The 57671-nt window shown below is 36.0% G+C and carries 53 protein-coding genes and 1 CRISPR repeat array (1 of these 54 running past the window's edge); of the genes, 12 read left to right on the plus strand and 41 right to left on the minus strand.

All coding sequences use genetic code 11. The annotated features are described in order from the left end of the window. On the minus strand, positions 1-2785 hold a 2785-nt coding region (locus HMPREF3270_RS05310), incomplete at its 3' end, for an SdrD B-like domain-containing protein (RefSeq protein WP_070867182.1). 587 nt (positions 2786-3372) lie between these two features. Here HMPREF3270_RS05310 and bioB point away from each other — a divergent pair. Then, positions 3373-4383, plus strand: a complete 1011-nt coding sequence (gene bioB / locus HMPREF3270_RS05315; protein WP_002479840.1) for a biotin synthase BioB — start codon at positions 3373-3375, stop codon at positions 4381-4383. Between the two features lie 57 nt (positions 4384-4440). Here the strand turns inward: bioB and srtA are convergent, their stop codons facing one another. After that, positions 4441-5049 carry a class A sortase SrtA gene (gene srtA, locus HMPREF3270_RS05320; protein ID WP_002479841.1) on the minus strand — a complete coding sequence of 203 codons (609 nt, stop codon included), beginning with the start codon at positions 5047-5049 and terminating at the stop codon, positions 4441-4443. 154 nt (positions 5050-5203) lie between these two features. Here srtA and HMPREF3270_RS05325 point away from each other — a divergent pair, with 154 nt between their 5' ends. Next, on the plus strand, positions 5204-5443 hold the full coding sequence (locus HMPREF3270_RS05325; protein WP_002479842.1) for a hypothetical protein: 240 nt from the start codon (positions 5204-5206) through the stop codon (positions 5441-5443). A 50-nt stretch (positions 5444-5493) separates the two neighbouring features. On the opposite strand, the gene HMPREF3270_RS05330 is transcribed toward HMPREF3270_RS05325, so the two are convergent. Beyond that, on the minus strand, positions 5494-5799 hold the full coding sequence (locus tag HMPREF3270_RS05330) for a hypothetical protein (protein ID WP_002479843.1): 306 nt from the start codon (positions 5797-5799) through the stop codon (positions 5494-5496). A gap of 202 nt (positions 5800-6001) precedes the next feature. Between HMPREF3270_RS05330 and HMPREF3270_RS05335 the strand changes: the two genes are divergently transcribed. Further along, the gene (locus tag HMPREF3270_RS05335; protein ID WP_002479844.1) at positions 6002-6628 is read left to right on the plus strand and encodes an FMN-dependent NADH-azoreductase; all 627 of its coding nucleotides are present in this window, start codon (positions 6002-6004) and stop codon (positions 6626-6628) included. A 256-nt stretch (positions 6629-6884) separates the two neighbouring features. Here the strand turns inward: HMPREF3270_RS05335 and HMPREF3270_RS05340 are convergent, their stop codons facing one another. The 3 genes from HMPREF3270_RS05340 to HMPREF3270_RS05350 all read right to left on the minus strand — a co-directional run bounded on the left by HMPREF3270_RS05340 (position 6885) and on the right by HMPREF3270_RS05350 (position 10376). After that, positions 6885-7844 carry a cation diffusion facilitator family transporter gene (locus tag HMPREF3270_RS05340; protein ID WP_002479846.1) on the minus strand — a complete coding sequence of 320 codons (960 nt, stop codon included), beginning with the start codon at positions 7842-7844 and terminating at the stop codon, positions 6885-6887. 95 nt (positions 7845-7939) lie between these two features. After that, entirely contained in the window at positions 7940-9370 is a 1431-nt protein-coding gene (locus tag HMPREF3270_RS05345; protein WP_070848949.1) for a phosphate--AMP phosphotransferase, read from the minus strand. 136 nt (positions 9371-9506) lie between these two features. Next, on the minus strand, positions 9507-10376 hold the full coding sequence (locus HMPREF3270_RS05350; RefSeq protein ID WP_002479848.1) for a fructosamine kinase family protein: 870 nt from the start codon (positions 10374-10376) through the stop codon (positions 9507-9509). A 204-nt stretch (positions 10377-10580) separates the two neighbouring features. On the opposite strand from HMPREF3270_RS05350, the gene HMPREF3270_RS05355 reads away from it, so the two are divergent. Then, the gene (locus HMPREF3270_RS05355; RefSeq protein WP_002479849.1) at positions 10581-11606 is read left to right on the plus strand and encodes a PTS sugar transporter subunit IIC; all 1026 of its coding nucleotides are present in this window, start codon (positions 10581-10583) and stop codon (positions 11604-11606) included. Between the two features lie 96 nt (positions 11607-11702). Here HMPREF3270_RS05355 and deoB read toward each other — a convergent pair whose 3' ends face one another. Both deoB and HMPREF3270_RS05365 read right to left on the minus strand, forming a co-directional pair. Continuing rightward, positions 11703-12896: a phosphopentomutase gene (deoB, locus tag HMPREF3270_RS05360; protein WP_070848947.1), complete on the minus strand. Its 1194-nt coding sequence runs from the start codon at positions 12894-12896 to the stop codon at positions 11703-11705. A gap of 33 nt (positions 12897-12929) precedes the next feature. Further along, the gene (locus HMPREF3270_RS05365; RefSeq protein WP_060803571.1) at positions 12930-14231 is read right to left on the minus strand and encodes a pyrimidine-nucleoside phosphorylase; all 1302 of its coding nucleotides are present in this window, start codon (positions 14229-14231) and stop codon (positions 12930-12932) included. 266 nt (positions 14232-14497) lie between these two features. On the opposite strand from HMPREF3270_RS05365, the gene HMPREF3270_RS05370 reads away from it, so the two are divergent. After that, complete coding sequence (locus HMPREF3270_RS05370; RefSeq protein WP_070848958.1) at positions 14498-15493, plus strand: NADP-dependent oxidoreductase; 996 nt, start codon at positions 14498-14500, stop codon at positions 15491-15493. Between the two features lie 112 nt (positions 15494-15605). Here HMPREF3270_RS05370 and HMPREF3270_RS05375 read toward each other — a convergent pair whose 3' ends face one another. From HMPREF3270_RS05375 to HMPREF3270_RS05390, 4 genes are all read right to left on the minus strand, one after another. Then, positions 15606-16007 carry a sporulation protein gene (locus HMPREF3270_RS05375; protein WP_002479853.1) on the minus strand — a complete coding sequence of 134 codons (402 nt, stop codon included), beginning with the start codon at positions 16005-16007 and terminating at the stop codon, positions 15606-15608. Positions 16008-16220: 213 nt separating this feature from the next. Then, entirely contained in the window at positions 16221-16976 is a 756-nt protein-coding gene (pflA, locus tag HMPREF3270_RS05380; RefSeq protein WP_057510118.1) for a pyruvate formate-lyase-activating protein, read from the minus strand. 109 nt (positions 16977-17085) lie between these two features. Beyond that, positions 17086-19335 carry a formate C-acetyltransferase gene (pflB, locus tag HMPREF3270_RS05385; protein ID WP_002479855.1) on the minus strand — a complete coding sequence of 750 codons (2250 nt, stop codon included), beginning with the start codon at positions 19333-19335 and terminating at the stop codon, positions 17086-17088. A gap of 279 nt (positions 19336-19614) precedes the next feature. After that, on the minus strand, positions 19615-19986 hold the full coding sequence (locus tag HMPREF3270_RS05390; protein ID WP_002479856.1) for a DUF488 domain-containing protein: 372 nt from the start codon (positions 19984-19986) through the stop codon (positions 19615-19617). Positions 19987-21227: 1241 nt separating this feature from the next. Between HMPREF3270_RS05390 and HMPREF3270_RS05395 the strand changes: the two genes are divergently transcribed. Next, positions 21228-21668, plus strand: a complete 441-nt coding sequence (locus tag HMPREF3270_RS05395) for a LytTR family DNA-binding domain-containing protein (RefSeq protein ID WP_002479857.1) — start codon at positions 21228-21230, stop codon at positions 21666-21668. Beyond that, entirely contained in the window at positions 21665-22123 is a 459-nt protein-coding gene (locus HMPREF3270_RS05400) for a DUF3021 domain-containing protein (protein ID WP_057510022.1), read from the plus strand. The genes HMPREF3270_RS05395 and HMPREF3270_RS05400 overlap by 4 nt, the downstream gene beginning before the upstream one ends. Before the next feature lie 63 nt (positions 22124-22186). On the opposite strand, the gene HMPREF3270_RS05405 is transcribed toward HMPREF3270_RS05400, so the two are convergent. From HMPREF3270_RS05405 to HMPREF3270_RS05430, 6 genes are all read right to left on the minus strand, one after another. Continuing rightward, on the minus strand, positions 22187-22927 hold the full coding sequence (locus tag HMPREF3270_RS05405) for an epoxyqueuosine reductase QueH (protein ID WP_070848945.1): 741 nt from the start codon (positions 22925-22927) through the stop codon (positions 22187-22189). A gap of 73 nt (positions 22928-23000) precedes the next feature. Next, positions 23001-23915, minus strand: a complete 915-nt coding sequence (locus HMPREF3270_RS05410) for a DUF5996 family protein (protein WP_002479860.1) — start codon at positions 23913-23915, stop codon at positions 23001-23003. 111 nt (positions 23916-24026) lie between these two features. Further along, positions 24027-24449 carry a universal stress protein gene (locus HMPREF3270_RS05415; protein ID WP_002479861.1) on the minus strand — a complete coding sequence of 141 codons (423 nt, stop codon included), beginning with the start codon at positions 24447-24449 and terminating at the stop codon, positions 24027-24029. Between the two features lie 148 nt (positions 24450-24597). Beyond that, entirely contained in the window at positions 24598-25464 is an 867-nt protein-coding gene (galU, locus tag HMPREF3270_RS05420) for a UTP--glucose-1-phosphate uridylyltransferase GalU (protein ID WP_002479862.1), read from the minus strand. A gap of 219 nt (positions 25465-25683) precedes the next feature. Next, positions 25684-27564 (minus strand): polysaccharide biosynthesis protein, encoded by a 1881-nt coding sequence (locus tag HMPREF3270_RS05425; protein ID WP_023015502.1) that lies wholly within the window; start codon positions 27562-27564, stop codon positions 25684-25686. Between the two features lie 144 nt (positions 27565-27708). Next, positions 27709-28407 carry a YveK family protein gene (locus HMPREF3270_RS05430; protein ID WP_002479864.1) on the minus strand — a complete coding sequence of 233 codons (699 nt, stop codon included), beginning with the start codon at positions 28405-28407 and terminating at the stop codon, positions 27709-27711. A 790-nt stretch (positions 28408-29197) separates the two neighbouring features. Between HMPREF3270_RS05430 and HMPREF3270_RS05435 the strand changes: the two genes are divergently transcribed. From HMPREF3270_RS05435 to HMPREF3270_RS05445, 3 genes are read left to right on the plus strand one after another with little or no spacing between them, the layout of a single operon-like run. Continuing rightward, positions 29198-29434 carry a FeoA family protein gene (locus HMPREF3270_RS05435; protein ID WP_002479865.1) on the plus strand — a complete coding sequence of 79 codons (237 nt, stop codon included), beginning with the start codon at positions 29198-29200 and terminating at the stop codon, positions 29432-29434. Beyond that, the gene (gene feoB / locus HMPREF3270_RS05440; protein WP_023015504.1) at positions 29427-31421 is read left to right on the plus strand and encodes a ferrous iron transport protein B; all 1995 of its coding nucleotides are present in this window, start codon (positions 29427-29429) and stop codon (positions 31419-31421) included. Before HMPREF3270_RS05435 ends, feoB begins: the two co-directional genes overlap by 8 nt. Before the next feature lie 12 nt (positions 31422-31433). Then, entirely contained in the window at positions 31434-31613 is a 180-nt protein-coding gene (locus HMPREF3270_RS05445) for a FeoB-associated Cys-rich membrane protein (protein WP_002479867.1), read from the plus strand. Between the two features lie 51 nt (positions 31614-31664). On the opposite strand, the gene HMPREF3270_RS14175 is transcribed toward HMPREF3270_RS05445, so the two are convergent. The 3 genes from HMPREF3270_RS14175 to HMPREF3270_RS05455 form a co-directional block, all read right to left on the minus strand. Then, entirely contained in the window at positions 31665-32054 is a 390-nt protein-coding gene (locus HMPREF3270_RS14175) for a metallophosphoesterase family protein (protein ID WP_256324348.1), read from the minus strand. Then, on the minus strand, positions 32051-32275 hold the full coding sequence (locus tag HMPREF3270_RS14180) for a metallophosphoesterase (RefSeq protein ID WP_256324349.1): 225 nt from the start codon (positions 32273-32275) through the stop codon (positions 32051-32053). Before HMPREF3270_RS14180 ends, HMPREF3270_RS14175 begins: the two co-directional genes overlap by 4 nt. A 97-nt stretch (positions 32276-32372) precedes the next feature. After that, entirely contained in the window at positions 32373-32954 is a 582-nt protein-coding gene (locus HMPREF3270_RS05455; protein WP_070848943.1) for a GNAT family N-acetyltransferase, read from the minus strand. 114 nt (positions 32955-33068) lie between these two features. On the opposite strand from HMPREF3270_RS05455, the gene HMPREF3270_RS05460 reads away from it, so the two are divergent. Beyond that, the gene (locus HMPREF3270_RS05460; protein ID WP_002479871.1) at positions 33069-33248 is read left to right on the plus strand and encodes a VraH family peptide resistance protein; all 180 of its coding nucleotides are present in this window, start codon (positions 33069-33071) and stop codon (positions 33246-33248) included. Positions 33249-33314: 66 nt separating this feature from the next. Here the strand turns inward: HMPREF3270_RS05460 and xylB are convergent, their stop codons facing one another. From xylB to HMPREF3270_RS05530, 15 genes are all read right to left on the minus strand, one after another. Next, entirely contained in the window at positions 33315-34811 is a 1497-nt protein-coding gene (gene xylB, locus HMPREF3270_RS05465) for a xylulokinase (RefSeq protein ID WP_070848941.1), read from the minus strand. Positions 34812-35035: 224 nt separating this feature from the next. Further along, the gene (locus tag HMPREF3270_RS05470) at positions 35036-36265 is read right to left on the minus strand and encodes an NRAMP family divalent metal transporter (RefSeq protein ID WP_002479873.1); all 1230 of its coding nucleotides are present in this window, start codon (positions 36263-36265) and stop codon (positions 35036-35038) included. A 3-nt stretch (positions 36266-36268) separates the two neighbouring features. Beyond that, positions 36269-37027: a 5-oxoprolinase subunit PxpA gene (gene pxpA / locus HMPREF3270_RS05475; protein ID WP_057510028.1), complete on the minus strand. Its 759-nt coding sequence runs from the start codon at positions 37025-37027 to the stop codon at positions 36269-36271. Continuing rightward, complete coding sequence (locus HMPREF3270_RS05480) at positions 37024-38388, minus strand: acetyl-CoA carboxylase biotin carboxylase subunit (protein WP_002479875.1); 1365 nt, start codon at positions 38386-38388, stop codon at positions 37024-37026. The genes pxpA and HMPREF3270_RS05480 overlap by 4 nt, the downstream gene beginning before the upstream one ends. A 17-nt stretch (positions 38389-38405) precedes the next feature. Beyond that, entirely contained in the window at positions 38406-38849 is a 444-nt protein-coding gene (locus HMPREF3270_RS05485) for an acetyl-CoA carboxylase biotin carboxyl carrier protein (RefSeq protein ID WP_070625329.1), read from the minus strand. Between the two features lie 2 nt (positions 38850-38851). Continuing rightward, the gene (locus HMPREF3270_RS05490) at positions 38852-39859 is read right to left on the minus strand and encodes a 5-oxoprolinase subunit C family protein (RefSeq protein WP_070848939.1); all 1008 of its coding nucleotides are present in this window, start codon (positions 39857-39859) and stop codon (positions 38852-38854) included. After that, entirely contained in the window at positions 39849-40580 is a 732-nt protein-coding gene (gene pxpB / locus HMPREF3270_RS05495; RefSeq protein WP_070848937.1) for a 5-oxoprolinase subunit PxpB, read from the minus strand. The genes HMPREF3270_RS05490 and pxpB overlap by 11 nt, the downstream gene beginning before the upstream one ends. Before the next feature lie 505 nt (positions 40581-41085). Further along, positions 41086-42156, minus strand: coding sequence for a PTS sugar transporter subunit IIC (locus tag HMPREF3270_RS05500; RefSeq protein ID WP_002479879.1), 1071 nt, complete (start codon positions 42154-42156; stop codon positions 41086-41088). 242 nt (positions 42157-42398) lie between these two features. After that, positions 42399-43487 (minus strand): PTS sugar transporter subunit IIC, encoded by a 1089-nt coding sequence (locus HMPREF3270_RS05505; RefSeq protein ID WP_082732266.1) that lies wholly within the window; start codon positions 43485-43487, stop codon positions 42399-42401. Between the two features lie 105 nt (positions 43488-43592). Continuing rightward, positions 43593-43958: direct repeats of the CRISPR family, unit length 36 nt; unit sequence GAATCACTTATACCTAAAATTACAGAGTACTAAAAC. Positions 43959-43988: 30 nt separating this feature from the next. After that, positions 43989-44978 (minus strand): hypothetical protein, encoded by a 990-nt coding sequence (locus HMPREF3270_RS05510; protein ID WP_070848935.1) that lies wholly within the window; start codon positions 44976-44978, stop codon positions 43989-43991. 10 nt (positions 44979-44988) lie between these two features. Further along, positions 44989-45195, minus strand: a complete 207-nt coding sequence (gene cas2, locus HMPREF3270_RS05515; protein ID WP_256324350.1) for a CRISPR-associated endonuclease Cas2 — start codon at positions 45193-45195, stop codon at positions 44989-44991. Continuing rightward, positions 45173-45313, minus strand: a complete 141-nt coding sequence (gene cas2 / locus HMPREF3270_RS14185) for a CRISPR-associated endonuclease Cas2 (RefSeq protein ID WP_371106801.1) — start codon at positions 45311-45313, stop codon at positions 45173-45175. Before cas2 (HMPREF3270_RS14185) ends, cas2 (HMPREF3270_RS05515) begins: the two co-directional genes overlap by 23 nt. Then, a complete protein-coding gene (cas1, locus tag HMPREF3270_RS05520) occupies positions 45310-46215 on the minus strand; it encodes a type II CRISPR-associated endonuclease Cas1 (RefSeq protein WP_070848933.1) in 906 nt (301 codons plus the stop codon). Before cas1 ends, cas2 (HMPREF3270_RS14185) begins: the two co-directional genes overlap by 4 nt. A 7-nt stretch (positions 46216-46222) precedes the next feature. Further along, positions 46223-49384 carry a type II CRISPR RNA-guided endonuclease Cas9 gene (gene cas9, locus HMPREF3270_RS05525; RefSeq protein ID WP_083326835.1) on the minus strand — a complete coding sequence of 1054 codons (3162 nt, stop codon included), beginning with the start codon at positions 49382-49384 and terminating at the stop codon, positions 46223-46225. A gap of 256 nt (positions 49385-49640) precedes the next feature. Then, positions 49641-50078 (minus strand): LPXTG cell wall anchor domain-containing protein, encoded by a 438-nt coding sequence (locus HMPREF3270_RS05530; protein ID WP_070848931.1) that lies wholly within the window; start codon positions 50076-50078, stop codon positions 49641-49643. Positions 50079-50421: 343 nt separating this feature from the next. On the opposite strand from HMPREF3270_RS05530, the gene HMPREF3270_RS05535 reads away from it, so the two are divergent. Continuing rightward, on the plus strand, positions 50422-51768 hold the full coding sequence (locus tag HMPREF3270_RS05535) for a PepSY-associated TM helix domain-containing protein (protein WP_070867183.1): 1347 nt from the start codon (positions 50422-50424) through the stop codon (positions 51766-51768). 137 nt (positions 51769-51905) lie between these two features. Here the strand turns inward: HMPREF3270_RS05535 and uidA are convergent, their stop codons facing one another. The 5 genes in view from uidA to HMPREF3270_RS05560 are tightly spaced (at most 20 nt apart) and all read right to left on the minus strand, a layout consistent with a single transcriptional unit that may run on beyond the window. Beyond that, on the minus strand, positions 51906-53705 hold the full coding sequence (uidA, locus tag HMPREF3270_RS05540) for a beta-glucuronidase (RefSeq protein WP_070848928.1): 1800 nt from the start codon (positions 53703-53705) through the stop codon (positions 51906-51908). A gap of 20 nt (positions 53706-53725) precedes the next feature. After that, positions 53726-54568 (minus strand): SDR family oxidoreductase, encoded by an 843-nt coding sequence (locus HMPREF3270_RS05545; RefSeq protein WP_002479885.1) that lies wholly within the window; start codon positions 54566-54568, stop codon positions 53726-53728. Between the two features lie 4 nt (positions 54569-54572). Continuing rightward, on the minus strand, positions 54573-55619 hold the full coding sequence (gene uxuA, locus HMPREF3270_RS05550; protein WP_023015517.1) for a mannonate dehydratase: 1047 nt from the start codon (positions 55617-55619) through the stop codon (positions 54573-54575). After that, positions 55616-57037 (minus strand): glucuronate isomerase, encoded by a 1422-nt coding sequence (gene uxaC, locus HMPREF3270_RS05555; RefSeq protein ID WP_070848926.1) that lies wholly within the window; start codon positions 57035-57037, stop codon positions 55616-55618. The genes uxuA and uxaC overlap by 4 nt, the downstream gene beginning before the upstream one ends. Before the next feature lie 16 nt (positions 57038-57053). After that, positions 57054-57671, minus strand: partial view of a glycoside-pentoside-hexuronide (GPH):cation symporter gene (locus HMPREF3270_RS05560; protein WP_002479888.1) — the end only. Its footprint extends 783 nt past the window's final position; the window shows 618 of its 1401 coding nt (coding positions 784-1401); its start codon lies beyond the right edge, outside the window; the stop codon is at positions 57054-57056.

The following is a 57671-nucleotide window of genomic DNA, read 5'->3' on the forward strand; positions in this document are numbered from 1 at the left end:
AGTTTTGGATGCCGTCTTTGTTGCTGTCTTCCCATACATAGTCACCTAAGTTGTATGTCGCTGGAACTGGTTCTGGTTCAACAACTGGTTTGAAGAAACCGCTGTCGATTGTGTAATCATCAGCATTATTGATGACAACTGTAGTTGTTGTACCGTTTGAATCAAGCGCTGTTAAATCGCCTTGATTTACAAGTGTTGCTTCATAACCTGCTGGCGTTGAGAAGTTAACTGTGTACTCACCGTTTTCTAGGCCAGTGAATTCATATTTACCGTCAGCGCCTGTTACTGTTGTTTCAGTCGTGCCGTCTGGTTTTGTTAACGTTACAGTTACGCCTTCGATTCCTACTTCGTTAGAGTTTTGGATGCCGTCTTTGTTGCTGTCTTCCCATACATAGTCACCTAAGTTGTATGTCGCAGCTACAGGTTTATAGAAACCAGAGTCGATTGTTAAGTTATCCGCACCATTAATTGTTACAGGTACAACTAAACCATTTGAGTCTACAGTGCTATCTATTCCAGCATTTTGTGTAGTCGGAACATAGCCTTCTGGTGTACTAAATTCTACTGTATAATCTCCGTTATTTAAATCTGAGAATAAGTAGTTCCCATATCGGTCTGTTACTGCTGTATTGATAATGTTACCGTTAGCATCTTTAAGAGTAACTAACACGTTTGAAATTGGTGTTTCTCCACTATCTTGAATACCATTTTGGTTAGTATCTTCCCATACATAGTCACCTAGTCTATAAGTTTCAAGTGTTCCGTCTCCAGTACCTGAACTATTTTCAATTACAAAGCTGTTATCAAAGAAATAGCTTGCTGTGTAACCAGATTGATCTGTTGCATAGAGAGTCGCTCTAGTTGTTAAATTTGAACTATAAGTCGGATCGAATTGTGAATCCATAACTACTACATACGGATTATCAATCGCACCGAAATTAATAATCATATCACCATTTGCATTTGTATAAATACTTCCGTTATTTTGGAAACTTTGTGCTAAGTCTTGGTAACCTGCAGCTTCAAAATCATAGCTATCAGGTAATTGACTTGGGTCTGGAACTTCATAAATATGGAAAGTTGTATAGTCAAAGCCAATTAGCGCATTACTGTTACCGTCTTTTGGAGCCATAACTAGAGCTGCACTGCTTAAGTTTAAATCAGTTGGGTTGACATAAACCACTTCAGTAAAATCGTTAGTTGTATTTGTCGCATCAACATTTGTAATCATTGAATCAACGTATGCCGGATAAACCCCATGTTCGTGTGAATCATATGCATATGTGATTTGTGTATTAAATGTTTCACCAGCTAAGTTATAAGTTAATGGGTATGTTCCATAATCTTTCGCTGTATTACGATCCGCAAACTGCGCTAAACTAAAGCTCCCTGATACATCTTCTTTATCATTAACCCAGTCAGTAAAGGTATAAGTTAAAGTTTTAGTAGTTGTGTCGTAAACACCGTTTGCAACTACATATCCTGATGGTGATAATAACTCAGTTGTGAATTGATTGTTAGTATTTGTATAATCTAGTTCCCCATCCATATTTGCATATGTTGGCATTTGTACAGTGAAATAGTCTCCACCTTGCACTGTTCCATTAACAGTATAATCTGCATTCAATCGGAAATTACCACTTTGGTTAGGGTCAATCTGTTCTGTTGAGATTGTAGGATTTGAAATAGTAACTAAATCATTTACATTCGTGCCTGTTGCTGCTGCTAATGTTGTGAATGTTGTTGGTGATGCTGACATTAAACTGAATGAACGTGACATTGGTGTTGTTTCAGCTGTCGTTTGAATTGTGTTTGCATCTTTATTATCAGAAGATTGTTGCAATAATTTGTATGTTGCTAGTTCAGGTGAATCAGCACTTGTAACACCAGCTTGTGCAGCTAAATCACTTGATTGTAAAGATGTATCTTGAGTAGTACCTGCATCTGTAGTTGTATTTGAATCAGCAGCTGCAATGACTTGTTGAGTCGGTTCAGTAGATGAGACAGTATTTTGTTCAGCACTTGGTTCAACTGTTGACTTATCAACCGTTTGGTCAGTAGAACCTTGAGTAGTTACAGGTTCTTCAGCTGTTTGAGCAGAAGTCGTATTTGAAGTGCTTGATGTATCTGCTGATTTTTCTTGTGTTGTACTGCTTGGTTCTTGTGCAGCAGTTGTAGGTGCATCTACTTTATCTGAAGTTGATGATTGTGATGATGTATCAGAAGTTGATTTTTCTTGTGTTGTAGAAGTTGTTGTATCAGCCGACTCTGGTGCTGATTGTGATGATGTATCTTTTGTTGTCGATGATGTATCTGTTGAAGATGCAGTTTGGGAAGAAGTTTCTTGTTGTGGAGCATCTGACGCAGTTGTTGTATTTGTATCATTAGTAGTTGTTGTATTTTGTTCTGGTGTTACAGTTTCACCAGTTGTAGGTGCATCTGTAGTTTTTGTATCAGTTTGTGGTGTTGTTGATTCAACAGGTTGGTCAACCGATTGGTCAGTTGATTGATCTGTTGTGTTTGTTTGTGTTTCTTGTGTCGGTGCAGTCTCTTGAGTTGGTGCAGCATCTTCTGTTGGTTGTGATGCTGGATCACTAGTCGAACTACCTGACGTTTGGTTACCAGTAGAATCAGTTGTTCCTTCTGCAGCTCTTGCTTCGTTACCAATTCCGAACAATAAAGTTGCTCCAACGATAATAGAAGCTGTTCCTACAGTGAAACGACGGATCGAATATTTATTTTGACGCCTTGCGTCAAAGCCTCGCGAATGTGAATTATTTCTCATATTAAGATATAACCCCTTTCCAAAAATTAAAAAATTTCCCTTGTCCAATTGTTACGTATATTGTTTACCACTTACCTAAGTTTTCAAAAAACTAGTATAAATAGATAGTATCACAGTTCCAAACAACTTTGTATTACTATTGATTTATTTTTCGTAAATTTTATGGAACAACGCATTTCAACAACAAAAACTTAACTGCATGAAATTTTTTGATTAAATGTATAATTATGTTAACGAAAAATCATCTGTAAGTTGGTCGAATCCACACGATGCAATTGAACTCAATTTATTTCGTTTTTATAAATTATCACTCTGATTAGAGTTAATTTACTCTACAGTTTCCAAAATAATCTCAATAATAAAGCGTTTACAAATTTAATAACCCCTTAATATTTGTCACAATTTAGACACATTTAGATGATTTCTTTTGTATTTTTTGATTTAAATGTCCTAACTTTAACAATTTAAATATTGTAAAACATCCCTTTCACATAAAAATCTTCACTTGCATATCCTCCCGCACAAATGTAAACTTAAATCATTAATAAGTTTACATATTGAATTTCACTATAAAGGAGATCTCGATTATGCAAATTGCACAAGATATTTTAAACGGTAAATCACTCACTAAAGAAGAAGCCTATAATTTATATACAGATGAATCTATTGATACGATGACATTATTAGATGAGGCTTATGCTATTCGAAAACATTATTACGGAAAGAAAGTAAAACTGAATATGATTTTAAATGCGAAGAGTGGTATCTGTCCTGAAGATTGTGGGTACTGTGGTCAATCAAGGGATATGAAAAGAAAAGACCGTTATGCTTTGATTCCTGAAAATGACATTGTGGCTGGCGCAAATGCTGCTGCTGAACATCAAATAGGTACATACTGTATTGTGATGAGCGGTCGTGGTCCTAGTGATAAAGAAGTTGACCATATCACTTCATCAGTGAAACAAATCAAACAAACGCATCCTGAATTAAAAGTTTGTGCATGTTTAGGCATCGCAAATGATGATCAAGCACAACGTTTAAAAGATGCAGGTGTTGATCGTTACAACCATAACTTAAATACAAGTGAAAATTATCATGATACTGTGGTCACAACCCATTCCTATGAACAACGTGTGAATACTGTAGAAATTATGAAAGCACATCATATATCACCTTGCTCTGGCGTTATCTGCGGCATGGGTGAAACAGATCAAGATAGAATTGATATGGCCTTTGCCTTAAAAGAAATTGATGCAGACAGTATTCCTATTAATTTCTTACATCCTATTCAAGGCACAAAGTTCGGAGAGATGGACGAACTTACACCTATGAAATGTTTACGAATCATTGCTTTATTCCGTTTGGTTAATCCAACTAAAGAAATTAGAATTGCAGGCGGACGTGAAATCAACTTACAATCACTCCAACCTTTAGCATTACTAGCAGCTAACTCAATTTTTGTAGGTGATTACTTAATTACAGGTGGTCAGCCGAATGAAATGGATTATCGCATGATTCAAGACTTAGGTTTTGAAATTGATCACAGTAATTTACCTGAAGATACTGCCGAACAAATCACACAGAAATTAGAAGCATAATAGTAGAAACATAAAAAATAGACCTGAGACTGTTATCGTTGTCTCAGGTCTTTCTTATTATGCAACTCTTTCAGCAGTATAAATACTACGTGTTTCCCACTCGCCAGTTTGTGGATTATAATCATCACATGTAATTAATGTTAATTGATCTTTTTTCTTTTTCTGTTCAGCTAACACACTAATTTCAGTAGGTTTTACGTCTTTAATCTTTGTGATTTTATATTTACGTGTTTCTTTGCCGACCTTAAAAGTGACTTTTGCACCTTTTTTTACTTTGTGTAAATTTGTAAATTGATAGTTGCCTGATGTATTTGTATGACCGGCAATCGCTATGTTTTGTTGATCTAATGATTCATCCTCTTCGGCTAAGCTGACACCTCTGTTTAATTGTTCAGGTGTTGCTTCACCAGGATAAACCGCTTCTTTAATATTCACACTTGGTATATCAATATACCCTACCAATTGTGATTTATCTTTAGGAACTTGCGGCACTTCTTTTTTCTCTTGTTTTTTTGAGGCTTGTTGTTTATCGTATTGTTCTATTTTCGCTTCATTTTCTTTACCAGCTATAAAGTGGTTGATTTGTGGTTTAAACACCATAAAGATGCCCGCTAAAATAAGTAAGACACCCACTAATGTAAATAACCGTGATTTCCATTTACCCATTGTAAACCTCCTAATTCAGTTCGACTCATGCTGTGAATTTCATTCATTATAACATGGTTTTCAATATTCATATAGAGCAATGCGCTCACTAGCAATCACAATAAAAATGTTATACAATTAATTAGATAACAAACTATTTTCAAGGAGAAAGACGATGTGGAATTTATTTAAAGGAATCGTTTTTATATTAGCACTTATCGGAACTTACAAAGTATGGCAAGAAGGCAATTATTTATCTAACTTCCTACATTTCTATGGTCAAATTTTTAATGGTACTTTCTTAAGTCAAATTCAACAATGGTCAGATAATCAACCTTTACTTCAAAACCTTGAATATTATACTGAACAACTTCCTTCACTAGATGAAATCAAAAATTTTCTACATTTAACATAAAATCATCATTTATAAAGCCTGTCACTTACTTTATAAATGATGATTTTATTTTATTGTTGCTTATGGTGTTTCAACTTCATAGATTCTTTATATGCTGCATCAGCACTTTGAAAATGCGGACTGCGAGGAATGACTTTATTTTCGACAGCTGTCTCATATGCGCCTAACTTTTGTGCTTCTGTTTTCTTCGGATCATTAAAGAATGCTTTTAATTGTTTTTCTGTTGTTATACCTTTGACTTTATATTTTTGTGTTGCTGCTGCCTTCGCATCATTCTGCATTTCAGCTTTAATCGTATACAAACCTGAACCCACTACTAACAAAAATAATAATGTACCGATGATTAAATTCTTCATCACTTCACCTCTAGGTATGAATTTCAAAAATATTATAAACCTAACCCTAGAACACACTCCACTTTAAACTTACTTGTTCACTAAATCTACTTATTTCATTTCTTTAAGATGCACCAAAAGTGAAAACTTTACCCTTTACATATAGTAATTGTACCTAGTATAATAAATATATCTTACATTACATGAAAAAGGATGATTATTAATGTCACAAGTTTTATATATCACAGCACACCCATTAGATGAAATGGTTTCTAACTCAATGGCAGTTGGAAAAGCTTTTATTGATACTTACAAAGCAGAACACCCTGAAGATGAAGTCGTTCACATCGACTTATTTAAAGATGAAGTACCTGAAATCGATGCTGAAGTATTTTCAGGTTGGGGTAAATTACAATCTGGCGAAACATTAACAGATTCAGAACAACAAAAAGTTAACCGTTTAACTGAACTTGTAGATCAATTCGTAGCGGCAGATAAATATGTTTTCGTTACACCAATGTGGAACTTATCATTCCCTCCTGCAGTTAAACGTTATTTCGACGCAGTCGCAGTTGCTGGTAAAACATTCAAATACACTGCTGAAGGTCCACAAGGCTTATTAACAGATAAAGCAGCATTGCATATCCAATCACGTGGCGGCTACTACAGCGAAGGTCCAGCAGCTGACTTTGAATTAGGCGACCGTTATATCCGTACTATCCTAGCATTCATGGGTGTACCTGATATTAGTTTAATCGCAATTGAAGGTCACAATGCAGAACCAGAAAATGCAGAAGAAATTAAACTAAATGCGATTCAACAAGCAGAACAATTCGCAAAACAATTTTAATCATATAAAAACGGGCAACCTTAATGGCTGCCCGTTTTTTATTATTTATCTTCGTTTTTCTTTTCTAATTTTTCTTTTTGCTTTTTCGCTTGCTCTTTAGTTTCGTCTACTACGCGTCCTTGGATTGAACCTTTTTTCTCTTCAGCCATAATATAGCCTCCTTTAGTTATGTTTTATCTTATATCAACTAAACAAACGGTTGAATTTTATAACCGTACTTATTATATTACCCAAAAGAGAATTGAATCACACATATTTATGCTTTTTCATCTTCAAATTGCTCAAAATAATTTTCATCTAAGTGATTCAAATCTAGATGTTCAATCTGTAACGTTGTATGATGCAAGCCATACTTTGTTTTTAATAATTGCTCTAACTGGTTGATGATGCGATAAGCATCCTGGCTATCTTTACTATCTAATACCACATGTGCAGATAATGAATACTGATCAGAAGTTACACTCCATAAATGGAATTCATGCACATCTAAAACATGTTCTGCTTTTTTCATATCATCCATGATTTGATCGACATCTAAACCTTCTGGCACAGATTCCATTAAAATCATCCACGCATTTTTCAAGATTTTATAACCGCCATTTAATAACACAGCTGAAATGACAATACTTAAAATCGGGTCAATCATTTGAATACCAGTCAATTTAATTAAAATCACTGCTAAGATGACACCCACTGAATTTAATAAGTCACCAAAGAAATGCCATAATGCACTTTGAATATTGATATTTTCTTCAGATTTTAAAGAATGATACAGTAACCACGTTAATACAATATTAACGATTAAACCAATTACCGCAATCACTAACATTAGTCCACTTTCAATTTCTCTCGGGAAAATCATACGCATAATAGCTTCATAAAAAATCCACAGTGAAATCACTACAAGTGCCAGTCCGTTCAAGAAAGCAGCGATAACTTCGAACCTTAAAAACCCATAAGTAAAACGGTCAGTCGGCTGCCTGCTTGATAAATAAATTGCGACCATTGATAACCCCAGTGCTAAAACGTCACTGAGCATGTGGAAGGAGTCTGATAAAAGTGCCAGTGAGTTCGACACGATACCTCCTATAAATTCAACAAATGTAAAGAATAACGTAATAATTAAAGATAACCACAGTGTTTTCTTAGAACTTTGTTGAATTTTGCGATGTTCCACATGATGAAAATAATAGGTTCTAGAATAATTTCTCGCCATTATTTTCTTCTCCCCCTTCTTGCCATTGTTTCTTTTCTATCCATTGACAATATATCCCGTAATTAACTTTATACTTCTCACTAGTATATCAGTCTTTAATCGTGGTGTACGCCCCACAAAGCAGTTTCACATGTTTTAATAATACGTTTTAATACCGCAATACGCGCTGTTTTCTTATGATCAGCTGGCACAACATACCATGGTGCATTATGAGTATCGGTTTTTTGAATCATATCCGCACTGGCTTCTAAATATAAATCCCACTTTTCACGGTTGCGCCAATCCTCATCCGTAATCTTCCATTGTTTATCCGGATTTTCTTCTCTAGCTTTAAAACGTTCTAACTGAACATCTTTATCTAAGCTTAAGAAGAATTTTAACAGAATTGCTCCTTCATCTGTCCACATTTTTTCAAAGTCATTAATTTCATGATAAGCACGTTGCCATTCATCCGTTGTCGCAAAACCTTCTACACGTTCTACCAGTACACGGCCATACCAACTGCGGTCAAAAAGTTCAATATGTCCTGTTCGTGGCATATCTCGCGCAAAACGCCATAAGTATTGGTGTGCAAGTTCAACATCTGTAGGTGCACTAATCGCATTGACTTCATAACCCGTCGGATCAAGTTTCTCACGAATGCGTTTAATATTACCGCCTTTACCTGCCGCATCCATACCTTCAAACACTAAAATTAATGGAATTTTTCGTTCATATAACGCAAATTGAATTTCTAACATACGTGCTTGAAGTTTTTCTATTTGTGTTTTGTACTCTGATTTACTGACTTTTTCTAATGGATTATCGAAAACATCTGTTGTATACCCTTCAGTAAATAAACCATCACGTGTTTGAACACGTTCGTGATAAGCTTTAATCGCTTTTTTAAGGCGTTTGATAATGTGTTCATACATTAAAATAGTAGCCACTTCTCCATCCGTATAATCAATAATCTTCCAATCTTTTTGAGTTGGATCTTGAAGAATTTCACGCATTTCTTCAAGATAAATATCATCCGGAATAACATTTTCGTATTCTTGTGCTTTCCATCTTGTAAGAGGATTTTCTTTCGTTTGTCTAATATGTTCTTGGCGTTTTTGTTCATCAATTTCAATATAAAATTTAATGATTTCGTATTGGTCGTTTTCAAGCATCGTTTCAAAACCATCAATTTGATCACGCAATACATGATAATCTTTGTACTGTAAATGCTTAATCCCATTTACTTTGTAATCAATATAGTGCGCATACCAGCTACGGAAATAAATATTAATATCTCCTTTGCCTGGTAATGTGTTCCAATACTTTTGTAAGAATTGGTAACGTAAATTTTCTGGTGTCGGTGATGCGGTCGCAATAAAGCTCGAGTATTTCGCATCCAAAGTTAATAATAATTCATTAGATAAACGTGTTTTCCCTGCTGCAGGTACACCCTCGAAAAGAATCATCACTGGAATTCCTAATTGATGTGTTGTTCTTGTTAACTCAGATGCTTCTAACTCTAGGTCTTTAATCTTAGTTGACATTATTCTCACCCCATTTTTAAACTTACTTATAAATTAACATTTTTTACGCTTGAAATGGACAAAGGAGTAAAATTCCACCAGAACAAAAGCTATGTAAAAAGCGACCTACTTTACCAGTAAGTCGCTATGATTCAAATTAGAAGTTGGCATCACTTAAAATTTTATCCATTGAAGCATCTACACTGCCTTCATACATTGGACCGAATTTCACTAAGTGTACTAATAATAAATAGAATTTATAGAATTCAATGCGTTGATACGCACCTTCATCTAAAGGATAAGCTTTATCATAAGCTTCATAGAATTCTTCAGAGAAACCACCGAATGTCGTTGTCGCTCCTAAATCGAATTCACGATCGCCATACATTGGAGCTGGATCAAAGAGTGCAGGTTCACCATTTTCTAAGAACATATAGTTGCCGCCCCATAAATCACCATGTAATAGCGATGGTTTACTTTTGTGATTGTCTAATGCATTCACAATCACTTGACGTACATTATCAAATTTATTCAATTGATCGACGTTCCACAATCCTTTTTCAACGACCACTTCTCTTAAATGATCCAATCTGCGATTCACAAAGATTTCTTTCCAAGAATCTGTCCATTCATTATTGAAAGAAATATCTCTGCCTTCATAAGGGTGGTCGTAACCAAAACGTTTGTCTGGATTATGGAAATCATGCAATTTTGCGACCAATTTACCCAGTTCTGCTTGGCTGCCTCGTGGTCCCTCTTCTAGCCAACTTAATACTAAATAAGCATCTCCATCAATTTCACCATTCGCAATCACACGCGGTGCAGTAACCTCCGCATACTCAAAATCTTTCAACCCTTCTGCTTCTGCCGCATAGAAGTCATAAGAAGTATTCGGTTGTACTAATAAGAAGAAAGTTTCATCATTTTCAGTATCAATACGATATGCATCATTCACGTCACCGCCTGCGACAGGTACAATATCTTTAATACCTGAAATCGGTAAATTTTGTTGCCATAACTTATCCATTATTTCTTCCCCCGTTCTAAAATGTCTCATACATAATATATACCACTTATCTTATAATTATAACTTGCTTTTATTAACCCTCTTCTTAGGAACATGACTTTTGTTTATTTCTTTTTACAATAGCGTGTTATTCAAAATAACAATCTTTTTTGCAGTTGCTTTTATGCTATACTAATGACAAATAATTGGAGGGTGAAATCCTAAATGAAAAAACTTCTACATCGTTGGTTTATTCAAGGTCTAAGTTATATGACCTTAGGCCTATTCGGTTCACTTATTATCGGTTTAATCTTACAAACTATCGGTAAACAAACTTTGTTTCCTGTTTTAAATTTACATTTTTTATCTGAAATCGGCACGGTAGCAATGGGCTTAACAGGTGCCGCAATCGGTGGCGCCATTGCCTATGGTTTAGGTGCACAACCTTTAGTTGTCTTTTCTTGTATCATCGTCGGTTCTCTCGGCTATGATAAGTTTGGCGGCGGTGCAGTAGGTGCCTTCGTTGCCACTTTAATCGCCACTGAATTAAGTCGTTTTTATGCAGCTAAAACGAAAATTGACATTATTATCTCACCATTACTTACTTTAATTGTCGGTGGTGCAGTGGCTAAATTTATTGGACCATTCTTAAATGACTTTATGGTGTCACTTGGTAAAATGATTATGCTTGCGACTGATCAACGTCCGCTTGTGATGGGTATCTTAGTCGCAGTGATTTTTGGTCTAGCTTTAACAGCACCGATTTCAAGTGCGGCTTTAGCTTTAATGCTAGATTTATCTGGTTTAGCCGCAGGTGCCGCAACAATCGGTTGTTGTGCACAAATGGTCGGTTTTGCGGTAACGAGCTATAAAGATAATGGCGTCGGCGGTATCATTTCAGTCGGTATCGGTACAAGTATGTTGCAAGTACCGAATATCTTAATGAACCCCGCAATACTTATTCCACCGACACTCGCAAGCGCAATTGTCGCTCCAATCATGACGACACTCTTCCCAATGACTAATAATGCGGCAGGTGCAGGGATGGGAACGAGCGGTTTTATTGGACAGATTATGACGATAAATACCATGGGTGCTTCACTTCACACTTGGATTTTAATCGGTGTTTTCCAAATTGCTTTACCTGCCATCGTCAGCTACTTGCTTTATAAAGTGTGTCGTAATGCAGGATGGATTAAAGATGGTGATCAGAAAATCCATATTGGTGACAAACGCACTTCAAATTCGTAAACACAATTAAATATACATCATAAAAATAACGTTCTATCCTGATTACTTGGATAGAACGTTATTTTGTATTTAAACTAACTTACTTAGGAAATTCAGTTATTCTGTTTCAACACCTAATTCAGATAAATAGCTGCGTCCGAATTCAGGCATTGGTACATTAAAGTTATCTGCGATTGTCGCACCGATAGAACTGAACGTTGTATCACCGCTAAGTTCATGTGCTTGATCTTTTAATTTAGGACTATAGAACAATACTGGAATATATTCACGCGTATGGTCTGTACCAGGCGCAATCGGATCATTACCATGATCTGCAGTAATAATGACTAAATCATCTTCTTGCAGATTTTCAAAGAGTTCTGGTAAACGTTCATCAAATTCTTTGATTGCTTGCGCGTAACCATCTTTATCACGACGATGGCCATATAACGCATCGAAATCAACTAAGTTTAAGAAACTGAGTCCAGTAAAGTCATGTTTAACAACTTCAACAAGTTGATCCATACCATCCATATTATTTTTTGTACGTACTGCTTTCGTTACACCTTCACCATCATATATATCATTGATTTTACCAATTGCGATGACATCGTAACCATTATCCTTTAATTCATTCATGACAGTACGACCAAATGGTTTCAATGCATAATCATGGCGATTTGACGTACGTGTGAAATTACCTGGTTCGCCCAAATAAGGACGTGCAATAATACGTCCAATTAAATATTTAGGATCTTTCGTTAATTCACGGACCTTCTCGCAGATATCATAAAGTTCTTCTAAAGGAATGATATCTTCGTGTGCCGCAATTTGAAGTACAGGGTCAGCTGAAGTATAGACAATCAAATCACCTGTCTTCATTTGATGTTCGCCCCACTCATCAATAATCTGCGTACCAGAAGCTGGTCGGTTCGCGACTATTTTACGTCCTGTCATATCTTCAATTTCTTTAACTAGTTCATCTGGGAAACCTTCAGGATAAACTTTAAATGGCTGCATGATGTTTAAGCCCATAATTTCCCAATGACCTGTCATTGTATCTTTACCAACAGAAGCTTCGCTGAGTTTTGTATAAAAGGCTTCAGGATGTTCGACTTCATTAACAACTGGTAATTGATCAATATTACCTAATCCTAAACGTTCTAAATTCGGTAATTTTTGTTTAAATCCTTCTAATGTATGTTTTAAAGTGTGGCTGCCTTCATCGTTGAATGCGGCCGCATCTGGCCCTTCTCCGATACCTACAGAGTCCATCACAATTAAATGTACACGTTTAAATGGAGTTGTCATACTCATTCGCTCCTATCTTTCTTTATTTCAAATTTATTCAGTAATCACCGTATGAATCAATGTCGGTGCTTCACCTGTTTGCGCAATCGTAATATTATCATAGATTTTAGCTTTGACATCATCAATGGATTCCGTATTACTGTAAACTGTCATCAGGCTTTCGCCCTCTTCAACTTTGTCCCCGACTTTTTTATGCAGAACTAAGCCGACAGCTAAATCTATTTCATCTTCTTTTGTTTGGCGTCCTGCACCTAGCATCATAGACGCAATACCCATTTCGTTCGCCACAATCTCAGTGACAACACCGCTTGATTTGGCTGGAATGTTAATTTGGTATTTGGCTTGAGGTAATAATTCAGGATGGTCTACTACTTCTGTATTACCCCCTTGATTGCCTAAGAATGTGCGGAATTTATCTAAAGCTGCACCGCTATCAATAGCTTCTTGAAGTAACGTACGTGCTTCATCTAATGTTTCAGCTTTACCGCCGAGCACGACCATTTGAGAACCAAGCGTCATTACAAGTTCAGTTAGATCTTCTGGTCCTTCACCACGTAATGTATCGATTGCTTCTTTTAATTCAAGCGCATTACCAATCGCATTGCCGAGTGGTTGACTCATATCAGAAATAATCGCCATAGTTTGTCTGCCGACATCATTACCGATTTTAACCATCGCATGTGCCAATGCTTTCGCATCATCTAACGTCTTCATGAATGCGCCGTTACCTGTCTTAACATCTAAAACAATCGCATCGGCACCCGCCGCAATCTTCTTACTCATAATAGAAGATGCGATTAATGGGATAGAATTTACTGTACCTGTCACATCACGCAATGCATAAATCTTCTTATCGGCCGGTGTTAAGTTACCTGATTGTCCAATTACTGCTAATTTATCTTCATTTACAAGACGAATGAACTCATCTTCTGAGATTTCTACATGGAAGCCATCAACCGCTTCTAATTTATCGATAGTACCGCCTGTGTGTCCTAATCCACGTCCGCTCATCTTAGCAACTGGTACACCCACTGCCGCAACGAGTGGCGCAAGTACTAATGTCGTCGTATCTCCTACGCCGCCTGTAGAGTGTTTATCAACTTTAATCCCTTCGATTTTGGATAAATCAATCATATCTCCTGAATGTACCATTGCCATGGTTAAAGCAGCACGCTCTTCATCATTCATATCTTGGAAATAAATTGCCATCGCAAGACTCGACATTTGATAATCTGGGATGTCACCATTCGTATAGTGTTCGACCATCCAATTAATTTCTTCAGTCGTTAATGCCTTGCCGTCCCTTTTCTTATCGATTAAATCCACCATTCTCATAATACTGTCACTCCTTCAAGTATTCTCTTTCATCTGTGCTTTGTGACACTTGCTTACTTATATTTTACCATGAGAATACATCAAAACGAGAATGAAATGAATAGAGAATGAGTCAAAATCAAAAACAATTATTTGCGCCAAGAATATAAATAACACAATTTCACAAGCTTGTGAAACATAGATTAAACTGCGTATTTCTAGGGAAAGTAGGTGTATAATAAAGTAAATTAGAAATTGGAAGTGTTTAGGGTATGGCAAAAGTGAAAATGCGAGCAATCATCAATAAAAAATATGGCAAACATGCCAAAGCAGAATTAAAAGAAATCAAACGACCTAAAATCAAAGACAATCAAGTGCTTATTAAAATACATGCGGCAAGTGTCAATCCAGTCGATTTTAAAATTGCGCAAGGCGGTAAAATGCGCCTCTTCTTTAATTATAAAACACCTTATATTATGGGACATGATTTTGCGGGGGAAATCGTGGAAGTCGGCAAGCATATTTCTGCATTCCAAGTCGGTGACAATGTCTATGGCTTAAAAGCAGGTGCTTTCGCAGAATATATTACGGCTACGCAAAACCAAATTGCGGCAATGCCAAATCACTTAAGTTATGAAGAAGCTGCTTCTATTCCTATGGCAGGTTTAACTTCTTACCAAGCTTTAAATGACGTCATGCATTTAACCAAAGATCAAAAAGTTTTAATCCAAGCAGGCTCTGGGGGCGTTGGTTCTTTTGCGATTCAATTTGCGAAAGTATTAGGCGCTTACGTTGCGACAACAACCAGCAGTAAAAATCGTGAGCTTGTCAAAGATCTCGGTGCTAATAACATCATCGATTACCGTCGTCAAAACTTTACTGATAGTTTAACCAACTATGATGGTGTTTTTGATACGTTAGGCGGCGAAAACTTATTTTCAGCATTTAAGATTTTAAAACCTTTAGGTAAAGTGGTTTCTATCAGCGGCATTCCTGATGCGCAAACCGCGAAAGATTTGAAACTCTCTTTATGGAAACGTTTCTTATTAAAATTTGCGGCCCGTAAAGTTCATCGTGCAGCACGCCAACATCACGCTTCATATCACTTTATCTTTACACGTGACAGTCGTTCACAACTCAACAAAATCAGACAATTGATTGAATCAGGTAAAATCAAACCTGTGTTAGACTTAACTTTTGATTTTGAAGAAACAGATAAAGCTTTAGAATACATTCAACAAGGCCACGCAACTGGCAAAGTGGTCATTCGTATTTCAAGATGATTTGAAATACAAAAGCAAACATAAAAACACCACATCACTTTTATCACAAACCTCAACCTTTGCGATAGAAATGATGTGGTGTTTCTATATATATACTTCAAATAATTATAGTTTATTGAATTGAAATTTCAGCGTCTTCTTCTGCGTCAGCACCATTATCAATATAAACATAAGTTCTGAGCGTCAAAGCATCTGTATCTTTTTGGAATTCATAATTCTCTAGTGGAAATTCAAATGGTTTTTCCACTGTTTGTGCCGCTTCAACCACTTGTTCACTATGAATTTCATAGACTTGTAAAACATTTTCCATTTCATCAAAGTCACTGTGTTCTGTTTCATTTTCTTTGTGTTCGATTAAAGATAATTTAATTTTAGAGATTTGTTGATCCGCATCTCCGCCTTTTAATACGACTTTACCTTTAATCAATTCATTAGCATCAAACACATCTTTTTCTAAACGTGTTTCTACTGTTAATGCACCTACACCTAATGATGTTAAGATTTTTTCAAACATAGTATGCCCTCCTTGAAATGTTGTGAAGTTTTATCCTCTCGACTTATTTATCTCTTCCCTAACTTTAAGTCGTTTAATTCAAAAACTGATTCATTAGATTTGAACAACAACTTTATCTTAAAAAAGAATTTCATCTCATGTCAATCTAAGCATATTGAAAAACAGACACATAGAAAAATTCATTCTAAGCGTCTGTTTTTTTAGTTCTAATATTTATACACTAACTGGAGTGATACCTTTAAAGTTTACTAAATCGTATGCACGTACAACTTCTTCTGTTGTCGGTTCGATTACACCTTCTAATGGATATTCAAGTTCTAATGCTTCGTACTTATGCACACCAAGTTGATGATAAGGTAAGATTTCAAAGCGTTCTACATTCTCAAGTGAGTTAATAAATTCACCGAGTTTAATTAAATCTTCTTCATCATCAGTATAACCTGGTACAAGGACATGGCGAATCCAAACAGGTTGTTTTCGTTCTGACAACATCTTCGCAAATTTAATAATATGTTCATTAGGTTTACCTGTTAATGCGATATGTTTTTCATTATCAATATGTTTTAAATCGAGCAAAATCAAGTCAGTATACTCAAGCAAATTATCTAAATGGGAAAGAAATGCTTTTGTTTCATTCACACAGCCTGCCGAAGTATCAATGCATGTGTGAATATCTGCTTTTTTAAGCTCTTTAAATAATGCTTCTACAAATGGCATTTGAAGCAAAGGTTCGCCACCGCTGATTGTGACACCTCCGCCAGAGACAGTAAAGTAAGGACGATATGGAAGAATCTCATCCACTAATTCGTCAACTGTCGCTTTACGGGATGCGTCAGTCAAACCCCAAGTGTCAGGGTTATGACAGTACAGGCATCTTAACAAACATCCTTGCGTAAATATAATATAGCGAAGGCCTGGGCCGTCAACTGTCCCTAAACTTTCTACTGAGTGAATTCTTCCTTCCATAATAATCGTCCTTTCTTTTTGTTTCATGATCCATATTACTCTTATTTTTTATACGGCATACTTTTTATTCATAATAGGCATCAAGCCGCAATAAATGCGGCTTTTACCTTAATTACATTCTTTCGTGGAATGTTCTTGAGATAACATCTAGTTGTTGTTCTCTTGTTAATTTAATGAAGTTAACTGCGTATCCAGATACACGGATTGTTAATTGTGGATACTCTTCAGGATGTTCCATTGCGTCTAATAATGTGTCTCTGTTAAATACGTTGATATTTAAGTGGTGACCATGTTGCATTGCGTAACCATCTAATACAGAAACTAAGTTATGGTTTTGTTCCATATCTGTTTTACCTAATGATTTAGGTACGATACTGAATGTATTAGAGATACCATCTTTACAATATTCGTAAGGGATTTTCGCAACTGATGATAATGATGCTAATGCACCGTGTTCGTCACGGCCGTGCATTGGGTTAGCACCTGGTGCGAATGGTTCGCCTTCTTTACGTCCATCTGGTGTATTACCAGTTTTCTTACCATAAACAACGTTTGAAGTGATTGTTAAGACACTCATAGTATGTTCTGAATCACGGTAAGTTTTGTGTTTACGTAATTTTTTCATGAATGATTTTACTAATTCTACAGCGATATCGTCTACACGTTTATCGTTGTTACCATATTTAGGGAAGTCGCCAGTTGTTTCGAAATCTACTGCTAAGCCATCTTCGTTACGGATAGCGCGAACTTCACCGTATTTGATTGCTGATAATGAGTCTGCAGCTACTGATAAACCTGCGATACCTGTTGCCATTGTGCGCATAACATCTGTATCATGTAACGCCATTTCAATACGTTCGTAGCTGTATTTATCATGCATGTAATGAATGATGTTTAGAGAGTTGATATAAACGCCTGCTAACCATTCCATCATTTGATCGAATTTCGCATACACTTCATCGTAGTCTAAGATTTCTGAAGTTACTGGTACGAATTCTGGACCTACTTGTTTGCCTGATTTTTCATCTTTACCGCCGTTGATAGCGTAAAGTAAAGTTTTCGCTAAGTTAGCACGTGCACCGAAGAATTGCATTTGTTTACCGATACGCATTGCAGATACACAACATGCGATACCATAGTCATCGCCATAGCTTTCACGCATTAAGTCATCGTTTTCGTATTGGATCGCACTTGATTTGATACTCATTTCAGCACAGAAAGTTTTGAAGTTTTCTGGTAAACGTTGTGACCATAAAACTGTTAAGTTTGGTTCTGGAGCTGGTCCTAAGTTATCTAATGTGTGTAAGAAACGGAATGAGTTTTTAGTAACCATGTGACGTCCGTCAATACCTACACCACCGATTGATTCAGTTACCCAAGTTGGGTCTCCTGAGAATAATTCGTTGTAGTCAGGTGTTCTTGCAAATTTTACAAGACGTAATTTCATAATGAAGTGATCCACAATTTCTTGTACTTCACGTTCAGTGATGTCACCATTTTGTAAGTCACGTTCTGCATAGATGTCTAAGAATGTAGAAGTACGTCCTAAACTCATTGCAGCACCGTTTTGTTCTTTGATTGCTGCTAAGTATGCAAAGTATAACCATTGAACTGCTTCTTTGAAGTTTGTAGCTGGTTTGCTGATGTCATAACCATACATTTCAGCCATTGCTTTTAATTCATGTAATGCACGGTGTTGTTCAGATAATTCTTCACGTAAACGGATTGTTGCTTCGTCCATTTCAGTAGACATGTTATTGAAGTCTTTTACTTTTTCTTCAATTAAGTAGTCCACACCATATAATGCTACACGACGATAGTCACCGATAATACGTCCACGTCCGTATGCATCTGGTAAACCTGTGATGATACCTGCTTTACGGCAAGCTAACATTTCTTTAGAGTAAGCATCGAATACACCTTGGTTATGTGTTTTACGAATGTCAGTAAAGATTTTTTCAGTTTCTTTATCTAATTCATAACCGTATGCTTCACAAGCTGCTTTCGCCATACGAATACCACCGAATGGTTGCATTGAACGTTTGAATGGTTTTTCAGTTTGAACACCTACGATTTGTTCAGTGTCTTTGTTTAAGTAGCCTGCATCATGTGAAACGATTGTTGATGCAACTTTAGTGTCCATATCCCACATGCCGCCACGATCGCGCTCTTCTTTAGATAATTCCATAACTTGTTTCCATAAATCACTTGTTGCACGTGTTGGTGATTCTAAGAATGATGAATCGCCATTGTACATTGTGTAGTTCAATTGAATAAAGTTTCTAACATCCACTTCTGAAGTCCATTTGCCAGTCTCAAATCCTGCCCATGCTGATTGTTTTCTTGATTTTGGTTCAATCATTGATATCCCTCCATGGATAATGTGTATTTTAGGTTTATTGTTTGTTCACCTTTTCACATACTATTATACCTTGACTTGTGAAATAAATCACTAAAATATGAAAACGTTTTAATAAACATGTGTCAAGGTTGTGACTCTGTTAGATTAAGTGTTACATTCAAAAATCACTGTATTAGAACAGTAAATTTTTAATTGCAAATAAAAAACAATCCAATAAAGCGTTATATGCATTACTGGATTGCTTCAATATTTATTCAATGATTACTGGTTAATTTAACGTTACTTGTATCCTTGATCTTTCAAATAAGATTGTAAAACAACAGCTTGATTATGTTTTTCATCTTTAGCACCAAATAGAATAATCACATCTTTACGTGCATCTTTAACCATGCCTTCTAATGTTTTGAGTTCTTCATTTTGTTCATCATTGTTTTCAAGTTCTTTGATATATTTCTTTTTAAAGTCTTCGAACTTATCTGCATCATGGTTGAACCACTCTCTTAATTCTTTTGTCGGTCCGATATTTTTTAACCATTCATCCAAATTCGCATTTTCTTTTGAAATACCACGTGGCCAAACTCGATCCACTAATACACGTACACCATCGTCTTCTGCTTTGTCATCATAAATGCGTTTTACTTTGATTGCCATACAAGCATCCTTCCTTTCAAACAATAATCAACGCTTTATATTTATTATACCCTTGTCCTATATACACAAACGACGCTCATTTCTTATTTTAATAGGAAGAAACACAATATTCCGTATTGTATACAATCATTCTGTGGTGGTACAGCGCTTACATAGTACAACAGTAAACTGTACAGTTTCACAATAACGTCACAACTCTAAAAAGTTATGCACCATTTATAGTGATTTTAATCACAACTCATGTTATTGTAGTATGTGAAATAGATAACAAAGTTGTTTCAAGCGATAATGTTGTTCAAGAGACCCCTGAGACACGAACAACAGATAGATGAGCGCTTTAAACAACGCTATCTATTTAATATTTTAATTTGGCGGCATTATTTTACGATAATGCGACGCTTTACAGTGAACGAGTACATCTCAGAACAACAACCTAGAAATGTCATTGGCAGGAACACCGTGGTAGGATTTCTGTCATGTTGCTGCATATTTCTTTAAAGATGTTCCCCGCATCCTAAAGAAACATGTATCAATTTTAGTATATTTCAGGAGGTGAGTTGCTCATATAAGCGAAAACGAAGACAGGATTACCCCATCCTAATTTCGATGCTGACATATTCGAATCATATTAAACTTTGATGTGTTTCCCCTGATACATCAAGTTAACAACAAAATTTCAAAACAGCTGCATTTTAAAGTAAGTGGCTCCCCAACCATTTACTTAGTATACTCCCAACTTTCGTAAGCGGCTGTAAGGAATGATGTGCCCCGATAATATGAATCGAATGCACGAGCTTATCTCTAAAAATGAGTCGTAGGTATATTCAAAAGTTGAGCATTCATGAAACAGATAGATTGGATGACAGAGGATTCAACGTCTGCATGTCATACATGCTCAATCCACTCCTTAAAAATTGTAGGCAAAGTAAGTAATAAGAATGATAACCAATCATATTGATGAACTCTGATAGAAATATACTAAATGGTTAGTCTCAATACACTTTCCCCTGAGTGTATTGAACAATGAGTAAACTCCTTAAAAATTGATATTGTTATTACAAGTACTAGAAATGATTCCCCTTCATTTCTAAAATCACTGTAATGGAGAGAAGGTTTCCCCAGACCTTCTCTCTTTTTTGCTTTTTAACCACTTGTCGTCTCCTTGATACCACATGTATCAAAACTATTCTCATAATCATCAAGCTCTGCTTTAATAGAATTAAAGAGAGGAGCGAGTGCTCATGAAAATCAATTCCTATTTTGATCCGACTTATCCTGAAGAATATGTTGATATCTACGCACACGAACATTCCAAAACAGTCGATGCGATTATACAAGCTGCACAACAAACATCAACCATTCAAACTTTAACAGGCAAAGAAAATGATAAAACATACCGCTTCCCCATAGAAGATTTCCTCTACATCCGTTCAGAACAGCGCAAACTCTTCGCCTATACAACATCGCATCGTCTGCACATTCAACAGCGCTTTTATCAGCTAGAACAATCCTTGCCAAAGGATTTCATCAGAATCTCACAATCAGAAATCATTAACATGCATAATATTAAGCACTTAAGCTTAAGTAAAAACGGTATGATTCATATCGAAATGAAACATGGTGAAGCAACTTATTCCTCACGACGTTATTTAAAACAATTGAAAGCGAGGTTATTCCAATGAAACATATGATTAAACAATTATGTATCGGTTTTATGGTTGGCATAACGATAGGTATCACAATGTCTCTTATCTTCTCGTTTATTTTTGCGCAAGGTCAATACGAACCCTTATCACCCGTTTCAACAATGGGAATGTACTATCATACACATCTTTCTGAAGTGATGACCATGTTCGTATGTGTCATCATATGGGGATTAATTGGTGTACTCTTCACACTCGCTGAAATGATTTATTATAAAACAGATTGGAGCTTGCTTAAAACAACACTCGTCCATTTAGTACTCTGTTATGTTGGATTCTTACCGCTTGCGATGTTAGCTGGATGGTTCCCGCTCGATTTATTAAATATCTTGGTATTTACACTCATCTTCCTCTTCATCTACAGTATGATTTGGATCATCAACTATATTAAGAATAAACGCTTAGTCAATGAGATTAATCACAAACTCAAATAAATAAAAAGCTCCCGATAAAGGATTCACTGTATCAGTGCCTGCCTCATCGGGAGCTTAATTGATTTATGATTGTGTAGTTTCATTGTGCTCAAGCTCATCAAAGAAAGCTTGGGCTGCTTTATTCACTTCTTTAAAGTCAATCCCTTGTGCTTGTGCCGCAAAAACACAGCCACAATAACATTGACGATAAATATTATAGTCTCGACACATTTCTAAAGAACGTTCATAGCCTTTATTCTTTTTGAAATCACTCGGTAAATAATTAACATCATATAATTTTTGAACTTCAGATCCTATTTCATTAATCAACTGCGCATTTTTCTTTGGCGATAATGTTAATGCGCTGCCGAAATAATCATAACCATATTTGACAGCCGCTTCTGCCACCATGTCCAAACGCATTTCAAAACATGCCGTACAACGTAAGCCGCCTTCTGGTTCATCTGTCACACCACGTTCTTTCGCCATCTTCATAAATTCATGCGGCTTGTAAGGGGCTTCGATATAGCGGACATTTGTCCCATTACGTTCATTGAAATCTTTAATAAATGCTTCTTGTACATACGCACGGCGTTCATATTCTTTCTTTGGATGAATATTCGGGTTCGCAAAATAAATCGCCACATCCGCATACTGTGTCAAAAACTCTAACACATACGTACTACAAGGCGCACAACAACTGTGCAATAAGATTTTAGGACGTTCCTCTGAGCACTCCCATTGCTGTATCATTTTCTTTAAGACTCTATCGTAATTGATCTTTTGATTTTTCATTTTGGCTACAATGCCGTCCATTTCAATCATGGATGTCTTCGCTCCTTCTTAGTTGAGAATTTATATGTGCGTTTATTATAACGGAATTATCATGGATGTGCTATTACTCATGGTCTGATACATTATTCTTCGGCATATTCAATGGAATCGTATAATGTGACGTGTCTTCCCAACCTTGGTGCTCAGTAAAGATTTCAAAGCCGCGTTTAAATGTTTCATCTATCGTATCTAATTCATCTAAATCACCGCGTTGTAACTCATAAACAAATTCTGTTAATTGTTTACTGAAATAAGCGCCTTCTGGTAATGTACCTTCATACGTAAAGTCAGCATCTACGAATGGATAAGGTAAGACGAAGAAAGTAGGTCCTTCAAAGTTATCATCACCGAACCAGAAACCAAATTCTACAAAACGTTCATCGAAACAACCATATTCAATCACTTGGCGTGGTTTGAATGTTTCATGCATTTCGTTATACACCACTAATGTTGATACATCGAATGTTCCCCAGAATAAACCAGGACCTTCTACACGTGCACGTAAAGGGTGCACAAAGCGTTCTAATGCACGATTCGCATACTGAAAGAGTTGGATAGCTTTCACTGCTTTATCATGGTCATAATGGTGATGTTTCGTATCTTCATCAAATGGTGTTTTATCTGCCAATTCTTGAGGTTCTGGATTAATGTCAACTTCAATATCAAACTCTTTAACTGTTCCTGTGATTTGTTTGTAGTAGTCTTGAACTGTTTTACCATCTTGTAGTGGGAAGGTTGTCATATCTTCATTCACACGCACTTCGATTTGATCGTCTAATACGTTCACGCTGATTGAGAAATATTTTTCACCAAAATACAACATCCCTGTCGTAAAGCCTTCAGGTGTAATATTTAAGACTACATGTTCCCATTGAGGTGCTTGATAAGCACACGCTAATTTATATTTACCTAGTATTTGCGCAATTAAATGTAATGTTTGATGCTCTTCTTTCCAATCTTGATACTTTAAGATTTCCATGGAAATACCTCCTCTTTTTCTTACCTCTACCCCTTTTTATCAGAGAAATGTAAAAGAAACCGCCGAAGCGGTTTCTATCTGTTATATCTATTCAAAGACCATGTTATAGATTTACTTAACGATTAATACTGGCGTATTAGAACGTTTTGCGACTTTATGAGTCACATGGCCAAGTACGTGTTTAATTTCAATACGAGAACGTTTGTTACTCATCACAACGATATCATAATGATTTTTCTCTAACTCATCTAAAATTTCAATTGTCGGACTACCTGTTGTAAAGACAATTTCATAGTTCATGCCTTTATCTTCAAGGATTTGTATAAATGGTTTCATGTCGACTTCTTTTTCTTTTGTCACTTCTTCAAAGTGTTTGTTTTGATAACGTACATAGTTTGCTAATTCAGTTTCAGAAATCACATGATACACAGTGATTTTGGCTTGATCATTTCCTCTTGTTAAAGCTTCTAATTGGTCTGGTACATTGTTGAACGCATTACCGAAATCATACGGTACTAAAATATTATTATACATACAACTTCACTTCTTTCTTGATAAAGTTTAGTATTAACCTATTCATTATTAATATACCCTAAGTTATTAATCTATAACGGAAACTTCCTATTTTGTGCATAAAAAAAACAGAAGATGCGAATAAACATCCTCTGTTATAAATTATGGCTTATAAATCTAAAGATTGGATATATGATTTGATTTCTTCTTTCATTTCATCATCTTTTAATGCATAAGCAATCGTCGTTTTAACGAAACCGATTTTCTCTCCAACATCAAAACGATGTCCTTCAAAATCATACGCAAACACTTCATCGTCATGATTCAAGCGTTCAATCGCATCTGTTAATTGAATTTCGCCGCCGCTGCCTTTATCTTGCGTAGATAAATAATCGAATATTTCAGGTGTTAAGACATAACGCCCCATAATCGCAAGGTTTGATGGTGCTGTCCCTGGCGCTGGTTTTTCGACGAATTTTTCCACTTCATACAAACGCCCATTTTGCTTCTCAGGTTTCACAATACCATAACGGTGTGTTTCCTTTTCTGGCACTGTTTGTACACCGATGACAGATTTGCCTGTTTCATCATAAACATCCATTAATTGTTTAATCGCTGGTGTATCAGATTCCACAATATCATCACCAAGTAACACAGCGAATGGTTCATTACCGATGAATTGTCTTGCTGTCCAAATCGCATGGCCTAAACCTTTTTGTTCACGCTGACGGACATAAAATACGTTGGCTAAGTGTGTAGAGCGTTGCACTTTCTCTAATAAATCTGTTTTGCCTTTTTCTCTTAAGTTGTTTTCAAGTTCAACTTGATTATCAAAGTGATCTTCAATGGCACGTTTGTGTTTACCTGTCACAATAATAATGTCTTCAATTCCTGCGCGATAGGCTTCTTCAACGATATATTGAATCGTCGGCTTATCTAAAATCGGCAACATTTCTTTCGGCATCGCTTTTGTTGCTGGTAGGAAACGTGTTCCTAGGCCTGCTGCGGGAATTACTGCTTTTTTAATCTTAGTCATACAATATCTCCTTTTTCATCAGGTGGTCTGAAATTATCAAGATTATACCTTGACTTGTCTTTTAAACAGCCACATTTAAAACGTTCATCTCTTTATCTTCAAACTGTGATTTCATCACAAATTGTAACGTTTACATCACTGATAATATTAGGGTTTTATCGTGTAATAGTCAACTTTTAACAAAAGCACCTGATTTTCATCAGATGCTTAGTTGAGGTGTTATTTGATTAGACGAAAGGGAGGGATGTCAGTGTTCCCTTCATCATCTTTTTGTGGTTTATTGTTAATGTCATAGCGATGATTCGCAAGATCAATTAATTTTTGTTTATAGTCCTTACTATGAATAATCTCATCTAAAATACGTAGGACATCTTCATTTTTCATTTCTTCTACTTTACCGCGGTAGATTTTTTCATAAACTTGTTCTGGATGGATTTCGTCTTCATCAAGCAACTCTTCATATAACTTTTCACCAGGTCTGAGACCTGTGAATTTGATTTCAATGTCTCCATCTCTATAACCGCTTAAGCGAATTAGGTTTTTCGCAAGATCTACGATTTTAACAGGTTCTCCCATATCTAATACGAAGACTTCACCGCCATCCGCAATCGCACCTGCTTGTAATACCAGACGTGCTGCTTCAGGGATTGTCATAAAGTAACGTGTAATTTCAGGGTGTGTCACGGTAATCGGACCGCCCGCTTCAATTTGTTTCTTGAATAATGGGATAACAGAACCACGTGAACCTAATACATTACCGAATCTTACTGCCACAAAGTTCGTATGACTGTTTTCTTCATTCATACTTTGTACAATCATTTCAGCGGCACGTTTAGACGCACCCATCACATTCGGCGGATTCACTGCTTTATCTGTAGAAATCATAACGAACTTAGATACTCTCGCTTCTCGCGCTGCTTCAGCCACATTTTTTGTTCCGATTACGTTATTTTTAATCGCTTCACTTGGGTTATATTCCATCATCGGCACATGTTTATGTGCAGCTGCATGGTAAACCACATATGGTTGGTAATGACTGACGATTTTAAATAAGCGTGAACGGTCTTGAATATCAGCGATAACAGGTACGATATCAATTTGATCGCCGTATTGTTTTTGAAGTTCTTGGTGAATTAAGTAAATACTGTTTTCACCATGTCCTAACAAAATAATACGTGCGGGTGCAAAACGACACACTTGTCGACAAATTTCAGAACCGATTGAACCGCCGGCACCTGTAACCATAATCGTTTGATGTGTTAATTCTTTTGAAATCATTTCCATGTCCAACTCTACAGGATCACGTCCAAGTAAATCTTCAACTTCCACTTTCTTTAATTGGCTGACTTCTAATTTACCTGACATAACTTCTTCAATGTTCGGCATTTTCAAAACAGTCGCTTGTGTGTTTTCACAAATACTATTAATTTCTCTTAAGCGCTGTTGTGTTAACGTTGGTATCGCAATAATGATATTTTTAATACGATATTTATTAACTAAATCTGGGATATCTTCAATAGTACCTTGAACTTTAACTCCTTCTGTAATCGTCAACTTTTGTTTCTTTGGATCATCATCCACGACTACAACAGGTTCCATGCCCATAGTCGGACGTTTCAACATTTGGTTAATCAACATTGAACCGCCTTCACCAGCGCCGATAACTAATGTATTCTTACGTTTAACGCCTTTACGTACCAGTGTTCTTCTAAATAAACGCCATGATAAACGAGAGCCCCCGATTAATAACACATGCATCATCCATGTGATGAAGTATAATCTCAAAAACGGACCTTCATGTGTAAAGAACGGTACGATTAAAACGGTCATGGCCATCGAACATGTGACCGCTTTAACTATGACAATCATTTCATTGACACTCGCATATTCCCAAGCCCGGTGGTATAAGTTGAATACACTGGCAAAGATGTGATGAGAAAACAGCAATACCAGTGATGATAAAATTAACAATGATAAAGAATAACCGCGGAAATACGGTTCAAGAATTAAATAACTCAAAAAGACAGAAAAAGCAACAATGATTGAATCAATAAACAATAGTAATATCAGTCGCTGCTGTCTTGCGGAAATTTTTGACACTTTATTTCACCTCAATTAATTGATCTCTGTTTACTCTCGGTGTAATGTTTATGTTATTTCTAAATGAAATGGAAAAGGTTGGGAAGCTTACCTGTCCCAACCCGCTGTTCCTCTCAGATTCTTGCTGCAAGACTTGCGCTTATCTTAGCGTTCAAAGTCATCTTGTGTTAAATCTTCTCGTTTTGTACGTCTACGTTGTTGTGTATGTTGTGTCTGATGTGTATTTGGTTTTGAAGAACTTTTTGATTGATTTAAGAACTCTCGGATTAAGATTAAAATAACTGCGATAATAAAGCCTGCGACCAACCCTATAAATGCATTTTTAGCAATGCTTGATGAAATTTCTTTCACATCATCTTTGGATTTAGAAAGAATTTCAATACCGCCATCTGGTGATATTGCATTGACCTCTTCTTTAAGTACTTCAGCAGCAGTATCTGCGATTTTCACCGCATCTTTCTCACTATTAGCCGTTGCGGTAAAGTTCAATACTTGAGAATTCGGTTGGTTGTTCACTTCTACCTTCTCAGTGATGGATTTCGCATCTTCATCTTTTCCAATCTCTTCTGCCACTTTGCCTAAGACACGTGGGCTTTTCGCAATATCAGTATATGTAGCCACAATTTGAGAATCAGCTTGGTATTTCTCAGCCATCGTCAAATCGCCTTTATCACTTTTTTCAATCAATACTTGTGAAGTTGCTTCATATTTTGGTTGTGCTATAAGTGCTGTTAACAGCACGCTTAAAATCAGACCTGCAATAGGAAAAATAATCAACCACTTTAAGTAACGCTTGATTATCCTCCATACATTTGAAAAATCAAAACTATTATTTTCTTCCATATTGCTTCGTTACCTCCGTAATGCGGAAATTGAATGATACATGTCAGAAACGTTAAAGTTATTTTAACTTACACAACAAATTCCGACCGTTTGATAACCATTATAAAGGAAAACAAAATAAATTAATTCACATTAATTGAATTGTTGCATAAGTTTTACATGTAATTAACATTCTTAAATCGCAATTAACGACAGAAACAACAAAGTATACAATAAACCTAAAGAAACGCAAAAATAGCTTCATACTTGCTTAACATTAAATGCATTAAACATTGAAGTCACAAAAACAACTAAGATATGCATAAGCGTGCATGATCAAGTGTTAAATTAATTTTAGGTTAATGGAATAAAAAAATGCATCATTTGAAAATAACGCATGTCTACATGCGTGGTCATGAAGTTTAAGCAACTGTCTATTCTTACATAAACAGCCTAGCTTTTTCGTTGCGAGTTGGAGATGTTCTAAGATGAGGAATAAATAATCGCACTAAAATTTGTGCCTAAAACAAAAAAATCATTTCTATCATTATTATGATGACAAAATGTTTGTTAACAAGATTGATTATAATATACAACAAACTTAAAAGGCAATAGGCTTGACAATCCATTTTCAAAATTTTGTAAAGGTTCATACACATACTCAGTTTGTTTGAAACAAACAAAAAATGTAACACTGTTCAAATAATGTTCGAAATAACTTTTAAACTTTATATTGTAGTCATCTTCTTTTTAGTGTAAAATATCAATGATAATAGTTATCAATTAGTAATAAACGAGAGAGGTGTCCCGTATGGTAGACGCAGCAAACGCCAAAAAAGGTTTAACTTATAAAATCATCAACATGAACTTCGATAATACAATGCTAGCACATCGCTTAAGCGCACTTGGTTTTACAGTCGGAAGCAAAATTAAAGTACGTCAGAAATTCTTTATGAAAGGTCCATGCACATTAGAAATGGACGGACAATGTATCGGCATCAGACATTGTGATGCATGTAAAATCACATTGGAGCAAGCGCATGTCTAATACCTATTGTATTGTCGGCAATCCGAATGTCGGCAAAACCACACTGTTCAATGCCCTGACAGGTTCATATGAATATGTCGGCAACTGGAGCGGTGTGACCGTTGAAAAGAAAGTCGGTATTTTATCAGATAAGCAAGGAGATCTGGTCGATTTACCTGGTATTTATGACTTATTACCGATTTCGAAAGATGAAACAGTCGTGACAGATTATTTACTGCACGATGAATTTTCAAAAATCATCAACATTGTCGACGCAGTACAATTAAAACGTAATTTATTATTAACGACACAATTGATGGAATTCGGGGCACCTTTATTACTTTGTTTAAATATGGGCGATGTCGCAGAGAAACGCGGCATCCAAATCAATCGTAATTTATTGATGCGTCGTTTGAAGTTGCCGATCTTGCCGATTGTGGCGAGAAGCGGCCAAGGTATCGATAGCATCTTAGAACTCTTGAAAGAAGAAACTTTATCTACATCACAACCATTGAAAATTCCATACGAGCATAAAGTCGAACACGCCTTATCTGAAATACAACATTATTTAAAACATCATTTAGAATTACCTGAGAAACGCCATCGTTTTATCGCTGTTCAATATTTACTGGGCAATCCAGCCATTGAACACTATATCAGTGCACATCATCATGAAGATTTACGTCAAATCCGTAATCATCTTGCTGAACAATTAGATATTTCAATCGTGGATAGTATGCGTCGTTCACGTACTGAGTTTATCGATACACTTATTGAAGATGTCATTACGCATCAAGATAAGAAAAAACAATATTTGACTGACCGTATCGACAAAATTTTAACAAATAAGATTTTAGGTATCCCTATCTTTTTAGGTATCATGTGGCTGATTTTCCAAGCGACCTTCTCATGGATCGGTACCCCGCTGTCAGATAAATTAGATGAATTTATCGGCGGTACCTTTACAGATTGGGTCAACCAAGGAATGGATGCGATTGGACTCTTCCCATTCATGAAAGATTTGATTACAGATGGGATTATCGCAGGTGTCGGTGCTGTCTTAGTTTTCGTACCGCAAATCTTAATTCTATTCTTCTTTATTTCAGTATTAGAGGATTCAGGTTATATGGCACGTATTGCCTTGATTATGGATAAAGTCATGGAAGGCTTAGGTCTTAATGGTAAATCATTTATCCCAATGATTATTGGTTTTGGTTGTAATGTTCCAGGTGTCATGGCAACGCGTTCTATTGAACAAGAGAAAGAGCGTTTAACAACAATCTTAATTACACCATTCATGTCATGTTCAGCGCGTTTACCTGTATACGCATTATTTGTAGGTGTTTTCTTCCAAACACACCAAGCACTCATCGTGTTAAGTTTATACGTGATTGGTATTGTCGTCGCATTAATTGTCAGCTTTGTGATGACAAAAACAATTTTGAAAAAGGAAAACTCAGTTTTTGTGATTGAATTACCACCTTATCGTTTACCATCAGCAAAAACACTTTGGCGTAGTACATGGGAAAAAGCAAAAGGCTTTGTGAAAAAAGCAGGTACATTTATCTTCGGTGGATCAGTCGTTATTTGGTTATTAAACTATGCAGGTCCAACTGGCTTTGGCGTTGATGTTGACCATAGTTTCTTACACTTAATCGGTGCAGCGATTGCGCCATTATTGATTCCTTTAGGATTCAGTTCATGGCAAGCGGGTGCTACATTAATCCCTGGCTTCTTAGCTAAAGAAGTCGTTGTCAGCGCAATGGCGATTATTTACGCCGTAGACAGCCAAGGTTTAACAAATATGATTGCGAGTCATTTCACACCCGCATCAGCGTATGCGTTTATGTTATTTATCTTATTGTACATTCCATGTTTGTCCACTGTCGCAGCCATCAGAAAAGAAACAGTGTCTTGGAAATGGACGATTATCGCAACGCTTTATCCGATTGCGATTGCCTATCTCCTAGCATTTGTGTTCTACCAATCTAGCCAACTCTTTTTCTAGGAGGAATTATTTATGACACTACTCATTAATCTTGTCATCTTTTTATTGATATTTGGATATGCGGCCTTTACAATCGTCCGCTTCTTCAAAAAATCAAAACAAGGCAAATGCGCAGCTTGCGACATCAACAAAGGTTGTGGTCATTCAATGCCTAAAGAAATGAAAAAACATCAACAACATCACTCATCATAAATTTACTAATATAAATAAAACCTAAAGGCCGACAACCTTTAGGTTTATTTTTTATGCATAGCTATATTCATAAATTTTCTTGAGTCGACCGACTTCTACCGCACAGACGTGTTGATGTGTTAAATCTACGAGTGATAAACGTTTACCGTGTCCTGCGCCTGTATCGATATCAATCGTATGGTCTGCGACGTGAATACGATGTTGTTTAACCCCTAATCGTTTCGTCGGCACATGACCATGTACGACACATTTTCCTTTAATTTTTCGCGATAATTTTGCGGGCGGTTCAAACCCAGATACTTCTTTTAATTTTTGTTTGGATAAACACTTCTCAGGGTTAACTCCTGCATGAACAAATAAGTAATCCCCAATATGTGCCATACTGTCGAATTGTTTTAAGACAGCTTTCCATTTGCGTTTCTCTTTTTCTTTTGACTTCATCCAGCGTACATCATGATTGCGCCTAATAAAACAATCGCACCTTCACGATGTAACTGTTGTACCATTTTAAGGGTCCCATCAGAATCAGGTCCATGATTGACATAATCCCCTAACAAAACCAGCTGATCACGTTTAGGATTATAATCTACATAAGCAAGTAAGGTTGCGAGTGCTTCTTTATGTCCATGAATATCTGATGAGACGAGTAGTCTGCCTTTCATGATGATGCATGCCTCCTTTATCGTGTTCTCTCTATTTTGTTTGCTTGTTTTTAGTATAGCGAAAAACTGCCGAATTGTTTTTTAAATTTTTGTAAAGTTAGAAAGAGGTTGAGTGAAGCGGTGGTGTATCATTCAAGTTGATATAATAAACCAGACGATCTGTCCATTCCCCGTTCTCAAAAATAAATTGTGTTCTGGTACATTCATACTCAAAACCGCACTTCTTCAATAAGGCGATAGAGGCATGATTACCTGGATGTACATGGGCTTCTAGTCGATGATATTTTAAACGCTTAGCGATTTTAAATATGGCTGTAAAAGCTTCATACGCATAACCTTGACGCCAAAATTGATTATGAATCGCATAACCGCATTCTGCCCATTGAAAATGTTGACGTGCTAACGTTACTAAATTGAAGTTGCCGAGATGTACACCATCAGCTTTGCGAAATACACCAAAGACATAAGTATCATCTGATTGAATAAGCGCTTGTTGTTGTACAATCAAACGCTGAAACCACGCTTTAGAGTAATGAGATATCTCTAAACAACCTTCATCAAAAGGACTTTGAGGCATGGCTCGACCTGCATAACCTTTTACCCATTGCTCATAATCTTCTGTATTCATTGGTTTGACTTCTAACCGTTCTGTTGTTTCTGTTAAGTACTCAAACTGCATCTCTACTCTCCTCTCTTCTAATCTGGATTATTCACATTCTTACGCTTTTTCATTCAAAAATGTTATATTTAAATTGAAATTAACTAAATAATAATTCTAAAAGGAGGTCATCCTATGTCATTCAAGGAATATGTAGAAGATGTTGTAGAAACAATCAAACATATGCGCTTTGGTTCTAAAAACGGTATTATCATGATTGTTTCTGCCATTGTGTTAAGTGCGATCACAACACCAATTATCGGTCTTCCATTAGGCGCTTGGATTGGTTACTATTTAGAGAAAAACGGTAAATAATTTTGATAGACGCTATGTAAAGAAATCCCTTGAGACACTTTATTAAAGTACTCAAGGGATTTTTATTTATTTTTGAAGTGCTAACAAGTCACTTGTGAGATGACGTGTAGCTTGATAGGCTTGTTGGTAAATTTCAAAGTATGCTTCATACGTCTGATGACGTTTTAAATCAGGTTGGAACACTTTTGAATAATGAATAAAGGCTTCTGCACAATCTTTCAATGAATCATACCAGCTTAAGCTGTATGCTGCTAACATTGCTGCACCCATACTTGGTCCTTCTTCATGTTTCAACTTATAGATTTCAGTGTTGAAGACATCTGCTTGAAGTTGGAGCCAGAAATCACTCTTAGCACCGCCACCTGTTGAGACAATCTTAGTCACATTGCGTCCAATACTACGTAAGTATACTAATGAATCATATAAAGAATACGTAATACCCTCTACCACTGCACGTCCAAAATCACCACGTGTATGATTGCCTGTAATACCAATAAAGCTGCCTCGAATTGACGCATCACCATGCGGTGTACGCTCTCCAACTAGATAAGGTGTAAAGATTAAACCGTGTGCACCAATTTGAGAGGCTTCGACATCTTTCATTAAAGTGGTGAAATCATCTTCAGGATAAAATTCACGTTTAAACCAACTCAAACTATAGCCTGCACTTAACGTCACACCCATTAAATAGTTAACATCCGGTACCGCATGATTCATCAAATGAATTTTATGACCATAGCCTTCTGATTCTCCGACAGGTTCGCAAATTAATAACACACCTGATGTACCGATACTACAAATCGCATCATCAGGATGAATCACGCCTGAGCCTAACGCTGCACATGCATTGTCTGCTCCGCCCGCAAAAACAGGTACAGGTTTATTAAGAGACAATTGTTGTTGTAACTCGGCTTTTAATACACCGACTTGTGCGTGTGATTCAACTAAGTCTGGATAAATATGGTCTGGAATATCAAACGAAGCCCCTAACGCTTTATCCCATGTCTTAGTTTGTGGATTTAATAACATCGTTGCAGCCGCATCTGAATACTCTGTGTGCAATACACCTGTTAACGCAAAGCGTAAAAAGTCTTTCGGCAACATAAACGTATCAATTTGTTTAAATAAATCCGGTTCATGTTGTTGTACCCATAAGAGTTTAGTCAGTGTAAATCCTTCGACCACAGGGTTACCAAGAACTTGATCACCATACTTCGCTTTGATTTGTTCACATTGAGGAGTCGTACGTGTATCGTTCCATAAAATTGCACGTCTTAATGGTTGACCTGCCTGATCTACAATAACAAGTCCATGCATTTGACCTGAAAATGAAAGACCTTCAATCGAAACATCTGATAATACTGGTTGTGCTAATAAATGATGGAGCCCATTTACTGCAGCTGCCACCCATTCTTCTGGTGCTTGTTCTGAATAACCTGGATAGTCGTGATAAAGTTTGAGCGGTTCACTTTGTGTGCCGAGTACATTGCCTAAGCGATCGACCGCAATCAGTTTAATTGCGCTCGTTCCTAAATCGATGCCGATTACCGCTTCTGTTGTCATGTAAATCATCCTTTCCAAACGATTAAATACGAGTATTTTGATGAATCAAGTATTACTTTTTATCTCATTAGTTATAGTATAGCGTTTTCATTTATATAAATATATATCCTTTATACTAAATTTATCTTTATTATGTATACATCGGTATGCTAGAAACCTCACATACCTTATTACTCAAAAAAGCACACGAGCAAAGTTTGCTCGTGTGTCTTTGATTGATGTTATTAAGAATTCCATAAATCCGCTAAACCTTGGAATGATAAGAATCCTGTTACGATTGTTACGAGTACAGCAAGTACACCGAACATTAACATCCATGTTGGATGTTTGTAATCGCCGACAATTGACTTTTTCTTACTTGCGATTAAAATAACACCTAATGTAATCGGTAAGATTAAACCGTTCAACGCACCTGCGATGATTAATAATTTAACTGGTTTACCGATTAATAAGAATGTAATCGTTGAAACAACGATGAACACAATCACAATGATATTACTGCGTTTCATCAATGATTTGCTTAACGTTTTCAAGAATGTTGCACTTGTGTACGCTGAGCCGATTACTGATGATAAGGCAGCTGCGAATAATACGATACCGAAGATATTCTTACCAATTGGTCCAAGTGCGTGTTCGAATACTGATGCTGGCGGGTTTTCAGGGTTTAATGTCACACCTGTAACAACCACACCTAATACAGCTAAGAATAATAAACCACGCATGACACCTGTTGTTAAGATACCAGCAATCGCTGAATGGTTAACAAACGGAAGATAGTCTTTCCCTTTGATTCCTGAATCCAAGATTCTGTGTGCACCTGCGAATGTGATATAACCACCCACAGTACCACCAATTAATGTGATAATCGGTAATACTAAAGCACCTGGATGTTCAGGCATAACCATTTTCTCTGCAGCTTCTAAGTATGGTGGATTTGATTTCACCATTACATATGCTGTAATACCAATCATCATTACCCCTAAGATCATCGTTACGAAGTCCATCACTTTTTGACCGCTCTTACTAATGAATACGCCAATTGCTAAAATGGCTGTAATTGCGGCACCCCATTTTACATCAATACCGAAAATCGCATTTAAACCTAAACCGGCTCCTGCGACGTTACCGATATTGAAGGCCAGACCACCGATCGCAACTAAAATGGAAATGAAGGTCCCTAACCCTTTAACCATTTTGTTCGCGATTTCTTGTCCACGTAAGCCTGTCACAACCAAGATACGCCAAATATTGATTTGCGCTCCGATATCAATAATGATAGATAATAAGATCGCAAACGCGAAACTTGCGGCGAATTGTTGTGTGAAAACCGCTGTTTGTGTTAAGAACGCCGGACCGATGGCTGATGTCGCCATTAAGAAGACTGACCCTAATAACAGTCTCTTATGTTCCTTAGTGAACTGGAACTCCGGTTTGTTTTGTTTGTTTTCTCCCATAGATTAACCCCCTAATTTCGTAATCGAAATACCTTCTTTCGTTAGTCTTTCTCGTATTTTCGATACGAATTCCAATGCATGCGCGCCATCGCCATGCACACAAATTGTATCTGCTTTAAGCTCAATTTCTTTTCCTGTTTTCGCAATGACTTTGTTTTCTTTAACCATCTTCACAACCTGTTCAATCGCTTCATCCGTATCCGTTAACACAGCGTCAGCTTCTTTACGGCTTACTAGTTGACCGTTTTCTTCATAACGTCTGTCTGCGAATACTTCATTTGCGGCTTTCAAACCGACTGCTTCGGCTTCTGATACTAATAATGTATTAGATAAGCCCACTAAAATTAGTGATGGGTCCACGTCATATACTGCTTGTGCAATTGCGTGTGCAATATCTTTGTCACGCGCACCCATGTTATATAAGGCACCATGAGGTTTAACATGATTGATTTTGACATCGTGAATACGGCAAAACGCTGATAAAGCACCAATTTGGTATGCAACCAAGGTATAAATCTCATCAGGTGATAAATCCATATTACGGCGTCCGAAACCTTGAATATCATGGAAGCCTGGGTGTGCACCGATGCCCACACCGTTTTCTTTCGCAAGTTTCACAGTTTCATACATTACATTTTCATCGCCTGCGTGGAATCCGCAGGCAATGTTTGCGGAGGTAATCAAAGGAATAATTTGATGATCTCCACCGAATGAATAATTACCGAATGCTTCGCCTAAATCACAATTCAAATCTATTTTCATGTTAAAGCAGCCCCCTTAGTAATTTGATGACGGTCTAAGAATTTAATATCGACATCTTTAGCATCACCATCAGCGTATGCTGGATATGATAATACCGCATACAAGAAATCAGCCGTTGTTGAGAAACCGTCAATGACCATTTCATCAAGTGTTGCTTTTAATTTCTCAATCGCATGCGTACGGTTTGCACCTTTGACAATCACTTTTGCGACAAGTGAATCATAGTAAGGTGACACGACATAACCTGGATACAATAATGAATCGACACGTACATTGAAACCTTGTGGTAAATGTAATGCTTTGACTTTACCCGGTGAAGGTTGGAATTTACGTTCTGGATTTTCTGCGTTGATACGTGCTTCAATCACGTGGCCAGTGAAGTGAATATCATCTTGGCTGAATGGCAGTTCTCCATGTTTCATTAAGTAAAGTTGTGCTTGTAATAAATCTCTGTCAGCACGCATTTCTGTGACAGTATGTTCTACTTGGATACGTGCGTTCATTTCGATGAAGTAATATGCATCATCAGTCACTAAGAACTCGATTGTACCTGCACTACGGTAATTAGATGCTTGCGCAACTTTAACCGCGTCTTCACAAATCTTTTGACGCTTTTCTTCTGATAGTGCTGCACATGGTGATTCTTCGATTAATTTTTGGTTTTTACGTTGTACTGAACAGTCACGTTCACCTAAGTGTACATAATTTTCTTTACCGTCACCGATAACTTGTACTTCTACGTGTTTCGCAACTGGAATAAATGCTTCAACGTAAATACGATCATCATCGAAGTATTTTTTACCTTCACTTTGTGCTTCTTTAAAAGCTTTCTCTAAATGTTCTGGTTCTTTAACGATACGGATACCTTTACCGCCACCGCCGCTTGCAGCTTTTAATACGACTGGATAACCGATATCTTTAGCAATTTCTTTAATTTCATCCACGGAATGTACCGCACCGATAGAACCTGGGATAATCGGCACATCGGCAGATTCAACTGTTTGACGTGCAGTGATTTTATCACCCATCATTTCCATCGTACGTTTTGTCGGTCCAATAAAGTAGATATCATTTTCTTCTACTTTTTGCGCAAAGTTAGGGCTTTCTGATAAGAAACCATAACCTGGATGGATTGCATTGGCACCTGTAATTTCTGCTGCTGCAATAATACGATTAATATTTAAATAGCTATCAAGCGGATTCGCTTCGCCAATACAAATGGCTTGGTCTGCTAAACTGACATGCAGACTCTTTTCGTCTCCTTTCGCATATACGGCTACTGTTTCAACGCCCACTTCACGGCAGGCACGAATAATACGTACAGCGATTTCTCCTCTATTCGCAATTAAACAACGATACATGATAATTTCTCACCCCTTTACTTAACTTCAATCAGTGCTTGGTCATATTCTACATTTGTGCCATGATCAACTAAGATATCTGTAACTTCGCCTTCTACTTCACTAGTTACTTCATTCATGACTTTCATTGCTTCGATATAACCGATAACATCGCCTTTTTTAATTTTGTCTCCGACTTTCACAATCGGTTCAGTTAATTCTTTTGTATCTTGCAAGAAGAATGTGCCGACCATTGGCGCATTCACTGTTTCACCAGATGCTGGGTTATCAGCTTGTGGTTCTTGAGCCGCTTCTGGTGCTGGATTAGATGTTGCTTGATTTTGAATTTGTGTCGCTGGTTGTGTTTGTTGCGGTGATGAAAAATCTAATTCAATTTCATGTGCCTCATCTTTATATTTGAACTTGTTCACCTTGTTCTCTTTAACTAAGTTAATTAAATCTTTGATTTCTTCTAATTTCATTTCTATTCATCCCCCTCTAGTAATTCGCTAATACGTTTTGATGTTGTTCTCATTTCCCTCATGTCAAACAACGGTTCTTTTACTATTGCTTCTAATGAAGCTTCGAAACCTTTATTATAATCATCTAAATGTTGAATGGCTTCTTCCACAGTTACCCACTCAAAGTTCACTTTTTGACCGGGTTGTTTTTGTGCTAAGACACTTAAGTCTGACTGGCAGACTGTCGCAATCTTAGTGTAACCGCCGACTGTTTGTTTATCATTCATCAATACAATCGGGTTACCATCATTCGGTACTTGTACACTGCCGAGTGCAACAGGTTCAGAAATAATATCTGCACTGTCAGTCGGCGGAATAGAAGCACCCTTCAAACGAAAGCCCATACGATCCGATTGTTCAGAAATCTCAAAAGGTTCTGACACTAACCCTTCATGGCTAGCATCAGGGAAGCTATCATATTGCGGGCCTTCCACAACTCTGATCGCATCTGTCCCTTCATGGATTAAATCTAAATCGCTCGTATAACCGACATGACGACGGTAATCATTATTATAATGAACCGGAATCATATCATCTTTTCTTAATGCACGGCCATGGAAACCACCCATTTTAGTACGTGTATGCGTCGCATAACTTCCTGCAACTTCAGGTACGTCAATCGGATGACCGAAGTGTAAATAACCTCTTGCGCCTGTAATTGCGGCGTTTAATGCGAGTACATCACCTTTATATACTTGTACAACCGTTTGGTGGGAAATCGGATCACCATTCAATGTTGCTTTAAATTCTGCGCCTGTAATAACTACAGTATTATCTTCTAAGAATTGTAATGTCGGTCCGATAATAGTTGCTTCGATTGCCGGACCTTCATTACCGATTAATTGTGTACCTAAACGGTAACTATATCTATCTAATGCACCTGCACTAGAGAAACCTTCTTTTTGGTAACCATAACGTCCGATATCTTGAATTGTTGAGAATAGTCCTGGTTTAATAATTCTAATGCTCATCTTGAACAGTCACCCATCTTTCTATATCAAAATCAGGATCGTTTTTCTGTGCGATAATCTCATCATACGTCTCTTGTGAGATTTGATAGAATTCAATACGATCTCCCGCTTCATAAAGTGTCATTGGTTCACGGTCCAAGTCGAACACATCTAAAGGTGTACGTCCGATGATTTGCCAACCACCTGGCGAATCTTGCGGATACAAACCAGTTTGGTTTTTCGCAATGCCGACAGAGCCAGCATCAATACGTACTCTTGGTTCATCCCTTCTTGGTGTATACAGACGCTCATCTAATCCACCAAGATATGGGAAACCAGGCATAAATCCTAGCATATAAATTAAATAAGTTGGTTCTGTATGTAATTGAATCACATCTTCAACTGTTAAATCATTAAGCTTAGCGACTTCTTCAATATCAGGTCCGTATTTTCCTCCATAAATGACTGGAATACGTACCACTTTGGAGCTTTCTGACGTCTCAATATCACTTACATCGAGCGTATCAAGCTTCAAGTCTTCGATTAATGCTTTCGCATGAATCTTATGATCATCGAAGTGAATCATCACTGCACGATAAGACGGTACAATCTCTTTAATCGCTTCATGATCTTGGCGTTCCAAATAAACCACAAGTTGTTGGACTTTCTTGAATGTCTCAGGTGCAATCTGTGGTTCAAAGCGAACTAAGATAGCTTGTTCACTGATAATTTGGTAATCCATTGTTTTGCCTCCCCTTTGTGTTAGGTAATACTGAACATCTATCCAGACGTTCTTTCCTTTGTTTAAGAATGTGACTGCACAAACTGAAACTCAGCTTCAGCTCGGGCAGTCTTTATATGTTTAACACTGTTATCTCTTCAGTTGTTAAGATACTTTTGAAAATTGTAACCGTTTTAAAAACGGCCAACAAATTTAATTATAACATTTATGCCCCATCCGTATCGATTAACTTGGGTATTAAAATCACAACTCAAATTCTATAAGAAATTTTAATAATATGAAATCATGCCTTTTATCGCCATTTTCATAAGTTTTCTGACAATTTAGATGAAAACCTTTTCATGCGTATTGTTTTAATATAATACATTTGTTGCCTAAGTAAAAGACTTTTTTTGCTATAATTTTACACTTCGAATTGTGTTTAATTTAATATCCAATGGTACAACAGGGTTTAGACGATATTACAATCCTATTAAATTTCTGATTTTATTTGTCAGAAATACGATTATCCTAGGAATCTGAAGATTTCTTTATCATAAAGTTTAAAGATTTTGATGAAAATAAAGTGCGCGATATAAGCAACCGTAAATGGAACGACAAAGAATGCTGTGATAATCAAGACTAATTTCAACCAAACTTCATCAACATGCATAAATCTAAAGGCATTAATCGGTCCGACCATACCGATAATACCGAAACCTGCAGACTCTTTTGTTCCGCCAATACCGATGAAACTTGCCACAAAACCTGAGATGGCTGCGGTAACTGTAATCGGTACTAACATCACAGGATATTTAACCATATTTGGAAGCATCATCTTAACACCGCCTAGTAAAATTGTGGCAGGAACACCGAGACGGTTTACAGTGATTGTCCCAAAGACTAATGTTGCTTCTGCTGCTGTAATACCGATTGATGCTGCACCAGCTGCTAGACCGCTGATACCGATGGCCATAGATGTTGCTACTGTGGAAATCGGTGAAATGATGATCATACTATAAGCAATCGCAATCAGCATACACATTAACACTGGCTGCATCTCTGTAAAGGTATTAATGATATGTCCAATACCTGTAGTGACTAATTTTACGTATGGCAAAGTATGTAATGTAATAAACCCAGTAATAACTGCTACAAAGGTAGGTAAAATGATTAAATTCAAGCTTCCGAAGCGTTCACCTATGAATAAAATTAAAAGTGAGGCGATTGATGCTGCTAACATCGTATTGATCAAGTCACCAATACCTGTGATTACCCATGCACCATTTTTAAATTGCGCTGCCCCGCTTCCGATAAATGAAGCTGCCGCAACAACCGCAATGCCAAGCGGTGTGAATTTAAAGCGATGTGCGACTAATGCACCAACCAACATCGGCACCGTAAATTGAATGGCTGTTGCTACTTGTAATAGAACACCTGCTGATTTAGAGTACGGTGATAATGCTTTTAAAATTTCCCCTAATACCGCATGCGGTACGAGTCCTGCGATAATTGCGAATGCGACCCCGTTTAATACGTTATAAAAAAATGTACCCACCGACACCTTGGTACCTGGTCTTGTCATAGTTCCTCCCATATATTCTCCTCCGTTTTCTGTGTTGCTAATTATATTTGTAATATTCTGATAATTCTAATATTTAAAATACTTAAAGTCAATATCTGCTCGAATTTAATAATGGTTTTAAGAACATATAATAGTAAGAAACCACTAAAATGGTAGAATGAATTATCTTATAACCCTTTCTAAATAAGCTATCTTTTGTATCACAATAAAAAAGAGACAGAAACCACACATATGATTACTGTCTCATTAATGTATTAATCGATAAATTTAAAGATTTCTTCATCATAAATTTTAAATATTTTACTATAAACAAAGTGCGCGATAAACGCAGTAATAAATGGAACGATAAAGAATGCGACTGCACAAAGTATCGCTTTAAGCCAGAAGTCCCCGTAATCTAAAAATCTGAACGCATTGATTGGCCCAACTAAACCGATGATACCGAAACCAGCTGATTCTTTCGTTCCTCCAATACCGATTAAACTTGCCACAAAGCCTGTTACTGCAGCAGTCGTAGTAATCGGTAAGAAAATAATCGGATGACGTACTAAGTTCGGCAACATCATTTTAACGCCACCTAAAAAGATTGTCATCGGTACACCTAAACGATTAACGCGCAATGTTCCGATTGTTAATACTGCTTCTACTGCTGCTATACCGATAGAAGCTGAACCTGCAGCTAATCCTTCAATACCGATTGCCATGGATAATGCAGCGGTTGAAATTGGTGAAATCACAATTGATGCATAAACTAATGAAATCAAAATACACATCGGTATCGGTTGTAATTCAGTAAAGCTATTAACCATATTACCGATGGCTGTTGTGACGAGTTTGACATAAGGTAGTGTATGCAATGCGATGAAACCTGTACTTACTGCCACAAATGTTGGTAATATAATCAAGTTCAAGCTGCCAAAACGTTCACCAATAAACAAAATCATAAGTGAAGCGATTGCAGCTGCGAACATAGTGTTGATTAAGTCACCAATACCTGTGATAACCCATGCATTATGTTTAAAGACGACAGCACCACTACCGATAAAGGAAGCCGCTGAAACTACCGCGATACCTAAAGGGGTAAATTTAAAACGATACGCAACTAACGCACCGATTAAACAAGGCACCGCAAATTGAATAGCCGTCGTAACGTGTAGTAATTGAGTAAAGACTGGATTGAATGGGACAAGTGCTTTTAAGATTTCTCCTAAAATCGCATTCGGGATTAAACCTGCTACGATACCAATCGCAACCCCATTTAATAAGTTAAAAAGAAAATATTTGGGACCTATCTTAGTCCCTGGATGTGTGGGTGAAGTATGATCCATCGCTGTGTGTTCCATAAAAAGACTCCTCTCGTGATGCAAAAGACCTGATTTTTTCGTAATTTTCAGAATTATTGTATGCCTATCATTAAAGTATGTCAATGACAGAAAATAGAAAAAAGCAGCCGAAGCTGCTTAAAAATTACAGAGTACTAAAACATTCGCTACGCTTGAATGCAAAAAGCAAAAGAATCACTTATACCTAAAATTACAGAGTACTAAAACCATCATTGATAAGAGTTTGTGACATCTACAGAATCACTTATACCTAAAATTACAGAGTACTAAAACTACAGTTGTTAAATCTTTAAGGTTACTATTGAATCACTTATACCTAAAATTACAGAGTACTAAAACTTTAATGGCCGACCATGTATTTGCCATAAAGAATCACTTATACCTAAAATTACAGAGTACTAAAACGTCTGTGTCCGATAACAGATTCTAAAGGCGGAATCACTTATACCTAAAATTACAGAGTACTAAAACCTCTAGCACAATTATAAACTTGAATTTTGGTTAAGAAAATAGATACGCCGATAATGCTGAAGAAATTTTCTCCTTATCAATGTCTAGGTGATAGTTAAATTTGCAATGTTTTAAAAAAGCTATGACTATATAAAGATCCAAATCATCGAAAACAACAATTTCCGTCAAATTATAATTAGAAATTGTAGGATTAACTTCTAGAAAAGAACAATAGTTTTTAAACAAATACTCAAATCTCTCTTTAAACTTTTCTATTTCTATATTAATTGGCGCATTCCAGTAACTATCATCAATAAACTCTTCAGTAATCATTTGGATATTGTTGATAAAGTAGTTCAAACCTTTGATATTCTCTGATAAAAAATATGAGGACTCTGTTAATACTATTATTGGAATTGGCAGATCATTTAATGTTTTTCTAAATCTAATTTGCTCTTTTATACTTAAACCCGCTTCTGGATACAGATAAATCAAAAACGCCTTTTCTTTTGCTTGATAATTCATTTCATCTACTACTAACGGGACTACTTGTTCTAAACGATTAATCAGCCTAGCATAATCTTCAGTGTAATCATATTTAAATGAAAGCAGTCTTATAAACTGCTTTAAATCAAATGATTTAACAGCCAAAGGTAAAGTCCCTCTTAGATTTTCCCTTAAGTCATCCAATAATACATTAATCGAATTGATATATCCTTCTATTTCCATATCATTATGCAATTCTCTAATGATTTTCTTAGTCATCATACTTGTTGCTGCTAATTGATGTTCATTTTCTATAGCAGAATGATTCAAGATAAAACCTCTAAACCGATTATTTGAAACCCTCTCACATTCTAAAAGATTTGTAATGGTTACACAGTCTTTATTGGAATTTCTTGGTTGAAAGTAATTCTTAAGTGTTTCTAGAATGTATTCTTCATGTGTTGAATCTTCATTGTAAATAGAGGTATACTCACTAGTATTTAAAATAACTCTTGGTAATTCCTCAATACTAATCTCTAAAACCGCTTCATACATATTTTTTCTCCTAAAATAAAATGGTACGATTATCTCCTAATATTTCAATATTTTTATCTTCTTCACCCAATAATATTTTCATTTTCTCATATTGCTTCTCCGTAATTGTCAATGCTCTCACATGACCATCAGGCGGCAAGATACGTTTCACATAATTCACACTGCTTTCTGCTGAATCTTTATTTATACAACTTTTAATGTAAATAGAGTACTGCATCATCAAAAAACCCTTCAGAAACCAGCCCTTTTCTAAACTTACTATATAAGCGTCTTTCCTCTTTCGTGTCAGTTGGGAGATCAAACATTATCATTACTCTCATAAATTTATAACTCATGATTCATAAAAAGAATATTGTTTAATGTTTGGTAGCTTGAGTGTTTCATATCTCCCCGTTCTGAAATACTCAATGATTGATTGAACCATAATTTCAATCGCTCTAATAACTGTGTGCTGCTTTCCGTCAATTTGTACTCTTGCATGCATTAAATTCACTAACTCTAATCTATATGCCTTTGTCATATATTCTTCTTCTGGAGGATGTTTTAATAGATATAAATCTACTAATGGTCTAAATACTTCAATGATGTCTGATGCAAGGTTAAAATGATTTCGTGCACCAATATGATGAATACCAAGTGCTGGAATTAACCCTTTTGCTACAATGGTTCTAGCGATTGCTGAATTTAAAATTGTATAACCAAAATTCAACACCATATTTTCTATTAAAAATTCATCATCACGTCTGAAACCCTCAAAAAATGTATTGAAATAATATTTAGCTGCTTGTCCTTCTATATTCATTTCATCTCTAGATGTAACTAAAGTTTGCAACTCTTTCATTTTAATAATTCTTTCATCAAGGACTCCAACATGTTTCATACATTGAATCTGATTTTGAATTTTTTGAACCAATATATGTTTCCACAATTCTCCTTTATTTTGTTCTGACCATTGAAGTTGCTCTTTCATTTGTCCGTATTGGTTAAAATGACCATTAATTGGATGCACCATACATTCCGGTAAATGTTGTTGATTGCAAAAAACCACTAAAATATTATATTTAGAAAGCTCTATCATAAGCCTTGAGGTTATAGTTGTTGTTAAGTCTTCAATTACAATAGCGAAAATATCGCTTAGGGGGATTTTAACCTCCAAATCCCCTTTTGCGATTTTCAAATTATTTAAGTTTAATGCAAGTTTATCTACTTCTGAAAGATATACAATTCTCCACGCCAAAAACTACTCACCCTTTCATGATCATTTGAGGCTTTTTCTTACTTTTCACTTTATAAAGATTCCCTAAAATATCTGTGGAATATTTTTCAATAGAATATGTTTTTTGAGATATCGTTTTCAATATTCGTGGTGTTCGTTTATCATTAATATTCTCCAAATATTCTTTATATGTGATTGGAATCATATTTAGCTCTACAACATTTCTTGTGTCGTTATTAACCCCTACAATTCTATATAACTCTCCATCAATTTTAATCAAATCATTATTATAAAAACTTGCGATAAACACTGCATTTTCATCAATTTTTTTCTCACTTTTTGCTTTCTCATAAGCATTTGAATCAATTTTAAAGAAACCTTCTTTTTTGATGACATCTAAATTTTTAACTGTCACAAATTTATATCCACCATTATCTAAGTAAACATCAAAGCGATATGGTTTTAATGATAGTTTTACTATTTTATTCTGACTATTTGAATAGTCGTTTGTAATATCAAGATGCGCATTTAACTTTTTACCGTAATATTTAACCTTTTTGATGATAGGTCCATTATCTTTTTTACTATATTTAGTTAAATAATTGCCTGTTTCTTCATGGTACTTATAAAGCGGGTTCTTCTCATTACTGTATTGTTCCATAATAGTTTTCAGTTTTTGATAAGTTTGTGGATCATGATGATACATTAATAATTTTTCTGGTGACTTCTTGATTAAATTTTTCAATTTATCATTATCTTTGTCATATAGTCCTTTGATGTTATTTATGATAAGTGTATTGCCTTTATCATCTTTTCTTGTTGAATATAAGGTATCATTTACTAATTCTCTATTCGGTTTTTTATCGACTCTGTGTGAGTACTTATAATCTTTAAAGTCTTTAATACTTTGTATTTGGCGCGGGATTACAAATATTTCTTTATATTCATCGTCAGTTTCAATTCCCGGCATATTTTCAGCTTGTTGCTCTTCAACTGTTTGGTTTTCCATGACTTTATTAGTTGTATCTAGTTTTTTCCATTCTTTGAAAATAAAGTCAGCGTTAGCAATGACCAATGCGTCTTCAGCATGATGTTTGTAACCTTGATTTCTTTCTTTTTTGAACTTCCATTTTTTTCTTAAGAAACTCGTGAAACCTCCATTAATCGATTTCACTTTGACATCTAAGTCATTTACTCTAAAATAGGATCTTAATAAATTCATTAACTCTCTAGTCGCATATCGTGTATCTACTAAATTACGGTTAATAAAATCTTTTTGGACACTAAATCGATTAATATCTCTTTCTTCTAATAAATATTCTTTTTTCTTCTTAGAAACTCTTCCTTTACCTTTAGAAAGGTTCAAAATATGCTTTTTAAATATCTCATAACTAATTTTCGCATCAGAAGAACTCAAATATTGAAATGGCGTTCTATTCCCTTTCTTACTATTCTCCTCTTGTTTTACTAGCACTTTATTATTGAAAGAGTTATCAAAAGAAACAGAACGAGGAATAATATGATCAACTTCATAATGATATGGATTATTAAGTAAATCTTCTAATGGAATAGATTCCAATGAATACAAACATTTTCCTTCTTGCATATCATGTAGTTTAATCTTTTCAATTAAAACCTTAGCTTTTTCTTTACCGGTTTCCTTAATGATTTTTTCGATTCTTTCATTAGTCTGGCGGTTTCTTTTCTGCATTTCATTGATGAATTTTTGTGCCTCTTTGGAATTCTTTTCTCTTGCTAGCTCAATAATAATATCTTTTGGCAAACCGAATTTTTTAATAATAGCATTAATCACTTTGATGGATTGAATGAATGAACGTTTCACCACTGGTGATAAGATAAAATCGTCCACTAAAGATGTTGGTATTTCTTTTTGTTGGCTTAAATCCACTTTTTTCGGCACAAGTTTCAAACGATTGAAAATAGTCATTTGGTTATCACTTGTGTTCCATAATTCATCCAATATTAAATTGATAGCTTTTAGGGAGAGACGATGTGTGCCGGTATAACCAGTTAAATTTGAAATTTGTTCGATTTCTTCTTGTGTCAATTTTGGTTCCAGTTCAGCTAATTCTTCTTGTATGTCTTCTGCTGACTGGTAAATCGTTAAAATTTCAGCGATTTGATTGAGTAGATCAGCATTCTCCAGAATTTCTTTTCGGGATGTAATGCCTTTTATATCATGATAAATTTTAAAATTAGTGAATTCTGGTTTACCTGTACTCGTTACACGATAGCCTTTAATATCTTCTTCATTCACAAGTATCTCTTTCGCAATTTGTTTGAGTGTCGGCTTTTTCTTTTGTTTAAAGACATTCTCAATGATCTGGAATTTCTCATAATACTCTAGTTTCTCATTCTCATCTCGTGCAATAACCAAGTTATTTAAATCATTTAGGGCATTGTATAAATCAGCATTATAAGCATATTTAACACTTCGTAATTCCTCAGGGAAATATGTACAATGTCCCATTAACATTTCATACCATTCTTTAATATCCTTCCAGCCAAATGGACTACCTTCTCCTGGACCTTCATAGTATGTTCTTCTAGTTTCTAATAAGCTGATATATGTCTCTATGAAAGTTTCATCAATTTTATGATGATTACTTTGTGTCTTTAATAACTGCTTTGCTTCTTTGATGTAATCAGATGTTTTGAAGCGGTTAGCTGCACCTCTTACTTCGCCTTGTTCTTTTAAACGTTCTAACTGTAATTCCGCAACATATTTATCTTCCAAGGCTTTATTATTTCTTGCGATTTGTTCTTTAGTGGATAATTCATTGCCTGTATCTTCTTCCACATCATTTACATTATGTACACCTCTGCGCTTTGCTAAATGAAGCAATGCCGCAGAAAATTGTTCATCGCTTAATTTTTCACTTAGTCCTTTAACGCGAGCTTCGTATGGATTTATTCCACTTATTTCACTGTCTTCATTTAATAATTTATAATCAAACAACAATTTTTTTACTCTTTGTAATCTATGTCTACGACGTCTCTTAAGTCGTCTTGCCCCTCTTTTTGATCGTCGTCCCTCATTGTTTTCTACATTAGCTTCTTTAAATAAACGAACACCTGCATCTATAACATCTCTTGTTTCATAATCAATAATTCCATAACCCACTGATGTAATTCCGATATCTAGCCCTAATATATAACTATTATTCATACTATCACTCCCTTATAATTTGAATATTTAAAATTTAATAAATGTAAAAAAAATCTCGCCAAACAAGTTGACGAGATAAACACGGCATTTTGCCTTGTTTTAGTAGATTCTGTAATTTTAGGTATAAGTACAATACAATTATTAGTATTGTAACTTAATGATATTATAGTAGTTATTATTAGTCAATCAATATTTTGTATTTTCTAATAATTTTAATTTTGACTTTGTTGAAAGATTTGTTAGAACATTTCTTTCGTTATTCACTTTTACGTTTTCTACTAGTCATAACAGTTACCATACCTATTAATGAAATACACAAGCCAAAGATTACTAATACAAGATTTCTTTCAGCTTCACCGGCTGCTGGTAATTCTTGTGATTGAGATGTATCAATTGATCTTGCTTCTGAAATTAATGCAGCAACTTTTTCATTATATTCAGTCGTAGACATTTTACCTGTATCTTTCAGATGTGTTAATTGAACTAACTTAGTTTGGTAAGGTTCATCTAATTTGATATTTTCAAATCCGATATTTGCCCATCCGTCACCGTCTGGATCCAATTCATCAGAAACTACTTCACCCGTAACTGCTTTAGCTGCTTGCGCTTCTGCACCTTTCACAATGTCTTCAATTCCAGTAAAAATTAATGCTACCGCAACTAACGTTGTTAAAAAGATACCGATTTTTCTCATTATAGGCCTCCTAAGTTTATCTAGTTTACTCATCTTTAACGTAACCAAACTTGCCTTCTTTAAAAACCCTATTTACAGTAACTAAACAAACTTTGCAGAATGTTCGTAAATTACATAAAGATAACTTTTATCGATATAGTTTTTCGGATGAAACGGCAATATATTTCAACTTAACTAACATAGCATTAAACTCCTTTTATCTACAATTTTCACACTTCCGTCATACAATTTTCAAAATATGACAAACATTTGTCCTTTCATCTATTTAAAAATCTGTAATAATATAATGTAGCTTTTATATAAAGCGAAATCATTACATTTTATATAGATAAAGAGGTAAATTATGAAACCCAACACATTTAATCCTATGCAGCGATTACACTTTTACGCTGCGGTCTTTATTACACCTTTATTAATTACTTTGACTTTGTCAGGTATTGCTTATCTTTTCTTCCCTGAAGTTGAAAATCAATTGTATAAGCACGAATTCTATGGTCAAAGCGAACATACAAAACAACAATCTATGACCGATGCGATTAAACAAATCGAAAAAGAACATCCTGGTTACACTATCAATAAAGTCAGTGTGATGGAGTCACCTTACAATAACCGCATCACAATTGGTGATATGGAAGGTAATTCTTACTATATTTTTCTAGACAATCATAACCAAATTGTCGATCAACAAAATGCGAAATACACCTATTCCAATATGGTCAGAAGTATACATAGTTCCCTTTCGACCGAAAATACTGCGATTAACTACTTAGTTGAATTAACCGCATGTTGGACTGTTTTTATGATATTATCTGGTATTTATATGTTAGTACGTAAAAAGTTATTAAAATCTAACAACAAAGTACTCAAATTCCGAAAATGGCATGCGATTGTCGGATTAATAATCGCCATTCCGATGTTAATCTTAGTCTTTACAGGCTTACCTTGGTCTGGCTTCATGGGTGCTAAAATCAATCAGATTTCTACTGCGTACCCACAATTAGGACAAACTCAACTCGTCGCAAATCCACCTAAATCAGAAGCCAATGAAATTCCATGGGCTTTAAGACAAAAAGCAGCACCACAATCAGAAGGTGGTGGGCATCATGGTAGTATGGCGATGCCGATGACAAATATTCCCGGTCAATTATCTTTGGATAAAGTGATTCACAACGCTGAAAAGCAAGGTTTAACACGTCCTTTTGCGATTGTTTATCCAACCAGTCCTGATGGTTCCTTTACGCTATCTAAAGCCAGCAATAGTGGTGTAACCGGCTTTGATGTCGCACCTGAAAAAGAAACCACACGTTATATGGATCAATATACTGGTAAACAATTAGGCAAAGTGGATTATCAAGATTACGGTATCCTAGCGAAATGGTTAACTTGGGGTATTCCGCTTCACGAAGGCCACCTTTTCGGTTTGGCTAACAAAATCATTAACTTACTCGTATGTATCGCCTTTTTAGACGGAATCATCTTTGGTTTCATGTCTTGGTTTAGACGCTTAAAACACATGAACCAAGCTGAAATGCTACCAAGACGTGTGAAAAAGCCGATGTCTATTTCACTTATAATCACTTTGATTATCTTAGGAGTTTTAATGCCTTTATTCGGCTTCTCACTCATTATCGTCTTTATTATAGAAACACTCTTATACTTGAAAGATAAGCGAAATAAACAATTGAATTAATCAACAGAAACAAACAGCGCAACCCTGGGAGGCTGCGCTGTTTTTATATAGTAGGCTTTGTTTATATACTTACATATTGGATTTTGGGAGTAATTATTATTTAATATTTTAATGTTCAGTGAGTTTCAATCATTGGCTTACTTTGTTTTATAGTAGAAATCTGGAATATTTGCCCAACGCTCTTTGAAGTAGAACGCTACAGATTTTGGTTTACGATCTCTTGTGAAGATACCTTTACGGTTACCTTGGACACGAATATGGCCTGTACTTGTTTCGAAGTCAGCGAAGTTCCAAGTTTGTTCCCCGATAAACTGTGGATATTGGTCTACGATTTCATGATTAGCTTCGTAATATTTCACTTGGTATTCTTCTGTGAACATAATGTCATCGATTGCGTGTAATCCGGCTACAGTATCTGCACCGTATTCTGTAAACATAATTGGCTTATTCGGTTGTACTTTAGACCAGCCATCCATTTCTTTCTTCAATGATGCTTTCGCTGCTCTTAAATCACCTTGGTCTACATACCAACCATAATATCTGTTCAAGCAAAGTACATCGACTAAATCTTGAACTTGACAGTTATCAGGTTGTGAGAACATGATTGTTACGATTGTCATTGGACGATCTTGTGGGTCTAAGTCTCTTGCCAGTTGTACAAGCGGTTCGAAATATTCTTTCGCACCTTTAGCATCTGATTCTGGTTCGTTAGCGATAGACCACATTACAACACATGCATGGTTTTTATCACGTGCGATTAATTCACGAATCACTTGTTCATGCGCTTCTTTTGTTTTAATGTCTTTCCATGTATCAATAGGATTATTTGATTTGCCTAAGTGTACTAAGAAGTTCAAGTGAACCCCTACTGCAGTAGTTTCATCAATTACTACAATACCTTGTTCATCCGCAAGACGCATCATTTCTTCTGAATAAGGATAGTGCGCTGTTCTGAATGAGTTCGCATTGATCCACTTCATTAAGTTCAAGTCCATAACATTTGCGTTTTCATTATAGCCTCTACCATTAATAGGTGTATCTTCATGTTTACCGAATCCTTTGAAGTAGAATGGTTTGTTGTTGATTAAGAATTGACCATCTTTCACTTCAACAGAGCGGATACCTACACGTTCTGTATACGTATCAACCACTTCACCATTGTCGAATAATGTTACTTTTAAGTTATATAAATATGCGTTTAACGGTTCCCATAGACGTGGATTTTCTACTTTGATGTCACCTTGTGCACCTGTTGCTGAACCTACGATTGTACCTTCTTCATCTAATAATTCAACACGTATCTCTTCCACATCACCGACAACCTCAGTTTCATAACGAACTGTCGCATTGTCACCTTCAACCTTAGGCACCACTGTAATATCTTCTACATATTTATGTGGTGTTGTGTAGATTTTAACCGGACGGTGTAAGCCAGAATAGTTAAAGAAGTCGAAGTTTGGTGTGTTCTTTCTGATTAAGTTGCCATCTTCATCTGTAAACTCTTCATAGTTACCTACAGGTAGTGTTGAGTGATCTAAAATGTTGTTTACTGATACAGTTAAACGGTGGCTGCCTGCGCCAACTTTATCTGTAATATCTACTTCAAATGGTAAGAAACCACCTTTATGAGATACAACTTCTTCACCATCAATATATACAATCGCTTCATGTGTAGCTGATCCGAAACGTAAAACTAAACGCTCGTCACGTAATGCTTTTGGTACGATAAAGTCTCTTTCGTAAAAGACAGTACCCACATGGTTACGAATCTCACTAATCGCACCTTGCTCGTTATATGAACCTGGGACACTCATCACTAAATCAGTATCTAATGGTTGTGTCGCATCTAACTTTTCATTCGCATGTTCTAATCGGAATTTCCAAGTGCCATTTAAATCAATAATATTTCTTGTTTCTGTTGTAATTGGATATAACATATCATTCTCTCCTTCATTTATTATACGCCTGAATATGCATTGAACCCGCCATCAACTGGTAATACTACACCGTCCACAAAGCTTGATGAACGGTAATCGACTAAGAAGAATAATGCACCGATTAATTCTTCTGGTTTACCAAAACGATGTAAAGGTGTCGCATTCAAGATTTTTTCTGCACGTGCTGAATAACTGCCATCTTCTTTAATTAATAACTTTTCATTTTGAGATGTCACTAAGAACCCTGGCGCAATCGCATTAACACGTACGCCTGTATCAGCAAGGTAAACACTTAACCATTGCGTGAAGTTGCTGACAGCTGCTTTTGCTCCACTGTATGCTGGAATCTTAGTTAATGGTGTAAATGCGTTCATTGATGAAATGTTGATGATTGTTGCTTCTTTGTTATCAATCATGTCTTGCGCAAAGACTTGTGATGGAATGAACGTACCTAAGAAGTTCAAGTCGAACACAAAACCAACACTTGCTTCATCCAATTCAAAGAACGTCTGCATTTGATCTTTATTATCTTTATCAAAATGTTCATCATCCGTTGTACCTTTAGGATGGTTACCGCCTGCACCATTAATTAACACATCCACTTTGCCAAATGCTTCATGGATTTTTGTTTTTGCTTGTTCCATCTGTGCTTTATCTGTAACGCTTGCTGAAATGAAAAGTGCTTTGCCGCCCGCTTCTTCAATCTCACGTACAACTTGTGCACCTGTCTCATCATTCAACCCAATAATCGCAATATTAGCACCGACTTGAGCTAATGATTTCGACATCGCTGAACCGATGACACCATTACCACCAGTCACTACTACTGTTTTATTGTTCAAATCAATTTCGTATGGAATCATATGCTCACTCCTTACCTTTACTTACTGCTTCATAAAGTCCGATTAAATATGTCGCACCTAGTGCTCTGTCATATAAACCGTAACCTGGTTTACCTGTTTCGCCCCAAATCATACGGCCATGGTCTGGACGTACAGGACCTTCATAACCAAAGTCATGCATAGCTTTAACAATTTCATACATATCTAAAGAACCTTTATCTGAAGGGTGTGCAGACTCTTCAAATGAATGTGTACCTGTATGTTTGATATTACGCGCATGCACGAAGTGTACGCGGTCTTTTTTACCGAAGTAACGTAACATTTCAGGGAAATCATTGTTTTTATCACAGCCTAATGAACCTGAACACATTGTTAAACCGTTTGATTTTGAATCATATAGATTAATGAAGCGTTCTAAGTTTTCTTTATTTGTGATGATTCGCGGTAAGCCGAAAATATTCCATGGTGGATCATCCGGATGAATCGCCATTAAAATATCTTCCTCTTCAGCTACAGGGATAATTTTATTAATAAAGTAAGACAAGTTTTCCCATAGCTTTTCTTCATCAACAGATTCATAAGCTTTAAATAAATCTGCTAAATCATCTTTCGTATAACTTGAATCCCAACCAGGTAATGAAAGTTCCCCGCTTAATGGATCCATCTTTTTGATATGGTCTTCGTTATAGATTAAAGCAGTTGAACCATCGTCTAAACGATATTCTAAGTCTGAACGCGTCCAATCAAACACTGGCATAAAATTATAGCACACAACTTTAATTCCTGCTTTGCTTAAATTACGTAATGTTTGTTGGTAGTTTTCAATATACTTGTCACGTGTAGGACGTCCTAACTTAATATCTTCATGTACTGGTACACTTTCAATCACAGATAACTCTAAACCAGCATCTTCTATCTCTTTCTTTAGTGCTTCGATTTTATCTAATGGCCAAACTTCACCAACAGGTACATCATAAATTGCGCTGACAATCCCTTCCATACCAGGAATTTGACGAATGTACTCTAAACTAATTGGATCTTCTTTACCATACCAACGAAATGTCATCTTCATTGATTATTCTCCTCCTTAATTAATCCAAAGTAATGATAAGCATTGTTGTAACAAATGCCTTTAATTAATTTTTCTAATAATGATGGTTCATCTGGAATTTCTCCATTTTCAATCATCTCTCCGATATATGTGCATAGAATGCGACGGAAGTATTCATGTCGTGCGTATGAGATAAAGCTTCTTGAGTCTGTCAACATACCTACAAAGTGCATCAACATACCTTGATCAGCTAGTGATGACATTTGTCTCAACATGCCACGTTTTGTATCGTTGAACCACCAGCCAGCACCGTGTTGGATTTTACTCGCAATACCTGGCTCTGTTTGGAAGTTCGCAATTGTTGAACCTACAACGTCGTTATAATTTGGGTTCAAGTTATAAAGAATCGTTTTTGGTAAGTGATCTTCACGTTCCATCATGTCTAGTAAATGGTTCAAGTTATACGCTAAGTTCGTTTGATCGTTAATTGAATCAAAACCTGTGTCAGGACCTAACTTTTCAAATGCTCTCGTATTGTTATTTCTGATAGCACCGAAGTGAATTTGCATTGTCCATCCTTTGTCAGCGTATGCTTTGCTTAACTCATTTAAGACGAATGTGATAAATTGTGCTTTTTCAAAATCAGAAACCGTTTCTTTGCTTAATGCTTTTCTGAAGATGTCCGTGATTTCTTCTGATGTGAAATCTTCATAATCAATTCGTTCCAAACCATGGTCAGCTAATCTGCCGCCTTTGCCGTGGAAGTAATCGATACGTTGTTTCAAACTGTCAATGAAGCTTTCAACACTTTGAATCGGTTGAGTAATCTCAGCTAGTTTTTCAACAAAATCTATGAAATCTTGTGAACCGATTTTAAATGCTGCATCAGGTCTGAATGCTGGTAAAACCGCTGTTTTGAAATCAGATTGGGCTTTAATTTCATCATGATAATGTAAATCATCTGTTGGATTATCTGTCGTACAAATCAAATTAACTTTTGATTCTTTAATTAAAGATTGCGTTGTCACATGATTGTCTTTCAGATATTGATTCACACGTTCATAAATTTCTTCTGCGTTATCTTCAGTTAATAAATCATAGACACCGAAGTACATCGCAAGTTCTAATTGTGACCAGTGATACACTGGGTTGCCGACTGCGTTTTGAAGTGCTTGTGCCCATTTGACAAACTTTTCTTTTTTGTCCGCATCTCCAGTGATGTAATGTTCTTCGATACCTTGAGCACGCATAACTCTCCATTTATAATGATCGCCGCTCAACCATAAATCTGTAATGTTATCAAAGTGATGATCCTCACTGATTTGTTTAGGGTCTAAATGACAATGGTAGTCATAAATTGGCATGTCTTTTGCATAATCTTCATAAAGTTGTACTGCTTTATCATTGTGTAACATAAAAGTTTCATTGATAAATGCCATAGTATATACGCTCCTTTTAAATTTCTTCTCTTAACGCTAATTCTTTTACAATTTGTTCATGTCGTTTATCTGTTAATTTATAGAATATTCCGAAGACAATCACCGCAATTAAACTGATAACAGCAGGTACGACAAAGTATAAAAGTCCTAACCCCTGTAATGTATCGGCAGTTTGCTCGACATTCGGTTGATAACCAATAAACGTTAGTGCTATACCTGGAATAAATCCAGCTAAAGCTTGTGATACTTTACGTGTGAAGCTGTAGCTTGAATAAATAATCCCCTCAGTACGAACTCCTGATTTCCATTGGCCGTATTCTACAACGTCTGCGATAAATGCCCATGTAACTGTATTAGGAATCACTAGGAAGAACATGCCTAATGTACTAAAGATTAAGAAGGTTACAACGTTCTCTCCAAAGAATGCATAGTTTAACATTTCACAAATGATAAAGCCTACAACACCAATAATCGCAGTCATTTTTTTACCAAACTTCTTACTTAAAACAGTTGTAAGATATAATGCTGGAATCAGTGCGATAAAGTTGAACAAGCTAACAATGCCTACTAAATTAACTTCGCCAAGTACATATTGGAAGTAATACAATTGTGTAGATTGCTTTAAGAACATGGC

The organism is Staphylococcus sp. HMSC65H10, from assembly GCF_001839185.1.
Taxonomy (GTDB): Bacteria; Bacillota; Bacilli; order Staphylococcales; family Staphylococcaceae; genus Staphylococcus; species Staphylococcus simulans.

What these genes read in the sequence shown, in the direction of transcription:
- bioB (WP_002479840.1), top strand. Translation starts at nt 3,373, where the DNA reads ATGCAAATTGCACAAGATATTTTAAACGGTAAATCACTCACTAAAGAA.
- srtA (WP_002479841.1), bottom strand. Translation starts at nt 5,049, where the DNA reads ATGGGTAAATGGAAATCACGGTTATTTACATTAGTGGGTGTCTTACTT.
- HMPREF3270_RS05325 (WP_002479842.1), top strand. Translation starts at nt 5,204, where the DNA reads ATGTGGAATTTATTTAAAGGAATCGTTTTTATATTAGCACTTATCGGA.
- HMPREF3270_RS05330 (WP_002479843.1), bottom strand. Translation starts at nt 5,799, where the DNA reads ATGAAGAATTTAATCATCGGTACATTATTATTTTTGTTAGTAGTGGGT.
- HMPREF3270_RS05335 (WP_002479844.1), top strand. Translation starts at nt 6,002, where the DNA reads ATGTCACAAGTTTTATATATCACAGCACACCCATTAGATGAAATGGTT.
- HMPREF3270_RS05340 (WP_002479846.1), bottom strand. Translation starts at nt 7,844, where the DNA reads ATGGCGAGAAATTATTCTAGAACCTATTATTTTCATCATGTGGAACAT.
- HMPREF3270_RS05345 (WP_070848949.1), bottom strand. Translation starts at nt 9,370, where the DNA reads ATGTCAACTAAGATTAAAGACCTAGAGTTAGAAGCATCTGAGTTAACA.
- HMPREF3270_RS05350 (WP_002479848.1), bottom strand. Translation starts at nt 10,376, where the DNA reads ATGGATAAGTTATGGCAACAAAATTTACCGATTTCAGGTATTAAAGAT.
- HMPREF3270_RS05355 (WP_002479849.1), top strand. Translation starts at nt 10,581, where the DNA reads ATGAAAAAACTTCTACATCGTTGGTTTATTCAAGGTCTAAGTTATATG.
- deoB (WP_070848947.1), bottom strand. Translation starts at nt 12,896, where the DNA reads ATGACAACTCCATTTAAACGTGTACATTTAATTGTGATGGACTCTGTA.
- HMPREF3270_RS05365 (WP_060803571.1), bottom strand. Translation starts at nt 14,231, where the DNA reads ATGAGAATGGTGGATTTAATCGATAAGAAAAGGGACGGCAAGGCATTA.
- HMPREF3270_RS05370 (WP_070848958.1), top strand. Translation starts at nt 14,498, where the DNA reads ATGCGAGCAATCATCAATAAAAAATATGGCAAACATGCCAAAGCAGAA.
- HMPREF3270_RS05375 (WP_002479853.1), bottom strand. Translation starts at nt 16,007, where the DNA reads ATGTTTGAAAAAATCTTAACATCATTAGGTGTAGGTGCATTAACAGTA.
- pflB (WP_002479855.1), bottom strand. Translation starts at nt 19,335, where the DNA reads ATGATTGAACCAAAATCAAGAAAACAATCAGCATGGGCAGGATTTGAG.
- HMPREF3270_RS05390 (WP_002479856.1), bottom strand. Translation starts at nt 19,986, where the DNA reads ATGGCAATCAAAGTAAAACGCATTTATGATGACAAAGCAGAAGACGAT.
- HMPREF3270_RS05395 (WP_002479857.1), top strand. Translation starts at nt 21,228, where the DNA reads ATGAAAATCAATTCCTATTTTGATCCGACTTATCCTGAAGAATATGTT.
- HMPREF3270_RS05400 (WP_057510022.1), top strand. Translation starts at nt 21,665, where the DNA reads ATGAAACATATGATTAAACAATTATGTATCGGTTTTATGGTTGGCATA.
- HMPREF3270_RS05405 (WP_070848945.1), bottom strand. Translation starts at nt 22,927, where the DNA reads ATGATTGAAATGGACGGCATTGTAGCCAAAATGAAAAATCAAAAGATC.
- HMPREF3270_RS05410 (WP_002479860.1), bottom strand. Translation starts at nt 23,915, where the DNA reads ATGGAAATCTTAAAGTATCAAGATTGGAAAGAAGAGCATCAAACATTA.
- HMPREF3270_RS05415 (WP_002479861.1), bottom strand. Translation starts at nt 24,449, where the DNA reads ATGTATAATAATATTTTAGTACCGTATGATTTCGGTAATGCGTTCAAC.
- galU (WP_002479862.1), bottom strand. Translation starts at nt 25,464, where the DNA reads ATGACTAAGATTAAAAAAGCAGTAATTCCCGCAGCAGGCCTAGGAACA.
- HMPREF3270_RS05430 (WP_002479864.1), bottom strand. Translation starts at nt 28,407, where the DNA reads ATGGAAGAAAATAATAGTTTTGATTTTTCAAATGTATGGAGGATAATC.
- HMPREF3270_RS05435 (WP_002479865.1), top strand. Translation starts at nt 29,198, where the DNA reads ATGGTAGACGCAGCAAACGCCAAAAAAGGTTTAACTTATAAAATCATC.
- feoB (WP_023015504.1), top strand. Translation starts at nt 29,427, where the DNA reads ATGTCTAATACCTATTGTATTGTCGGCAATCCGAATGTCGGCAAAACC.
- HMPREF3270_RS05445 (WP_002479867.1), top strand. Translation starts at nt 31,434, where the DNA reads ATGACACTACTCATTAATCTTGTCATCTTTTTATTGATATTTGGATAT.
- HMPREF3270_RS14175 (WP_256324348.1), bottom strand. Translation starts at nt 32,054, where the DNA reads ATGAAGTCAAAAGAAAAAGAGAAACGCAAATGGAAAGCTGTCTTAAAA.
- HMPREF3270_RS14180 (WP_256324349.1), bottom strand. Translation starts at nt 32,275, where the DNA reads ATGAAAGGCAGACTACTCGTCTCATCAGATATTCATGGACATAAAGAA.
- HMPREF3270_RS05455 (WP_070848943.1), bottom strand. Translation starts at nt 32,954, where the DNA reads ATGCAGTTTGAGTACTTAACAGAAACAACAGAACGGTTAGAAGTCAAA.
- HMPREF3270_RS05460 (WP_002479871.1), top strand. Translation starts at nt 33,069, where the DNA reads ATGTCATTCAAGGAATATGTAGAAGATGTTGTAGAAACAATCAAACAT.
- xylB (WP_070848941.1), bottom strand. Translation starts at nt 34,811, where the DNA reads ATGACAACAGAAGCGGTAATCGGCATCGATTTAGGAACGAGCGCAATT.
- HMPREF3270_RS05470 (WP_002479873.1), bottom strand. Translation starts at nt 36,265, where the DNA reads ATGGGAGAAAACAAACAAAACAAACCGGAGTTCCAGTTCACTAAGGAA.
- pxpA (WP_057510028.1), bottom strand. Translation starts at nt 37,027, where the DNA reads ATGAAAATAGATTTGAATTGTGATTTAGGCGAAGCATTCGGTAATTAT.
- HMPREF3270_RS05480 (WP_002479875.1), bottom strand. Translation starts at nt 38,388, where the DNA reads ATGTATCGTTGTTTAATTGCGAATAGAGGAGAAATCGCTGTACGTATT.
- HMPREF3270_RS05485 (WP_070625329.1), bottom strand. Translation starts at nt 38,849, where the DNA reads ATGAAATTAGAAGAAATCAAAGATTTAATTAACTTAGTTAAAGAGAAC.
- HMPREF3270_RS05490 (WP_070848939.1), bottom strand. Translation starts at nt 39,859, where the DNA reads ATGAGCATTAGAATTATTAAACCAGGACTATTCTCAACAATTCAAGAT.
- pxpB (WP_070848937.1), bottom strand. Translation starts at nt 40,580, where the DNA reads ATGGATTACCAAATTATCAGTGAACAAGCTATCTTAGTTCGCTTTGAA.
- HMPREF3270_RS05500 (WP_002479879.1), bottom strand. Translation starts at nt 42,156, where the DNA reads ATGGGAGGAACTATGACAAGACCAGGTACCAAGGTGTCGGTGGGTACA.
- HMPREF3270_RS05505 (WP_082732266.1), bottom strand. Translation starts at nt 43,487, where the DNA reads ATGGAACACACAGCGATGGATCATACTTCACCCACACATCCAGGGACT.
- HMPREF3270_RS05510 (WP_070848935.1), bottom strand. Translation starts at nt 44,978, where the DNA reads ATGTATGAAGCGGTTTTAGAGATTAGTATTGAGGAATTACCAAGAGTT.
- cas2 (WP_256324350.1), bottom strand. Translation starts at nt 45,195, where the DNA reads ATGCAGTACTCTATTTACATTAAAAGTTGTATAAATAAAGATTCAGCA.
- cas2 (WP_371106801.1), bottom strand. Translation starts at nt 45,313, where the DNA reads ATGAGTTATAAATTTATGAGAGTAATGATAATGTTTGATCTCCCAACT.
- cas9 (WP_083326835.1), bottom strand. Translation starts at nt 49,384, where the DNA reads ATGAATAATAGTTATATATTAGGGCTAGATATCGGAATTACATCAGTG.
- HMPREF3270_RS05530 (WP_070848931.1), bottom strand. Translation starts at nt 50,078, where the DNA reads ATGAGAAAAATCGGTATCTTTTTAACAACGTTAGTTGCGGTAGCATTA.
- HMPREF3270_RS05535 (WP_070867183.1), top strand. Translation starts at nt 50,422, where the DNA reads ATGAAACCCAACACATTTAATCCTATGCAGCGATTACACTTTTACGCT.
- uidA (WP_070848928.1), bottom strand. Translation starts at nt 53,705, where the DNA reads ATGTTATATCCAATTACAACAGAAACAAGAAATATTATTGATTTAAAT.
- HMPREF3270_RS05545 (WP_002479885.1), bottom strand. Translation starts at nt 54,568, where the DNA reads ATGATTCCATACGAAATTGATTTGAACAATAAAACAGTAGTAGTGACT.
- uxuA (WP_023015517.1), bottom strand. Translation starts at nt 55,619, where the DNA reads ATGAAGATGACATTTCGTTGGTATGGTAAAGAAGATCCAATTAGTTTA.
- uxaC (WP_070848926.1), bottom strand. Translation starts at nt 57,037, where the DNA reads ATGGCATTTATCAATGAAACTTTTATGTTACACAATGATAAAGCAGTA.